This is a genomic window from Candidatus Pantoea rara, from assembly GCF_051136265.1.
GTDB classification, from domain to species: domain Bacteria; phylum Pseudomonadota; class Gammaproteobacteria; order Enterobacterales; family Enterobacteriaceae; genus Pantoea; species Pantoea rara.
Map to the genome: position 1 here is coordinate 1,202,580 of NZ_CP194942.1, position 57,671 is coordinate 1,260,250.

The following is a 57,671-nucleotide window of genomic DNA, read 5'->3' on the forward strand; positions in this document are numbered from 1 at the left end:
GTGGCGAGAGTGTGGTGCTGGAACGTCCGGCTGCTGGTGGGGTTTATGCGTCTCTGTTTAAAAAAATCAATCTGAACCCGGTCTCCGAACTCAGTGCACTGGATATCTGGCAGGATGCGCAGGCGATGTCGGATGCGACTGCGGATGAACGTTTAACGGCGGGGATGCAGGTATTTCTGGAATGCCTGACGAAAGCGGGCTCAAAAGTTGAAAAACTCGACAAAAACCTGATTGACCATCATATCGCGGAGCTGGACTACCAGATTAGCCGTCAGCTGGATGCGGTAATGCATAGCGAAGAATTCCAGGCGGTGGAGAGCCTGTGGCGGGGCGTGAAATCGCTGGTCGACAAAGCTGATTTCCGTCAGAACGTGAAAGTTGAACTGCTGGATATGTCCAAAGAAGACCTGCGTCAGGACTTCGAAGACTGCCCGGAAATCATCCAGAGTGGATTGTATAAACACACCTATGTTAACGAGTATGACACCCCTGGCGGTGAGCCGATTGCCGCGCTGATTTCCGGCTACGAATTTGATGCTTCCGCTCAGGATGTAACGCTTCTGCGCAACATCTCTAAAGTGTCTGCTGCTGCGCATATGCCGTTTATCGGCTCCGCAGGCCCGAAATTTTTCCTCAAGGATTCGATGGAGGAAGTGGCGGCTATAAAAGATATCGGTAACTACTTTGACCGCGCTGAATATATCAAATGGAAGTCCTTTCGCGAGACGGACGATTCCCGCTATATCGGTCTGGTGATGCCGCGTGTCCTGGGCCGTCTGCCATATGGCCCGGATACCGTGCCGGTGCGCAGCTTCAATTACGTGGAAGAAGTGAAAGGCCCGGATCACGACAAATACCTCTGGACCAACGCCTCATTTGCCTTTGCATCCAACATGGTTCGCAGTTTTATTAATAACGGCTGGTGTGTGCAAATCCGTGGCCCGCAGGCCGGTGGTGCCGTTCAGGATCTGCCTATTCATCTGTACGATCTGGGCACCGGCAATCAGGTCAAGATCCCATCTGAAGTGATGATCCCTGAAACCCGTGAGTTTGAGTTTGCCAATCTCGGCTTCATTCCGCTCTCCTACTACAAGAACCGTGACTATGCGTGCTTCTTCTCGGCGAACTCGACCCAGAAACCAGCCCTATATGACACCGCGGATGCCACAGCCAACAGCCGCATCAATGCCCGTCTGCCTTACATCTTCCTGCTGTCACGCATTGCTCACTACCTGAAGCTGATTCAGCGTGAAAACATCGGCACCACCAAGGACCGCCGTTTGCTGGAGCTCGAGCTCAACACCTGGGTGCGTAGTCTGGTGACGGAAATGACCGATCCGGGCGACGAGCTGCAGGCGTCTCACCCGCTGCGCGATGCCAAAGTGGTGGTGGAAGATATCGAAGATAACCCGGGCTTCTTCCGTGTGAAGCTGTATGCGGTACCGCACTTCCAGGTGGAAGGGATGGACGTCAACCTATCACTGGTTTCCCAGATGCCGAAGGCGAAATCCTAAGTAAGGCAGGAAGCCCATGAAAACGGAACAACCGTTATGGGGCAGAGGCCAGATGGTCTCTCCCCAGCACTTCCAGCAACAGGCCGCGTATGCGGCCTGGTCTGTGGAATGTATCGCCCGGCTGGGTCTTGCCCAGCCCTGGGGAATGATCGAGGCCACGTTTGAGCCGGATGCACTGAAGCTGGGTTGTCTGCAGGCCCGTCATCTGCATATCCGCTTCCCTGACGGGACGCTTATCGATACGGATAATGCGGACGACCTGCCACCGGTGCTGTCGCTTGAGAGCGAGTCGCAGGCCGTGACGGTGGTCCTCGCCCTGCCGCTGCTGCGGGCCAATGGTGGCAACTGCCTGAAGCCTGATGAAGTGGCTGAACGCCCGGTACGTTTCCGCCAGCGCTGGCGGGATGTCCGCAACCGCTTTGGTGAAGATACTCGCCAGATTGCGGTCATTCAGCCTGAACTGACTCTGCGCTTTGCCCATCAGAACAACAGCGATTACCTGACCTGTCCGGTTGCGCGTCTGCAGCAGAACTCGCAGGGTAACTGGGCACCCGATGAGGCCTTTCTTCCTCCTCTGTTAGCGCTGCAGGGCAGCCGCTGGCTGGTCACCCAACTGGACCAACTGATGACGCAACTGCGTGCGCGTCTGACTCGTCTGATGGCCATGCGCCGTGAAAGCAATGAGCGGATGGCCGATTTTGCCGTGGCCGATGTGTCCCTGTTCTGGTTGCTCAATGCGCTGAACAGTGCTGAGCCGGTACTGGGGCAGTTCCAGCGTCACCCGCAAAGTCCGCCTGAGCGTCTGTATCCAGAGCTGGCAAGGCTCGCGGGCAGCCTGCTGACCTTCTCACTGGAGCACCAGGTCAGTGCCATTCCGGCCTGGCAGCATGAGCAGCTGAATAACGTCTTCCCGCCGCTGTTTGATTTGCTGGGCGATCTGCTGGAAGCCAGTCTGCCGTCGCGGGTGGTTTCCATTGAACTGGATTACGATCCGCGTCTGCATTTCTGGCAGGCCCGTCTGCACGATCCGCGTCTGCGCGAAGGCGCCGATTATTACCTCTCCGTTCGTTCGCCGATGTCGGTGGCACAGCTGCAGGAGCAGTTCCCGCGCCAGTGCAAGGTCGGCAGTCCCGATCACGTTCGCAGTATCGTCAACTCCTCCCGCGTGGGGGTGCCGCTGACGCCACTGCGTCATGTGCCGGCCGCCATTCCGCTGCGCCTGGAAAATCAGTATTTCAACCTTGATGTGACACACCCACTGGCCACCGAGATGTTGCAAAGCGGCAGTTGCATGTTTTATGTCCCGGGGATGCTCGGCGAGCCTGAACTTGAACTCTTTGCGGTACTGAGAACATGAATGAGTGCAAACGCGGCGCGGCCGCGTCCATCGATATTGATGAGCTGCTGCAGGATACCTGGCTGCAGGTCATCAGTCTGCGCCACGGCCCGACGTTTCAGGATGGTGAGGGGCAGGTCCTGTGGGAGCGCTGTATTGCCGATGTGGAGCGGGTCCGGCAAGAGCTGAAAGCGCGTGAGCTGGACGAGGCGGGCTGTCAGCACATTCTTGCCGCGCAGTGTGCCCTGCTCGATGAGGCGGTGAAAGGTCGGGGCGTGGAGGATGACGCCTGCGTGCAGTGGTACAACATTCCGCTGCAGGGGCATTTCCTGGGCACCATGGATGCTGGCGATACGCTCTGTGACCGGATGCATGATGTCCTGCGTGAACCCGCCCCCGATGCGGCTGTACTGACCTGTTTTCAGCGGGTGATGATGCTGGGGTTCCTCGGCAACTACCGCTCTCTGAACGATCCGGCGCGGCAGTCCCTCGTCAGTGCGCTCAGTGAGCACGTCGCCCCCTTCAGCTATCCGCAGCCCCCCCCGGTACTGGCAGAAAGTCGTGCCGGACGGGGCATGGGGGGCTGGCTGGCCTCCTGGCCGGCGCGTATCGGCCTGAGTCTGCTCGTTGTGACGGTGCTCTGGTGGGGGCTGGACTGCTGGCTTGACCAGACCCTGAAAGCCCTGTTGCCGGGAGCGGTGAAATGAGTCCTGCACAACAGCGCGGACTGGCATTGTGGGCTGCTCTGCTGAGCGCCGTGGTGTGCCTTGGGTTTCTCCCGGTGTCACAGCCGGTCTCGATCCTGCTTCTGCTGGGGACGCTGGGGGGCATCGTGGCGTGCTGGTTTGTGGCAAGCCGTCGCCAGAAGCAGGGCGATACTCTGAATCTGAATGACCTGCCTGACGCCACTTACCGCCAGCCGGTGGTGCTGGTCTGCGGCGATCTGCCTCAGGCCTGGTCACAGCCGTCTCAGGTTCTGACCGTCACCCAGGGGTGCTGGATCCGGGTTGAAGACCATCAGGACCTGGAGCAGGTGGCGCGTCAGCTGTTATGGCTTCGTCCGGACTGGGGGCGGCAGCTGTCGGTAATGGTCAGCGTTTGCCCTCAGAAGCACGCAGACCGTGAAGCTCTGACCAGTCGTCTGCTGGCTTTGCGCTGGCAAATCAGCCAGCTGCGTAAGAAGAGTGGTCATTCCGTGCCACTGGTTCTGAACGGTCAGGCAGGCAGCGTCATGATGAACGACATGCTCTGGCAGGCGGCAATACCTGGCGAAGGGGGCAGCGTCTGGCGAGGATCGTCAGCGCCCTGCTCGATTGCCAGCTGGGTCACCACCGGCGGGGCGATGGCGATGCAGCAACAGGTACTGATGAACAGCCTGATGAGCTGGTTCCACCATCACGTTAAAGCGGTCTTCATGGATGAAAATCCGGATATCCCGGCCATTGCCCCGACCGCCGTGCTGTGGGGAATTGGGCCCATTCTGGCTGGCAGCCTGGCCTCATCCCTCTGGACAGCATCATTATCCCGCCACACCGCGATGCAACACGTCGCCGGATGGCAGCCCGTTGGCACCGACAGCACGGTGATGTCACTGTTCCCTGACTTTGTTCTGCCGCTGCTGCCAGAAGGCCAGGGGCTGACACCGCGGTGCAGGACGCTGCGTTGTGCTCTCGGGATGTTCACCCTGGCGGCGATGGCGGCACTGCTCAGCAGTGGCTGGAATAATCACCAGTTGCTGCAGCGAGTAAGCTTTGACATCACCCACTATGACCACATTTCGATGGATGATTACGGCCCGAAAGCAGAGGCCGTGAAGGTGCTGCGTCAGGACGGCGCACTGCTGGATAACTGGTCGCGTAACGGTGAACCACTGAACATGAGTCTGGGTCTGTATCAGGGCGGGCATCTGCGCATGCCGGTGCTGGAAGCGATCCGCTCGTATGTGCCCCCGCCGCCGCCGCCCAAACCGCAGCCGAAACCCAAACCGGTTCCGAAAATCGTTCGTCTCGACAGCATGTCGCTGTTCGATTCCGGTAAATCTGAACTGAAATCGGGCTCCACCAAAATGCTGGTGACCTCCCTGGTCGGCATTAAGGCCAAACCGGGCTGGCTGATTGTGGTCAGTGGCCACACCGATAACACCGGCAACCCTCAACTGAATCAGACGCTCTCCCTGAGGCGTGCCGAAGCGGTACGTAACTGGATGCGTGACACCGGCGATGTGCCGGAAAGCTGTTTTGCGGTGCAGGGCTATGGCGAAAGCCGCCCGGTCGCAACGAACGACACCCCGGAAGGGCGCGCACTTAACCGTCGTGTCGAAATCAGTCTGGTTCCGCAGGCCGACGCCTGTCAGATACCGGGCAATCCCCTGGCGTCATCGGATGATGGCGCAGATAAAACTGTAATGGAGTAAATCACATGGCAATTCCTGTTTATCTTTGGCTGAAAGACGACGGCGGCGCGGACATCAAAGGGTCTGTGGACGTTCAGGATCGCGAAGGCAGCATCGAAGTGGTGGCACAGAAACACGATCTGTACATCCCGACCGACAACAACACCGGCAAGCTGACCGGTACCCGTATCCACACCCCGTTCCTGTTCACCAAGGAAATCGACTCCTCAAGCCCGTACCTGTACAAGGCGGTGACCACCGGTCAGACCCTGAAGTCTGCTGAATTCAAGTGGTACAAAATCAACGACGCGGGTCAGGAAGTGGAGTACTTCAACACCAAACTGGAAAACGTGAAAGTGGTGAAGGTGAATCCTGAAATGTATGACATCAAGGATCCATCCAAAGAGAAGCATAACCACCTTGAGCGCATTGAACTGCGCTACGAAAAAATCACCTGGACCTACAAAGACGGCAACATCATTCATTCCGATTCCTGGAACGAACGCGCCACCGCGTAAGACCAGAAGTGGGCAGCACATCCTGCCCGCTTTTTTGTTTTTGCTGAACGTCTGCCCTGCGGGCGCTGAGCAAAGAACCCCACAAACTGCCAGCCTGACCGTATGCGCTTTGGTACCCTTCCCGGGAAACAGCGATGGGCGGTAGCGTGTCCAGGAAACGACAAAGAGAGAAAGTCATGGAAAATCCAGCCATTCTGCTGCGACGTCTGAACCCTTACTGTGCCCGTGCGATGGAAGGGGCGGCTTCGCTCTGCCAGACCCGGGCGCATGCAGAAATTTTGCCTGAGCACTGGCTGCTGAAACTGCTTGAGCAGGGTGAAGGTGACCTGACGGTGCTGGCCCGCCGTTATGAGTGGGATATGGATGCGCTGTGGCAGGACATGCTGGCCTGGCTGGATAATCAGCCCCGCTCAGTTCGTCAGCGTCCACAGCTGTCCGCCAGCGTTCAGACCCTCCTGCAGGAAGCCTGGCTACTGGCGTCCCTTGCCGGGGAAGAACAGATCCGCAGTGTTCATCTGCTGATGGCGCTGGTTGCTCAGCCAAAACTGGCGCGCTGCGATGGCCTTTGGCCATTGCTGACGCTGGGCCAGAGCCAGCTTGAGCGACTGCGTCCGTTGCTGGATACGCAATCTGACGAGCGCCCGGACATGCAGCTGGAGGAAGAATTAGCCAAAAGCGATGCGGTTGAGTTCGTGGGTCTCCCGGTCGGCGTTTCTGAAGGCAAAGAAGGCGAGTTGTCGCCTGCGCTGCAGAACGCGCTGGATAAATTCACCCTCGATGTCACCGCCAAAGCGAAAGATGGCAAAATCGACCCGGTGTTTGGCCGTGATACCGAAATTCGCCAGATGGTGGACATCCTCTCCCGTCGCCGTAAAAACAACCCGATCCTGGTCGGCGAGCCGGGTGTCGGTAAAACGGCCCTGGTGGAAGGCCTGGCGCTGCGGATCTCCGAGGGCAATGTGCCCGAAAGCCTGAAAACCGTGGTACTGCGTACTCTGGACCTCGGTCTGCTGCAGGCGGGCGCTGGCGTAAAGGGTGAGTTCGAACAGCGCCTGAAAAATGTCATCGATGCCGTGCAGCATTCGCCGGTGCCTGTCCTGCTGTTTATCGACGAAGCACACACCATCATCGGCGCGGGGAATTCGGCCGGAGGCGCGGATGCGGCCAATCTGCTGAAGCCTGCGCTGGCACGCGGCGAACTGCGCACCATCGCGGCCACTACCTGGTCCGAATACAAACAGTATTTCGAGCGTGATGCCGCGCTGGAGCGCCGCTTCCAGATGGTGAAAGTGGACGAGCCGGACGACGACACCGCCTGCCTGATGCTCAGGGGCCTGAAATCCCGCTACGCGGAACACCATGGCGTACATATCACTGACGATGCCGTCCGTGCCGCCGTCACGCTTTCTCGCCGCTACCTGACGGGCCGCCAGCTGCCGGACAAAGCCGTTGACCTGCTCGATACGGCCTCTGCCCGTGTGCGCATGAGTCTCGACACCGTGCCGGAAGCGCTGACGCAGTTTCGGGCGCAGCTCACTGCCCTGGACATCGAAAAGCAGGCGCTGCTGGAAGATATCGCGCTGGGTAATCATCGCCACGACGAACGCCTGGCGGCGATTGAACAACAGCAGAACGATCTTATTGTTGAGCTCGACGTGCTGGAAACCCAGTATGGCCGCGAGCTGAGCCTGACGGAACAGCTGTTTGACGTGCGTCAGGACATCAGCCGTCAGACCGATATCAACAACCTGCAAAACCAGCTCTCCACGCTGCAGGGCAGCACGCCGTTGCTCTCGCTGGACGTGGGCCCCCGCACCGTGGCCAACGTGATTGCCGACTGGACCGGCGTGCCGCTCTCCTCACTGATGAAAGATGAGCAGACCGAATTGCTGACCCTGGAAGCTGAAATCGGTAAGCGCGTGGTGGGTCAGGATATGTCCCTCAATGCCATTGCGCAGCGTCTGCGGGCGGCGAAAACCGGTCTGACGTCTGAGAACGGCCCTCAGGGCGTGTTCCTCCTGGTCGGTTCGAGTGGAGTCGGTAAAACCGAGACCGCGCTGGCGCTGGCCGATGTGCTGTACGGTGGTGAAAAGTCACTCATTACCATCAACCTGTCCGAATACCAGGAGCCGCACACCGTTTCCCAGCTGAAGGGCTCCCCGCCGGGTTACGTCGGTTACGGCCAGGGCGGTATTCTGACCGAAGCGGTGCGCAAGCGTCCGTACAGCGTGGTACTGCTCGATGAAGTGGAAAAAGCCCACCGCGACGTGATGAATCTGTTCTATCAGGTCTTCGACCGCGGCTTTATGCGCGACGGCGAAGGGCGTGAAATTGACTTCCGTAATACCGTTATTCTGATGACCTCGAACCTTGGCAGCGACCACCTCATGCAGCTGCTGGATGAACAGCCAGACGCCAGCGAAAGCGACCTGCACGAACTGCTGCGCCCGATTTTACGTGACCACTTCCAGCCCGCGCTGCTGGCCCGTTTCCAGACCGTGATTTACCGCCCTCTGGCGGAAGCGGCCATCCGCACCATCGTGGAGATGAAGCTCAGCCAGGTGAGCCAGCGCCTGAAGCGTCACTACGGGCTGACCACGCAGATTGGCGATAGCCTGTATGACACGCTGACCGTGGCCTGCCTGTTGCCGGATACCGGTGCGCGTAACGTTGATAGTCTTCTCAACCAGCAAATCCTGCCAGTACTGAGTCAGCAGTTGCTGACCCATATGGCCGCGAAGCAGAAGCCCAAATTACTGACCCTGGAGTGGAGCGACGAGGAGGGCATTGTACTGGAGTTTGATACCCCAGCCACTGAACCAGAAGGAACTGACGCATGAGCACGAATTTTAAAATCCTCTTCAGCCACAATCACCACGGGCTTTCGGTAAAAGGCTGTGAGTCCGGGCTGGACGTTCTGGCCTTTGAGGGTCACGAAGCCCTGAGTCAACCGTTCAGCTACCGTATTGAGTTCACCAGTGGCGATCATGCTATCAGTAAGGAAATGATGCTGATGAAAGCCGCTTCCCTGACGCTGCAGGCACCGGTGGATCAAGGCTATGGCATTAAGGTGCAACAGGCCGTTCGCGTCATTCAGGGGGTAGTCAGCGGTTTTGAATGCCTCAGTACCTCAAAAGACGAAACACACTATGCCCTGACGCTGACCCCACGTCTGGCGTTGCTCAGCCGTTCACACCAGAACGCCATCTACCAGGATATGTCGGTTCCACAGATTGTTGAAAAAATTCTGCGCGAGCGCCACAACATGCGCGGCCAGGATTTTCTGTTCTCACTGACTCAGGACTATCCGCGCCGCGAGCAGGTGATGCAGTACGGCGAGGACGATCTGCATTTTATCACCCGCCTGCTGGGCGAAGTAGGCATCTGGTTCCGCTTTACCACCGACACGCGCCTCAATATTGATGTGGTGGAATTTTACGACAGCCAGCAGGGCAATGAGAAAGGCCTGACCCTGCCATCTGTGCCGCCATCCGGCCAGCACTCAAAAGGGGTGGACTCGGTCTGGGGCATGGAGTGCCACCACGCGGTGGTGCAAAAGCAGGTCAGCACCCGCGATTACAACTACCGCGCGGCAAACGAGGACATGAACATCCAGGTCGATGTGACCCGGGGGGACGCCACCACCTACGGTGATGCCTATCACTATGCCGACAATTACCTGACGCCGGGCAGTAAATACGACCGCCATCCGGCCCCGGAATCCGGGGCGTTCTGTGCCCGTATTCGCCACGAACGTTACCTGAATGGTCAGACACAAACCCGCGCCATCACCAGCTGCCCGACACTCTTTCCGGGTATGCTGTTAAAGGTCACCGGCGGCTATGAGGTGGCAGAGGTGTTTGCGCAGGGCGTGGTCGTCACGGCGATGCACACGCACGCCCGTCGTGACGAAGATTTTGGTGTTAATTTTGAGGGTATCCCGGACAGCCCCGATTTTGGCTTCCGCCCGGAGCCCGGTGACCGTCCGGTGATGGCCGGCACCCTGCCGGCACGCGTCACCAGTACCAAAGAGAACGATACCTACGGACACATTGACCGCGATGGCCGCTACCGCGTCAACATGCTGTTCGACCGTGATATTTGGGAGACCGGTTTTGAAAGCCTGTGGGTACGCCAGTCACGCCCGTATGCTGGTGACACCTACGGTCTGCACCTGCCGCTGCTGGCAGGGACCGAAGTGGCGATTGGTTTTGAAGACGGCAACCCGGACAGGCCGTATATCTCCGGCGTACTGCACGACTCGGCGCACGGCGACCATGTCACTATCCAGAACTACAAACGTAACGTCCTGCGCACTCCGGCGAACAACAAAATTCGCCTCGACGATGAACGCGGAAAAGAGCATATCAAGGTCAGCACGGAGTACGGTGGCAAAAGCCAGCTCAATCTCGGGCATCTGGTGGACAGTGAGAAACAACAGCGCGGGGAGGGTTTTGAACTCAGAACCGACAGCCGGGGAGCCATCCGGGCGAAGAAAGGGATGTTCATCAGCGCCGATGGCCAGACGAAAGCACAGGGCCAGGTGCTGGAGATGCAGCCGGCGGTCAGCAATCTGGGTGACGCCCGGGAGCAGATGACATCCATCTCCGATGACGCGCAGAAGGCGACCGCGAACCCGGCGGACCTCCAGGCACAAATCAAACTGCTGGAACAGCAGCTTACAGACCTCAAAAAATCGGTACTGCTGCTCAGTGCACCGGAGGGTATGGCGCTGAGCAGCGGACAGCATCTGCAGGTATCTGCCGGGCAGAACCTGATAGCCACTGCCGGTAAAAATGCGGACGTCAGCGTGGTGAAAAATCTGTTCATCGGTGTGGGCAACGCCCTGAGCGTGTTTGTTCGTAAGCTGGGGATCAAACTCATTGCGAACCAGGGGCCGGTAAAAATACAGGCGCAGAATGACCTGATGGAATTGCTGGCACGTAAAGAAATCAGCATTGTCAGCACGGAAGATGAAATCAAAATCATCGCGAAGAAGAAGCTGACAGTAAATGGCGGCGGGAGTTATATCACTCTGGATGTTAATGCCATTGAATCTGCGACGATGGGTGATTTCAGAACAAGGGCCGGGCATTATGCCAGACAAACGCGAGCGCAGCATAAGCCTGATATTTCACCTTTAGCCAATGCTATCGACGACGGCAGCCACAATATTCGTTATTTATGTGCAGATGATAATGGAATACCGATGCTGAATACTCCTTACAGGGCATTTTTGGCTGATGGCTCAGTACTGGAAGGTATTAGTGATGATGAAGGGTGTACGAGGCTGTTTACTTCTGCACAGACTCAGGATGTGTTGCTGCATATGATGCCAGGAGTTATCAATGCCTAAGTATAATTTCTACACAAAAATTGAATCGAATGTTCAATTATCCAATCTGTTTTACGATCTTAATGTATATAAAACTGATGCTAATAATAAAAAACATATCCTGTTGTCAGTAACGCAACAACCAATAGATCCTGGTTATTATACTCAGCCTCATGATACGAATGAGACTGATGATGATTTGTCAGTGATCTACATCATAGAAATTAATTTGTACCGTAAACACGGTGGCAAGTTGATTTCGGTGCTATCATCCCCGGCGAAAAAAAATGTATACACTTGGTGAAATAGCCTCCGGGAAAGCATACTCTAAAAATAAAAGAGAAAATATCTGTTATTTTGAGACTAAAACTCAGACTAAACCCACGAATGATAACGGTGATGAAAATATTCATAATGTAAAGATCACTTGTCTGGAAAGACCATTTATAGCGAAAGAGTATCCAATCGGCAGTCCTGATGATCCTTTTGATAGACGAAAGATAGAAAACCAGATTGCATCAAGGATGAATCATAGCAGTTATCCTGATCAGGGGCGAACCAGTTTATGCGGGCCTGCTTCCTTCTTTTACTGCCTACAAATGGACAGGCCGGATGTATATAAACAGGCTGCGTATGAACTCTGGTTGTATGGGAAAACTAAAATAGGTACTCTGGATATTTCGCCAGGAGATGGATGCAGACACCCTAAAGGAGCATTCTATGATGATTACGGTAGAGAAGCAGTATCAGGTTTGGACTGGATCACATTAGCTAGCTTGAGGGATTCTGAAAATTCACTAATGAGTTATGATGAAGTGGACGATCAGCTCGCAGGAATAACTATGTGGGGGAAGTTGAGTGAATGGTTTGAAAAAGCAGGATATGAGAAAATATTCGATAATATTAGCCTTACACATGCTAACGAAAAAGATATAGTAAAGCTTAATTCATATGCTAATCAAGGATACAGAGTTGTAACTCTCATATCCGCAGGGATGTTAAAAGGATGGGGGGATGGTGATTCATCGTCAAAGAATCATTGGATTGTTTGGGATAAACCTGTTTGTAAGGTTGTTGGTGGAGATATAACTACCAAAGATAGTGATGAATTAATTGATTTGAAGCTTTTCTCTTGGGGAAGAGTGGATTGGCAAACAAAAGATAAAAGCAGTCTTAGCTACTTTGCTAAGCATGTTTTTGGAGGGTTGGTTTTTAAACCAATAAAATGAGCATGAAAAAAATAATTATTTTTATTATTTTCTTTGTTTCTGCCTGTGCAAATCCAGCACCGAATTTTTCACCAAAAGGAAGTAACCTCCCTGATGGGGTTGTGTGGCAGGACTATTTGGCTGAAATTGAAATAACCAATGCTGTTTTATTCAAAAAAAATATCGATGTAGATATCTCACCTATAGATTCAGGTTTGAAATGGAAGCCTGAAGTGAATACCTTAAAAAGGGGAGGGAGGGAAAGAGAAGAGGAGGACTACCATCACATAATAATTAGTGGTAAACCTAAAAAGATAGGTGAAATACTGATTCATATTCATGGGTACTCTATGGGGACATCAACGCCGGGAAGCCAAATTGATAAGAAATATATGATAAGAATAATTAATTATGAGGATGGTGTTATTTATCGGTAAATTTGGAATATACCCGTAAACATGTTTTAGAGGCTTGACTTTCAACCTGTTGAGTTAAATGTTTTATCTTTTTCTTTAGCTTTATTGTTTCCAGTCGTACCGGTATTAACCCAGTGGTACTGTCTGAAAAATCTTTCTTGGCAAAAGATATAAAGTTGTAAGCTTAATCTCTGCTGGCATTCTATCGGATTTTCCTGGTGATAGCTCATCAAAGAATCATTGGATATTTGGGGCTAAACAAGTGAAGTGCAGTAATGGAGTAGTTATATCCGAACTTACCTCCGGTGAAGATGCTGTGGATTTAAATTTATTCTCGTGGTGGACAGTTGGAAGTCAACTGAAGAATAACATTAGTTTGGGTTCCTTTATGAAACATACATTCGGAAGGTTAGTTTTTAGACCAATTAAATAACATATAATTTTTAGAGTGATTATATGCTCCATTATCTTACTGAGTGCATCATGCTCTTCATCTTATATTGATTATAATCCATCTGGAGATTCCTTGCCGAATGGGAAAGTCGGTGTGATTTATAAGCAAGAGACTATTATCGGAGCTGGTCTAGATGATAATCCGGCATTTCTGACTGATAAAAATGCAAGTGTAAATGTCTATCCCTATGATATAGGACTGCATGTAGTAGCTACAAATAAAAGAAAAGATGGATTGCCTATATACAATCATATTATTACTGGGATGCCATTAAAATCGGGTGAGGTGAAGATATCTATATCTGGCTATACTTATGGCTCTATGTACACGAAAGCTAGTAGAATTGATAAAACCTATTCATTAGAAATTAAATAAATGCAAGGCCAAGTCGATCAATTAGTGAGATCTGTTAATTGAAATGAAGTTTTCTCTTGGAGTGAGGCTTAAGATAATTCACTTCGAGCATCATCAATATTAGTTGAATTTTTAAGTTGTACTTTTGGAGGAATGGTATTCACAAAAATACCATAATTAAAATGAAAAAATATTTTTCGTCATTTCTTTTTACTTTGTTTATGACTGGTTGTGGCAATAATGTTGCATTCGAACCCAATAACTTGCCTGATGGATATGTTGGTCAGAAATATTATGTGCCCATAACTATTTCTGGAGGGACAGGGCCAGTTGTTGATTTTAATTATGATATTCACCCATCAAATTCAGGTTTGAAATTGATATTTGCTGAAAAAAAATATCATACAAAATATATATATAATAACTTCACTATTCAAGGTAAGCCAAAAACACAAGGAATTATAACAATTAGCATAACTGGCGGTTTGGTTGCTAGTGCTGGGGGAACTTTCGTAAAGAAATACGAGGTTAATGTTTTGAATTAGATTGATGGCGTAAGTGTTGCTGTCAAAATTTTAAATTGATTTGAACTAATATTTTTTCTTTGTAGGGATTGGCGAAAGATTATAAAAGCAGGATTGACTACTTATCTAAGCATTTTTTGGGGGGAGTGATTTTGAAACCGCTGAGCTAAATGAAATGTTTTATTTGTATTTAAATTTTTATTGTGTCCGACTGCACCGCTTCTCGCCTAACAGTTTTTCCTGAAAAATGAACTCATAATTGCAACAGTTAATTACAATTACCGGGATGTTATTGAAATAAATGGTGGTGCTGTTAATGAATTCAGTGTGTCAGTAAGTATAACTCCAAATGGTTCAGGGCTGGTATGGAATCCGGAAGAAATAAAATATAGTTTTGGTGGAGAAGATGGAGTAAATAAAGATTACCATCGTATCATTATATCTGGTATTCCGAAAAATCAGGTGGTTATCCCGTAACTGTTTCTGGGTTTACTCTTGGCACGTTGCATCCCGGTCAAGATTTCTATAATAAATATACGATAAAGATCAAACAGTAGCTAATTCACTTAGTGCATATCTGGTGTTTCAGAACATAATTTTTCTGCCAATGTGAAGGAATACAATGAGCATCAATCCCCTGATCAGATTCAGCCACAATCATCACCAGCTGTCGGTTAAAGGATATGAAGCAGAACTCGATGTGCTGGCGTTTGAAGGCTATGAAGCCCTGAGCGCGCCGTTCAGTTACCGTATTGAATTTACCAGCGCTGAACATGCCATCAGTAAAGAGACGATGCTGATGAAAGCGGCTTCCCTGACGCTGCAGGCCCCGGTAGACCAGGGTTACGGCATCAAAATGCAACAGGCCGTGCGCACCATTCAGGGCGTGGTGAGCGGCTTTGAACGGCTCAACACCTCAAAGGATGAAACCCACTATGCCCTGACGCTCCAGCCACGTCTGGCGCTGCTTGACCGTTCGCACCAGAATGCCATTTATCAGGATATGTCGGTCCTGCAAATCGTGGAAAAAATTCTGCGCGAGCGTCACAACATGCGCGGTCAGGATTTTCTGTTCTCACTCTCAAAAGATTACCCGCGTCGTGAGCAGGTGATGCAGTACGGCGAGGATGACCTGCACTTTATTACCCGCCTGCTGGGTGAGGTGGGTATCTGGTTTCTCTTTACCACTGATACGCGCCTGAATATTGACGTCGTGGAGTTTTACGACGGTCAGCTGGCTTATGAGAAAGGCCTGACGCTGCCGTCAGTATACCCATCAGGACAGCATTCGGAAGGCGTGGATTCGGTCTGGGGCATGGAATGTCATCACAACGTGGTGCAGAAACTGGTCAGCACCCGCGACTACAACTACCGTCAGGCGACGGAAGACATGAACACCCGGGTGGACGCGACCCTCGGGGATGCCACCACCTGTGGTGAGGCCTACCACTACGGCGATAATTATCTGACACCTGGAAGTGCGTATGACCGCAATCCGGCCCCGGAGTCCGGGGCATTTTATGCCCGCATTCGTCACGAGCGTTATCTAAATGACCAGACGCAGACCCATGCCATCACCAGCTGTCCGACGCTCTCTCCGGGGCAGGTACTGAAAGTCACCGGCGGGTACGAAGTGGCAGAGGTGTTTGCGCAGGGCGTGGTCGTCACGGCGATGCACAGCCATGCGCGGCGTGATGAGGATTTTGGCGTCAATTTTGACGGTATCCCGGACAGCACTGATTTTTGCTTCCGTCCTGAGCCTGGCTCACGCCCGGTGATGGCTGGCACATTGCCGGCACGCGTCACGAGCACCACCGGGAACGACACCTACGGCCACATCGATAAAGACGGGCGCTATCGCGTCAACATACTGTTTGACCGTGATAACCGGGAGGCCGGGTTCGAGAGCCTGTGGGTGCGCCAGTCCCGCCCGTATGCGGGCGACACCTACGGCCTGCACCTGCCGCTGCTGGCGGGCACCGAAGTGGCAATTGGCTTTGAGGACGGTAACCCGGACCGGCCGTACATCTCAGGCGTGCTGCACGACTCGGCGCACGGCGACCATGTCACCATCCGAAACTACAAACGTAACGTCCTGCGCACCCCGGCAAATAATAAAATCCGCCTCGATGACAGCCGCGATCAGGAGCATATCAAGATCTCTACCGAATACGGCGGCAAGAGTCAGCTGAATCTCGGGCATTTAGTGGATGCAGAGAAGCAGAAGCGCGGCGAGGGATTTGAGCTCAGAACCGACAGCCGGGGAGCCATCCGGGCGAAGAAAGGGATGTTCATCAGCGCCGATGGCCAGACGAAAGCACAGGGCCAGGTGCTGGAGATGCAGCCGGCGGTCAGCAATCTGGGTGACGCCCGGGAGCAGATGACATCCATCTCCGATGACGCGCAGAAGGCGACCGCGAACCCGGCGGACCTCCAGGCACAAATCAAACTGCTGGAACAGCAGCTTACAGACCTCAAAAAATCGGTACTGCTGCTCAGCGCGCCGGAGGGTATGGCGCTGACCAGCGGACAGCATCTGCAGGTATCTGCCGGGCAGAACCTGATAGCCACTGCCGGCAAGAATGCCGATATCAGCGTGGTGAAGAATCTGTTTGTGGGGGTTGGTAATGCGCTCAGCGTGTTTGTGCGTAAGCTCGGTATTAAGCTCATTGCCAACCAGGGGCCAGTGAAAATACAGGCACAAAATGACCTGATGGAACTGGTCGCGCGCGGCGGGCTGAATATTACCAGTACTGAGAATGAGATCCACATAACGGCAAATAAGCGTGTAGTGATCAATGGCGGCGGGAGCTACATCAACCTGGATGCCAACGGGATTGAATCCGCCACTCAGGGGGAGTACCGGACTAAAGCCGGGCATTATGGGCGAAAAGATAAGGCCAGTGAGCCAAAAGACTTCCCGAATGTGGCACCTGAAACGACCGAACCTTCCAGTAACTTCAGCTTTTCCTGACAGGGAGTCACAACATGATCATCAGTCCTCCGTTTCTGAGAGATAAAGATGCCACTCAGTCTGACGCAGACTGGATTGAAGCGATGATGCCTGTCAATGCTCGCCGGGGATATCCTCTCAATACATCAGAGTCCTGGCATGGGGGCATCCATATATCGCATACGGACGCAGGGACAACGCCGGAGAAAGTAAGGACAATTGCTGACGGGACGGTGGTATCGTTCCGTAAGCCCGCCCCGCCAGAGAAAAGAGACCAGTTCCCACTGAAGTATGCTCCTGTCAGGGGAACAGATGATGGCTATGTCCTGTTGAAACATGAGACAGAAATCGGTTCCGGGGAGGACGGTAAGGTTGTTTTTTACTCTCTGTATATGCATCTGAAGTTTCTGGAGGCAGAGATAAAAGCGGATGCCAAAATCTACCGTAAAGACCCGCTTGGCTCTTCCGGAATGACTGACGGCCAGAATGAATTTCACTTCCAGGTTTTCTGCGACGATGACAACATCAAAAAAATGACAGGCAGAAAAACGAAGGCGCTGGATATTTCGAAAGATGGTCGAACCGATGCAATTTACGGTGATATCCATTTTTATCTGCCACCAGGAACAAAGTTTTATGACAAGGCGCCGGCAGATAACAGCACCTCCATCACCGGGCTTTCTGAACTCTATACCAGCAATGCGCCTCTGTATGCCAGCATGACTCTGGCACAAGGCAACTGTACGATGGTGACCCGGCAAAAAAATACGCAAATTGACGGGAAGTATAATCTGCTGGGCGAGCCGCAGGTTAACGCCGATGGCGAAGACTATGAATACAATCTTTATAAAACCGCGATGCGGAATTATAAGGAGAGCCCCAGCGCCGGATTTGAGCTGCTTCGTTTTGGCCGGGTCATCAATACGGAGCATGAAACGCTGGTGCCGGCAGATGCCCCACTTTGGATGACGGTTAATTACCCGGGCGGGCAAGGAGTGGTCAATTTGGCTGATCCTAATATTAAAAAGTTCAGTGACGCGGATTTTCCACACTGGACTGGCTGGCAGTTGGTTGACGATGACGCGGATTCCAATAGCCAGTGCAATTCCGCAGCGATCGCTTCGCTGAATGAAAATGGTGACTATGACAATCAGTGCAGCAAGTTGATATGTCATTTCCCGTTTGAGTGGGAAAAAAGTACCGTAGATACCCGGTTCTCGTGGCTGAAAATCGGCAGTGACGAGCATGATCCTATGTCGGAAGAAGATTATGCGAAGTTTAAGGCTCACGCTGAAGCGCTGTGTTTTGATTCTGGTTCTTTGGCATCGGGGCGTTTGTGGCACTTTGAGCCAAAGGCATTTATTCGGCAATTTAGAAAATGTGGCTGGCTTGATAGTGAAGTAATTGAAAAAATAATGGTGGCAAATACTAAGCCAACGGCAAAGTTGCAAATCAGTAAGATAAGTAAGATAAGTAAGAAGGTAACTGAATATTACGGTGATATAAATGCCATACTTAATAAATACAATCTTTATAGTACCAATAGAAAATGTCATTTTCTTGGGCAGGGGGCTGTTGAATCCGGAAGTTTGCTGTCAATGCAGGAGGTTAGTCAGCAACAACTGATAGAGAACGGTGTCCACAAAGGTGGTGGAATTGTTGACCTGTCAACCAAAAATGAAGCGGAGCTCGGGCATTGGTATGGAGAGTTAACAGAAGAAAAAGACGATTATTTTTCTGGTAAAAAATACAATTCAAAAGGGAATGTTATCACAGGGTCCTACAGCTGGATTAATGGGAATTGTGGTGATGTTGATGCCCAGAAATACAGAGGGCGTGGTTTTAAAATGCTCACTGGGCTCGATACTTATTCTAGCTATTGGGTATATCGAGGGTGGCTCTCAGTAAGTGACTTTGATCGATATTGGTGGGATGACCCTCAATACAAAAAGAAAAATGCAGCAAAAATGAAAAAACGTAGTCCTCAGATAGACTCACCACAAAAAATAACAGAAAGTAGTTATAATTGCATTGATACTGGCGGTTTTTTCATCGTTGGGTTTAAAGATAAAACGGTGAAAATAATGGATGGGGATAAAAATGGCAAAGCAGATGATGATCAGGTTATTGAAAATGTTACCTCTGCAATAAATGGTGCTGACAAAGGTCTTGCAGAGAGAAAAATCTTTACGAAAAGAGCTAAGGAGGTGATTGGTGATGACGTTTAATAAAGCATTTTTAACTTCAATGATGTACTTTATGGCTACGTTTAGCTCTTGGGGGGCATATTACAATACCATTAAAGTTGATGGTTATATGATTAGTCTTAATAAAAATAACCAAGGGGTGGTTGATGTACATAGTGACACCTCGAAAGTTTCCGCTTCATGTAAAATTAAAAATTGGAATAGCAAGTACTATTTAGGGGCTGGAATACTCGCTTTGACAAGTGATAAGGTTGGTGTGATTGTTGCTGGGAGCAATATGTTTTTAAAAACAAAGGAGTTGGAGGCTTGTAATAACAAATTCGTAAATCTATATAGCGTAGATTATTTAGACCAAAAATTATCTACTCTTGTCGATGTTAACTTCGATAAAAAACTGATTCTCGCTTTAATTCCCATTGATGCCCGATCAGGAGCGCATCAAGCGATACTGTCAAGTTTTGATGGGAAAAAGAATGTTATCTCTGGGAAAGGTTTTTGGAATCCACGTGTAAAGGATGTGAATATTTTGGATGATACATTTCCTGTAACTGATGACTTTTACATCGGAAAAATATCAGCTAATGGAATGTACGTTGCTCCTAACGATCTTGATTGTTCTGTAGATTCTTTTCCTGGTGTGTGGGATATAATCAAAAAAATGAAGGTGACATTCCCTGATGATAAAGATGATGCTGTGATTGACAGTAAATGCAAAAAGCTTTTTTCGGGTGATAAAACACTTGATGAGTTGGATGGGAAGCTTATCAATACGAAATGATGCTATTACAAATGACTATTTATTATCAGGGCATCAATTTTCTTGTGAGTCATCAGTAATTGATCACAATCTTACTTTTTCATGAGGTGTAAGCTATGGATTATCAATCCTCAGTAAATTTACTCTTTTATATTTTCAGTAAGAAACAGCTAATCTTCACCATGAACATTTGGCCAATTCTCTGACCGATTAATTATCGTTAACAATCCATAGGTATCTGAATTGGAGAACGTTTTTTATTGGTCGTATTTGGGGAAGGGTATGAATGTTAAAAGTTTAGGTTTACTTTTATTCTTGGTTATTTCTTGGTCAAAATTTGCAGCAGGCAATCTGAAAAGATCATGTGGGGTACTTATCAACTCTGGAGGCGACACATTATTATTTTATGATAAGAATGGTGTTAAAGAATTCGAAACAGAAATGAAAGATAAACGGTTAGTGTCGAAAAAATAATCATGCGCATGTATGACTTATAAATCTGAGAATGAAGAATACATTCGCGGGATAACAAAAGTTGAATTTTTGAATAAAAAACTTGCTCAAGAAAGAAAGAAAGAAAGAAAGAAAGAAAGAAAGAAAAAAAGAAATAGGTGAAATTTACGTTTTCAAAAATTGACAGGGCTGGATATGGTATGCCTCCAGCAGGTATAGATAATGACAAAAGAAGTAATTTATATTTGGGTTGTGCTTACACATCCCGATTAGAAAATAAATTTTTCTTCTACAAGGGAGATATAATCATTATTTATACATTTAAAAAGAGTGGGATTGCATTTGCGAAATTTGGCGTTTGTTCACTTGATGGTAAAACAATGAAATGCCGAAGATATTTTGAGTCAGGCATTGAGAGAGGCCGTCCTAATGAAGAGATTAATTATGTTTGCGTAAAAGGGAACTATGTAGAGGAAGGCGTTCATGTGATTTATGTTCGGAATGGTGATGTGGCATTTGTTGAAATTAAAAATAGAGATTTTAAAAAAGATAAGGTGCTTTTTGATAGATACCCCGAGAAAACCAAACGATCTTTCTATTTTAGTCGATTTTTATAAATATTGACATATGAGAGTTTGAATGCCGTATTCCCTTAAGCATCTTCCTGAACGTTACCCTCGACCAGCCCCACCAAAGACATTCCGGTGGTTTGCTGTTCTGGCGTTAATGCTGGTCATTAGTGTGATCCTCATGCGTATATTTGGACGCTACATCGATAACAGCCACTTCTGGTTAATTGCTATTGGCACACCAGTCGTTGTGTGGATTGTCAGTTTCGGTATTCGCATGTGGTTCTGGTCATTACAGGACAGTAAAGCGAATGGTTTCGACAGCCGCAGGGAACAATGGATTTTACGCGAGACCCGGAGGGCTAGGCGCGCGCTTCAAGTGCTGAATACTACATATATAACGGCTTATCCTGAGATTGAGAAGGACGTTGTTGCTACCGCGATGCTGAACAATCAAAGCATCATCGCCTCCCAGGCTGACTGGAAGGGAGAAAAAAGTAAACGGGTGAGCCGCATTCTGGTGGGACCAGAAGATACACCGGAATTACTCATATCACGCCTGCTTTCAGAACTCATTGCTGGTCTGCCTGTCGATCGGTTCCCCGAACATGCCTTACTGGTTGTTGTTCTTGATATTTCATCATCAGTGTCGCTCGATGCTGTCCGTGATATCTGGCAGCAAGAATGGCAGGAGAGTGGCATAAACTGCGCTGTTGAGTATCTCGATGGATCTGGTCCTGGCGTTATTGATAGCTGGATGAACAATCGCTTTAAAGAGACCGCAATGCTGCTGATTGTGTCACTTCAGATCGCACCAGTGGTTTCAAATAACTCTGCTGAAGCGGCAGTGGCCATTCTTCTCGGCAACCGCCTGACACAGGAGGCTCTCGAACCTGTTGCACTGCTGCATCGACCAGAGCCCGCCCCACCAGGAGGGCTGGAAGAGGGGATGCGAATGGCCGCCTATAATGTTCCGCTCAAAGAAAATATCGTCAAACACCTGTGGCTTGCCGGCTTGACGAAAGAGCAACGTGCGGAGGTTGTGGAGAGCCAGAACAAGCATCCTGCTCAGTCCGTTGAAGACGACGCTGTAGCAAACCTTGACGTATCGATGGGACATGCCGGTGCAGCCGCTCCCTGGCTGGCTATTGCTGCAGCCACAGACATCGCCCGACAAACTCAATTACCGCAGATGATCATCAGCGGCGACACCACACAGGATGTGCTGTGGAGCACACTCGTTACCCCGATTGCTTCCCGACAGGAGATGGACGCGTGAGGTTGAAAGCTCTATTACCGAAAACAACGGAAGGCCGCTATCGTGCTGTCGCCCTGTTCTTCCTGGTCCTGCTGGCCGCCATGACATTTATTGTCTGGAAACGCCCGGACATGGCAGGCCTTCAGCCTGACAGCGAGCAACAGACTTACTGGCTTATTGCCGGGGGCTGTGTCACGGGATGTGCCTTGCTTGCTTCACTGTTGCTTTTGCTCGCAGTTCGCAGTGCCGGGAAGACTGAATTTGATGACCTGGTGGATGGCACAAACGGTGATGACGAGAAAAAGAAACGAGAAACAGAGAAGGTTGCTGTTCATCCGGCCGTAGCGATGTGTATCACCCTTAGACGCCATTTGCATTCACGTTTCGGCCTTTTCTGGCGCCGTAAGGTCCGCCTGTTGCTGGTCACGGGTAACGAAGAAGCCATTGAACAACTGCTCCCCGGCCTGCAGGAAAATCAGTGGCTGGAAGGGAACCGCACGGTGCTGATTTATGGTGGCAGTCTGACCGCTGAACACGACAAAGAAAAATATACCGCCCTGCGCAAACTGCGTCGGGGTCGCCCTCTGGACGGTATTGTCCGGGTACTACCACAGACGCTGAATCTCACCTCTCAAATCAGCGATAACGACCTGCGCGGGTTTGAAAAAATCAGCGAGCTGTTGCGCTATTCGGCTCCCGTCTGGATATGGAAGCTGTGCGACAGTGACTGGTCGCAAACGAACCGCACCGAACAGGCCGTTGGGGCGTCGTTCCCGCTGCGTGCCAGCACTGACGATGTGACCCATCAGCTGGAGTCAATGCTCTCCGGGTTACGGGAACAGGGTGTGAGTCAGATTGCTCAACACCGGCAAAACGACTTTCTGCTGCGTCTTGGCCAGTCCCTGAAAACAGGCGGTATCCGCCGCTGGGCAGAGCAGCTGTCCCCCTGGCTGTATACCACTCAGCAACGCATCCCGCTACGTGGCCTGATGTTCAGCCTGCCACAGAGCCAGCCTGCAGAAGACCCGGAGGGAGTCACGCCGGTGACGGCCGGTGAAGAGAAATTTATTCCGGCATTACAGCGCCATGCCCTGACATTACCAGCCACCTGGCAGGGAGTTGTGGACGACTGTACCCGGGTACGCGGACGCCGGGTCGGGATGGCCTGGGAGCAGACGCTGGCCTGGTCACTGATGGCCATTATCGGTATCTGGGGGGCGGGAACGCTGCTGTCGTTTGCGGTAAACCGGTTGCAGATTGTTTCTGTTGCCGAACAGGCCCACGCCCTGGTGGAACACCCTTCCGTTTCCGATGACCAGCTGACTGCACTGCATACCCTGCGTAACCATGCGGGTCGCCTGAAGCATAACATCAGCGAGGGTTCGCCGTGGTACCAGCGGTTTAGCCTCGACCATAATCAGCAACTGCTCGATGCCATGCTGCCGTGGTACGGCGTGGCGAATAACCGCCTTATTCGTGACCCGGCAAACCTTGCCCTGCAGCAGAAGCTCAGTGCGCTGGCAAACTCGGCCCCCAATAGTGACCAGCGCACGCAGCTGGCGAAACCGGGTTATGACCAGCTCAAGGCCTGGCTGATGATGTCACGTCCGGATAAGGTTGACGGCGTGTTCTATGCCGAAACGATGAAGTCCGTGCAGCCTACCCGAACAGGCATTTCCACCGGATTGTGGCAGAGCCTGTCACCGGATTTGTGGGCCTTCTATCTCTACGAACTGCCGAAGCAGCCGCAGTGGAAAATCACTCCGGACGCGCAGCTGGTCAGCCAGAGTCGTCAGGTGCTGCTCCAGCAGATTGGTCGCCGTAACGCCGAAAGCACGCTGTATGAAAACATGCTCAAATCCGTTCGTCGCAACTTTGCGGATGTAACACTTGAAGACATGACCAGCGGCACTGATGCCCGCCGCCTGTTCACCACTGAAGACGTGGTGCCGGGGATGTTCACGCGTCAGGCCTGGGAAGGGGGCATTCAGCAGGCGATTGAGAAAGCAGCAACTTCCCGTCGTGATGAAATCGACTGGGTGCTGAGTGACAGTCATAAGGCACTATCTGCTGACCTGTCGCCGGAAGCCCTGAAAGCGCGCCTGACGCAGCGTTATTTCACCGACTTTGCCAGCCGCTGGCTGAACTTCCTCAACAGCCTCCGACTTAATTCGGCGAACAATATCGCCGATGTCACCGACCAGCTCACGCTGATGAGTGATGTTCGCCAGTCCCCGCTGATTGCGCTGATGAACACCATTGCCTGGCAGGGCCAGACCGGTCAGAAAAGTGAAGGGCTGTCTGACTCCATTATCAAATCAGCCAAAGACCTGGTGGGCGGAAGTGAGAAGCCAGCCATTGACCAGACTGCATCCGGTCCACAGGGGCCGATGGATGAAACCTTTGGTCCTCTACTAACCCTGATGGGGAAAAACACCGGCAGCAACGTGATGTCGGCCGACACCTCGCTCAGTCTGCAGACCTGGCTGACGCGCATCACTCGTGTCCGTCTGCGCCTGCAGCAGGTCGCCAGCGCGTCGGACCCCCAGGAGATGATGCAGACTCTGGCCCAGACGGTATTCCAGGGTAAAAGTATCGATCTGACCGATACCCAGCAGTACGGCAGCCTGATTTCGGCAAGTCTTGGCGAAGAATGGAGTGGCTTTGGCAGCACGATATTTGTGCAGCCGCTGACCCAGGCCTGGGAAACGGTTCTGCAACCGTCAGCCGCGAGCCTCAATGACAAGTGGAGTCGTTCGGTGGTGGCCAACTGGCACACGGCCTTTGATGGCCGCTATCCGTTTGCCGCCAGTAAAAGTGACGCCTCGTTGCCGATGCTGGCGGAGTTTTTGCGTAAGGACAGCGGACGTATTGAGCGCTTCCTGACCACGGAGCTCAGTGGTGTGCTGCACAAAGAGGGCAGCCAGTGGGTGCCAGATAAAGTGAACAGCCAGGGGATGGTGTTTAACCCGGCGTTCCTGAAAGCGGTCAACCAGCTGAGCCAGCTGTCAGACATTCTGTTCACCGACGGCAGTCAGGGCATCAGCTTCGAACTTCAGGCCCGTGCGGTACCGCAGGTGGTGGAAACCCAACTGACCATCGATGGTCAGCAGTTGCACTACTTCAACCAGATGGCCGACTGGCAGACCTTCCGCTGGCCGGGAGACACTTACAAACCCGGTACGATGCTGACCTGGACTTCGACCAGTGCAGGTGCGCGGCTATTCGGGGATTACAGCGGAACATGGGGTTTCATTCGCTGGCTGGAGCAGGGTAAACGTCAGCAACTTGACCGCAGCCAGTGGATGATGAGTTTCACCGCTCCAGATGGTCGCACACTGCAGTGGGTGCTGCGTTCCCAACTGGGCAAAGGCCCGCTGTCACTGCTTGACCTCCGGGGGTTCACCTTACCGGACCAGATTTTCAGTGTGGACAGCGCCGCCACGGCGCAGGCTCTGATGAGTTCAGGAAACAGTGATATGGACGGAGTGGAATAACACAATGAGCACACTGCAGAACCTTGTGACTGCCTGTCAGGCTGATGAAACCCAACTGAAACAACAGGCACAGGCGCGAACGGAGAGCTGGCATCGCTGGACAACACCCGTCAGCGACAGTCACCCGACCGGTGAAGATCCCGGATACGACGATGATTTCCAGCGTATCCGTGAAGAGGTCAATAAACTCTCCGGCATCGATACTGCACTGATTTGCCAGCTGGCGGAAAAGCTGCTCACCACCACCGCCCTGGACATTCGTGTTGCCACCTATTACTGCTGGGCGCGCCTGCATCAGGATGGCGAAGCCGGGTTCGCCGAAGGACTGGAGTTGCTGGCCGGGATGCTGCAGCACTTTGGCACGCAGTTGCATCCGCAGCGCGACCGAAGCCGTAAAGCCTCACTGGAGTGGCTGGCGGGCTCCCGCGTGCTCGACAGCCTGTCGCTGTATCCGGAAGTCGTGGGTGATGACGCACAGCGTACTGTCGGCGCGCTGTTACTTATCCGGGAATGCCTGGAGTCAGAGCCGGAAGCCTCCCGGCCAGAGCTCAATGCGCTTTACAGCGCACTGGGATCCCGTCTGATGAAAGCTGGCGGCGTGGATGCGGTGGTACCGCAGAACGCCAGCAGCACGCCAGCATTCGTACCTGACATGACGGGGAGCACGGCTCCCGTGCTGACCCGCATCACGTCCGGACAGGATCTGCTGGCACAGGCCCGCACGCTGACGGGCTACCTGCGTGAACAGCCTGATGGCTGGCTTGCCGCACACCGGCTGATGAAAAGCCTGCGTCATGACACGCTGAGGGCGATCCCGGCTCCGGATGCGGAAGGGAAAACGCGCATCGAACCGCCGCGAGCAGATCAACGGGCTATGCTCAAGCGCCTGTACCTGCAGAAAAGCTGGTCGGAAATGCTGGAGCAGGCTGACAGTGCCTTTTCCCGTGGCGCCAACCATCTCTGGCTGGATCTGCAATGGTATATCCATCAGGCGCTACTGAAATCCGGGCAGAACGTCCTCGCAGAGATTATCGTGGCCGACCTGAAAGGGCTGCTTCGCCGCCTCATCGGGCTGGAAACTCTGGCCTTTAATGACGGGACGCCGTTTGCCGATGAGGTCACGCTGAACTGGATAAGCGAAAGCGTGCTGGACGATATGCCGGGCTGGAAAGATGAGCCCGTCACCGCCATCAGTGCCATGGACAACGATATTCTGGCCCTGGAGCCGGAAGCGCTGGAGAAAGCGGACAGCGAAGGCCTTGATGCCACACTGCAGTGGCTTCAGACCCGGCCGGGCACTGACAACGCCCGTGATAAATGGCTGCTGCGCCTGCTGATGGCCCGCGTGGCTGAGCAGAAGGGAAAGAATGAGCTGGCCCTTCATCTGCTGGGTGAACTCGATGGGACTGCACAGTCCATCACCCTGACACAGTGGACGCCAGAGCTGCTGTTTGAAGTCAAATCACGCCGCCTCCGGCTGCTGCGCATGAAAGCCACCCGCAGTGAAACCGATAAATCGCGCTTCCAGCCCGAGATGGATCTACTTCTGGCGGGTCTTATCGCGCTTGACCCGGCAAGCAGCGCGGTACTGTGCGGATAATCAGGACTGAATTTATTAAGGAGAGCCACACATGGCAGAAGGTAACTATCTGGTACAGGGTGATAAAACAACCTGTGGCGGGAGAATAACGACGGGTGCAGAGGATCACACCCTTTTTGATAAACCCGTTGCCAGAGAGCGGGACAGTGTGACCTGTGGTAAGCATGCCGGGCTTTTTAAAATTGCCGGCGGTATCAATAACGACACCATTCATGACCGGCGTATGGCTGGCACCCTCGACAGTTACAGCACCTGCCCCTGCAAAGCAAAATTTATTCCGTCGATGCTGGATGATACGTATGAGAAGAGCAGTGGAGCTTGCGCCGCAGAACCAGCAGCAGGCTTTGCAGCACCTGTGCAAACTTCGCCAGAATTGCCGGGTTATCTGACCGGTAAGCAAAAGCCGACTGGATTTGTACCTGATTATCCAGTTTTACGGAATACTCATGATTTACCAGATGGTAATTTGAGGGCTATGCTAAGGCAAACTAATCAGGATGTGATGCTGCTCACTCTTCCAGAAGCTTTCGAAATATTGTCCTCGTGGGGGGCATGGAAACACGGGTGGGTAGCAATAACAGAAAGTGACCCCGGACAAATAGTTGTAAATTATGGAACAAATATCAAGGATGTTGTGACTGCATCCATGTTGATAAACCAATTGGGAAGTTTCAGCATAAAAGCAACAACATATGTAAACCACAACGGTACAGAACTGATAAAAATAAGTGGTTATCCTGGTGTAAGGAAAATATTGAATGCACCTGTGTTTGCGGCTAAAAATCCAAAGATTGTTGATTTGGGAATTGGTAAATATGGCTTTGCAAAATCTGTTGTTGAAGGAGCACGGCTGACATTTTATGTCGCAGCCGCTTACAGGACTATTGATTTCATTTTGAACGATGAGAGGTCTTTAGCTGAATTCATAGGATCTCTGGCTACTGATGTAGTGAAAATCGGCATTGTATCAGTAGTCACATTTGTCGTTGGAAGTGTCGTAGTGACCCCGTTGATTGCATTTAACCTTGTAATCGTCATTGGCGTTGGATTTTTTGCTGCCTGGGGTTTAAATAAGCTGGACCAGAAATTTGGTGTGACAGACAAAGTAGTTGAGTACATTGATGCGGCTCAACAAGAATTTGCTGAAAAAGCTAGAGAAATGGAAGATGGTTTTTGGGACTTAGGTTCTATGCTTGCAGGGAAAATGTTAATAAAAGGAAAGCAAATTATAGAATCAGAGATTAGAGGATATTTGAGAGATTCGATTGGCGATATTACCAAAAGGACATACTAATATATGAATAAAAAAGCCAAGACTGTTTTTTCAGTTGTTATATTGTTGGTTGTTTCTATTGTGTCATTTTGCTTTTGGTTGAGCGAAATCTCTGATTATCTGGAATTCCCTGAAGAGATTGTTTTTTCGTGGATATCATTAAGTCTTATATCGATACCGATAATGTTTGCATTTCCCTTATACTGGTTTTTCCTCTCACTTCGACATGGGGAGAAATATGCACTAAAAAAAATTAATGGAATTATGTCGCTTTTTAAGCTTATGTGTGTTTTTACTTTTGCATTATCATGTGCAATGTCGTTTGGTTATTTATCAGCACTAAAAAGCAAAGGTTATACTCTTTGCTCGGGAGTACCCTCTGGATGGACACCAGGAACAGCAAGTAAATATGTAGTAGATAAAAAATTATGTTTCAGTTCGGGTTTGCAACATGAAAGATAGAGTCCGCGCATTTTTCGCTATCATTATCATTCCTGGGTTGTGCTCTCTGAGTTTTTATCTTGGGGGAAGTATATTTAAAGAATATTTCAGCGTTGGTGATGAGATTGTTTTTTCATGGTTAACCGTTGCTTTGGTTGCGTTGCCTTTTGTAATGATATTCCCACTGGTCTATTTTATTCTGGTTCTCTTCAAGGGCAAAGAGTTTGCTTTCAGGAAGATTGATTACTATGTCGTTTATTTAAAATGGGGTTGCATTGCTATCGTTGTACCAGGTTTGTTGTACTCTATCCTCTATCCAAAAGAGCTGATTAGCAGAGGATATGTACGCTGCAATGGCATTCCATCGGGTTGGATGCCAGGTACAGCCACTCGTTATGTAAAAGAAAGATTTTCCTGTAAACCATATTGATGAGCGACCTTTTCTATTTGAAGTCGCCTGTCGATTTTTGGAATTCCCTTCATCGCTCATCACGCAGTAATTAACTAAACAGAAACTACTATGGACGACTTAACCCTGCGTTATTACGACGCCGAAATGCGCTACCTGCTTGAAGCGGGTGAAGAATTTGCCCGTGCTCACCCCGAGCAGGCGGCGATGCTCAATCTTGATAAAGCGGGCGCCCGTGACCCGTATGTCGAACGCCTGTTCGAAGGCTTTGCGTTCCTGATGGGGCGTCTTCGCGAGAAGCTGGACGACGATCTGCCGGAACTGACCGAAGGGCTGGTCAGCCTGCTGTGGCCGCATTATCTGCGCACCATCCCATCGCTATCCGTAGTCGAGTTTTCTCCCGACTGGCGTGAAATGAAGGAGCCGATGCGGATAGCAAAAGGCTTCGAGGTGTATTCCCGACCTATTGGTGAGAAGGGCACCCGATGCCGTTACACCACAACAAAAGAATTCAGCCTCCAGCCGCTGTCGCTTGCGCGGGCGAGTCTGGCCACCGATCCGGATGGCCGCTCCGTCGTGACGCTGCGTTTCAGTTGCAGCAAACTGGCGGACTGGAGCCGCATTGATCTCAGCTATCTTCCTCTCTATCTCAATGCTGACGCACCGCTAGCCTGTGCCATGCACGAAGCCTTTACTATGAACGTGGCCCGGATGTGGTTGCGTCTTCCCGGAGATGTGGACAGAAGACCATTTGATGGTCACTTTACTGCGCTTGGGTTCGGTGACGACGATGCGCTGTGGCCGACGGGAAACAGCAGTTTCAGCGGCTACCAGCTGCTGCTGGAGTACTTCACGTTCCGTGAGAAATTCATGTTCAACGGGCTGCGGGGTCTGGATACCGTGGCTTTCCCGGCGGAGCTTTCCTGGTTTGAAATCGACGTGGTGCTGGCGGAACGCTGGGAGCATGACTTCAGCTTTACGGAAAAACATTTGCGTATGAACTGCGTACCGGTGATTAACCTGTTCCCGCTGGAATCAGACCCGCTGACGCTGAATTCGTTGCAGACCGAATATATGCTGCGTCCGATGCGTGTGCAGGATGGTCACACTGAGATTTACGCCGTGGATTCGGTGGTGTCATCGAGCCAGCATACCTACGTGCCGTTCTCAAGCTTCCGGCACAGAGGCGGCATGATGCGCCATGAAGCACCGGAATATTACTATCACACCCACGTACGGCGCGGTCCGTCAGGGTTGCATAACACCTGGCTTATCCTCGGCGGCGAAGCGTTTGATAATCACACCGTGCCGGAAGACGAAAGCCTGTCGCTGGCGCTGACCGGGACCAACGGGCAGTTGCCGCGCCGCGCCCTGCAGAGCACCGTTCTCGATACGGTAATGAAAACCACCTCCGCCAGTATTACCGTGCGTAATCTCTGTGCCCCAACGCTGCCCTGTTATCCGCCAGCCCAGGACCGTTTTCACTGGCGTGTGCTGAGCCATCTTGGCAGCAGTTTTCTTTCGATGATGGATAACGCGGAAGTGCTGCGTGGGACGCTGGCGCTGTATGAGTGGACTAACAGCGAGATGAACCGCCGTCGCCTCGAAGCCATCATTGAGGTTAAACACAGCGAAACCGAGCGCTTTGAGCAGGGCTATCTGGTCCGTGGCGTACAGATTGAGGTGACGCTCGACAGCCATGGCTTTGCCGGGCGCGGCGACATCTGTCTGTTTGGTGAAATGCTGAGCCGCTTCTTTGCCCTCTATACCGATATCTATCTGTTTAACCGTCTGATTATCATTTTGCAACCAACCGGAGAGCGCCTGGAATGGGAAGAGAAGCACAATCGCCGCATTCCCGGCTGACCCCGCGACTGGAAGCCGACCTGCACCGCATTAACTTTTACCGCTTCTGCCAGCTGCTGGAGAAACGCAATCCGGGCAGACCGCTGATGGGTTCAACCAGCCATCCGGCTGATGACCCGGTGCGTTTTGCCCCGCATCCGGGAATGGGCTTTCCGGCCAGTGAGCTGAAGGCCGTCGAATACGACGAGGATGACGACCGTAAATCGCCGGTTGTTCGCACCACTTTTATGGGCATGTACGGCGTCGATTCACCATTACCGACAGTCTATCTCGATGACATCACGCTGCGCACGGAAGGGCACGAGGCGCTGCAGAGTTTTCTCGATATCTTCAGCCACCGCGTTCTGACGCAGTTTTACCGCATCTGGCGTAAATACTCTTACCCGGCAAGCTTCGAGCCCGGCGGGACTGACAGTATTTCACAGTCGCTGCTGGGCCTGGTAGGACTCGGCATTCCCGGAACGGCGAAAAATATCGCCACTCCAGTCTCGCGATTTCTGGCACTGCTTGGTGTGTTACAGCAGCCCGGAAAAACCCAGCAGGGGATGCAGGCACTAGTCAGTTTGCTGGCGCCGCATACCCGGGTACAGGTCAGTCCGTATTGTCTGCGCCCAGTAGAAATCAGCCAGCCGCTGGGCTTTTACGGCGATGAGGATTTTCTGCTGGACGGCAACACGCTGCTCGGTGAGGAAGCGATGGATGCCAACAGTCAGCTGCTGATTGCACTCTCGACAGAAGATGAAAAAGAGTCGCAGGGCTGGAAACCGGACGGTCTGCTGTACCAGGATTTTCTGGTGATGCTGCGGGTCTATCTGGGCTGGCGCTTTAAGGCAAAAATCACCCTGACCACCAGTATCCGTCTGCTGGCCGCGCCGCCTCTGGGCGAAGGCCCGTTCTGGCTCGGCATGAATGGCGTGCTGGGCGCAGAAGAAGGGGAGCTGGCGGACGATATTCCGCAAACCTTTACCACAGAACTGGGTTATTACATGGGGCTGGAGCCCGCCACACCACAACAAGGAAACCGATGTGTTACGTACAAGTTTGATTAAATCCACATGCTGCCTTCTGGCACTCAGCCTGACCGGCTGTGGCGTAACGCAGGATATCTCTGATGGCACCAAATCGGCCTACACAGCCATTTTCTACAAGAAGATAAAGTTGCTGCACCTGGACTTCACGGCCCGCGAAGCCCTGAACACGGATGCCCGTGAAAGCAACGCGTTATCCGAATCCGTTATGGTTCGTGTCTACCAGCTCAAAGACCGCAAAACCTTCGACAAAACGGTTTATCAGCAGCTCCTTAAAGATGGCGACACTATTCTGAAAGACGACCTGCTGGCGACGCGCGATGTGGTGGTGAAACCGGGCGGTGATGCGAACCTGGATATGCCGATGGAAACCGATGCGCAGTTCGTGGCCGTAGTAGGACTGTTCCGCCATCCGGATATGGTCAACAACACCTGGAAGCTGGTTATCCAGCGTGACGACCTGGATCCGGATAAGCCGCGTATTCTGGAAGCCGGGAATAACCATCTGACGCTGCAACCATTGAAGGATGACTAATGCCCCAGGGACATCACACGCCGTCGCTGTATGAAATGCTCACCGGCCATTTTACCGGCGGGCTTCCTCTGCAACAGGTCAATGAACAAAACCAGGTCATCCTCTCAGTGCTCGACAACATGCAGCGCATTCTCAACTGCCGCGCTGGGACGCTGGCGCATCTTCCTGATTACGGCTTGCCGGATATGACCAAAATTTTACAGGGGATGCCGGGTACCGCCCATGAGCTGATGGGGACCCTGTCTGAGTTGCTGCTGAAATATGAGCCCCGCCTGAAAAAAATAGCGGTCGTTCTGCTGGGGCAGAACGTTCCCGGTGAACTGCGCTACGCCATTGATGCTGAGCTGAAGGGCATTGGCTTCGTGCGCTATGGAACCGAGTTTATGCCGGAAGGGCGTGTTCTCCTGCGACATCTTAAGCAACAACAGTATCTTGACACAACAACCCGTCTGTAAGGCCAGATAACACCCTGTCAGTAAAATCACAGTTCCTCAAAAAACTGCAGGCCAGACAGTCTGCCCCGGTCTCGTTTGCCAGCAAGACTCAGGCCGATATTGCAGACTTTCGCCTGCGAATAACGCAGCTTCAGGAACAGATGGACATGTGGCTGGTGGATACCGGACTAAGTGTGGAGGCGTTCACGGCATCCGTCACGGACCTGCTGGTGGAGGGCGGGGCTTTTGATATTTCCGGTATCGTCCTGCGTGTCGACAACCGGGCCGTAAAGTTTGTGCCGGTATTTTTGTACGGCCAGGGCATGACCGGATGCATGGAGGTGACCTTTCATGATGGAGGTAATGTGACGTCACTGGGACGTTTGTTCATGCGGTCAGGTACCACGAACAACTGGATCTTTACTCCTCCATGTACATACATTATCTCGCCCTGAGCAGCGTTTTGATGAAAGTACATTTTTTAGTTTGATCCTAACGCTTCTGCCATAGTTGCGGATATTGCAGTACCTGTCTCCTTGAATATGCAGAAAGCGAAGCTGCTAAACGATAACCTTCAATAGTTCCTGATACGCCAAATGGACGACTGGTCATGAATGACATCAACCCGCGAAAAATTAAAACCGGTGGGGACCCCAGAGCGCTTCCGGATTATGCCGCCTTGCGTGGTGAGCTGAGTAAGCTGACACATCCGGCTCGCCCGGATGTGAACTGGCATTATGTCGAAAAACTCTGCCTCTCACTGTTTGAGCAGAACGGTGTGGAACTGCAAACGGCGGCCTGGTATACGCTTGCGCGTACGCAGCTGGCCGGCTTATTCGGGCTCAATGAAGGGCTGACGATACTCGAGGCCCTGATAAGCCATCAGTGGGGGGCGCTATGGCCTCAGCTAGTCCATGCCCGCATGGAAATCCTCAGCAGTCTGAGCCAGCGCCTGCATCAACGGATGCGTTCGCTCCCGCTGAATTACAGTGACCTTAGCCAGTTGTACCGTGCGGAGCAACTGCTTACAGGTCTGGAAGCGGTATTGCAGCGCCTGGAGCTAAAACATCTCAGCCAGCTCGATACGTTGCGTACCCTGATGTACAGCAGTGCTGTCCGGCTGGAAAACAGCGATGGCATTACCCGTACCGGATCGACCATTCAGCCAGGTATTGTGTTGCCTGCCACCGTGATGAATGATGCGACAGCATCCACGAGAGACTTTGCTGGTGAACCGGATGAAGATACGCCAGAGAGTGCAGTGAAGTGGGTTTACGTTGCGCAACCGGAACCGCAGCCAAATGTGGAAGTGCTGTTGACAAAGCCTGCTCCGGTTAAAAAGTGGAAATCCTTCGCTGCTGGCATGTGTACCATGTTGGTGGTAAACGTTGCGTCAATGTGGGGCTGGCAGCATTTTCACCAGCCTGACCCGCTACAGACGAAACTTACAGCCTCACTGATGCCATTTCCTCCACCTATTACGCCTGAACAGCTGAATATATTGCGTCAGCATACTCCGTTACCGCAGAACCTTATCGCCCAGACACAGCAGCAGCTCGCCCGGCTGGATAAATTGCCTCCTGACTGGGATATTGCATACGGCAGAAAACTCATCGAACAGGTTCAGGCATTGTGGCCGGAGCAGGCAAAGTCCCTGTTACAACAGTGGCAGCAACAGCTTAATGCAGCCGCATTACCAGCAGAACAGCTTAATGGCTGGTATCTGGGAATGACCACGTTACAAAAGCTGAGTGACCGGCTGAACGGACTGGATGAGCAGAAAGGTAAGTACATAACGGTCAGTGAGCTGAAGTCAGTGGTTTTTACGGCTATGCAGTCTTTTAATCAATCAATCCCTGCTGAAGAGCAATTACGGATATTGTCACAAAAGCCATCAGGCGAACCTTTACCCGCTGCTGCCACAGTTCAACTGGAGATGCATCTGAAGCAACTGACTGCCCGCTATGCAGAAATAAAACAGCATGCGTTAAAATAAAAAAGATATTCGAGGGATATGTCTGCCGCCCGTAATCCAGATCTGACAGGTAATGCTCACAACTCATTGACTGATATTCATTGATTTATCTGAACAAGATAGCGCGTGTTTTAAAATGATTGTGAGTTATTGAGCAGATAAAGGGCGAAGAATATAGCCGTTGTGAATAACTTCTTGTTGATTGTAAAGGATTTTAATTGACTGGGCGGGTTCAGTATAGTGTGAGCCTGGTGTCCCCTGCAGGAATCGAACCTGCAACTAGCCCTTAGGAGGGGCTCGTTATATCCATTTAACTAAGAGGACAGCGGCGTGCAGTATAGCGAAACAGTCCTGAAGATTCACCAGGCTGCCGCGCGTTTGCTCATTCTGCCAGCAATCCCGATATTGCGCTCGCTGCTGTCGCGGGCGAATCGCTGAAATCCGCTCACGCTGAAAATGAAGCTTCCCCACATGCTGCAGCCAGGTTCTCAATGTTACCTATTCAGCCAGGATGCCCGAAGGCAGACAAAGCAGTCACATCTGCTCTGTCTGCCTTTGCCGTTTACTCCGCCTCTTCCTTCTCTTCACGCTGGCGGCGTTTCTCCTGCTTCTTCTTCTCAGCCTTCGCTTTCGCCACGGCCGCTTCACTCATATCATTACGGATCTGCGCGTGGCTGATCAGCGCAAAAATCAGCGTGCCGCCGGTAATGTTGCCCAGTAAGGTCGGCAGGGCAAAAGGCCAGAAGAATTCATGCCAGCTGATGCTGCCGTTAAACACCAGATAGAGCACTTCCACCGAGCCCACCACGATATGCGCCAGATCGCCCAGCGCAACCAGCCAGGTCATCATCACAATCACTAGTAGTTTGGCGCCGCCCGCCGAGGGAAACATCCAGACCATGGTGGCGATAATCCAGCCGGAAATCACTGCATTGGCAAACATCTCACCGGGGGTGTTTTCCATTACTTTCATACTGATGCTGGTAAAGGCCTGACGGGTGGCCTCGTCAAATATCGGCATCTCATTGAATGCCAGCGCACCCAGTGCCGTGCCGATCAGGTTACCCAGTAAGACGATGCCCCATAACCGTAACAGCAGAACGCCATTACTCCAGGTCGGTTTGTGCATTATCGGTAACACGGCTGTTACGGTGTTTTCTGTAAACAGTTGCTGGCGCGCCATAATGACGATAACAAAACCAAAGGTATAACCGAGGTTTTCCAGCAGGAATGCGCCCGGTACGCCATCCAGATGTACATGGAATATCCCCTTAGCCATCAGCGAGGCGCTCATGGATAAGCCGGCCGCAATAGCTGACCAGAGCAGCGCCATGCCGTCGCGCTCCAGCTCCTTTTCGCCGTCCTGGCGAATCTCTTCATGAATTGCAGCAGCGCGGGAGGGTAAAGCCTCTTCATCAACTTCGATGTCAGTGCCCTTGTCCTTCTCTTCGCTTTCTACGTCGTTAGGACCCTGTTCATTACCTGATGAAGGCTTCATATTTTCTCCTGGTGATAGTGCTGTAACGTTATAAGCGTAGCCGTTTTTTATTTGTCGGAAATGTAACGGCCGATGCGAATAAGCGTAACAACGTTTTTCGGAACTGCATTTTTATTCCGACTACTGCTGATACCGCACGAATAATCCCTCACCAGCCAAACTGAGCGCTGGCTCACACTTCGGCCCACAGCAACATTGTGGTAATATCCCGGCCACTTTTAGCTGGTGCGACTCCCCCCTGAATGCTGGAAATCATTACACTCACTTGTGCATACGACGAACGGTCGCTGTTCCAGCGGCTCTCATTTCACGTATCCGCAGGTGACATTGTGCAGATTGAAGGCCCCAATGGTGCCGGTAAGACCTCGTTATTGCGCCTGCTGGCTGGCCTGAGCCGTCCGGAAGAGGGTGAAATACGCTGGCAGCATCAACCGATTTTACGGCAGCGCGAGGCCTGGCATCAGGCGATGCTCTATCTGGGCCATCAACCCGGTGTCAAAGGCGTGCTCACGCCGCTGGAAAATCTGCGCTTTTACCATCCCGATTGCAGGGATGCGCAGATTTTTTCTGCGCTGGAAAGCGTCGATCTCACTGGCGATGAAGAGGTGCCGGTCAGCCGGTTGTCGGCAGGGCAGCAGCGTCGTGTGGCGCTGGCGCGGCTGTGGCTTAGCCAGGCCCGCATCTGGATTCTCGACGAGCCACTGACCGCCATCGACAAAGCGGGCATTGAAAAAATAATGGCGAAATTCGTCAGGCATGCCGATAACGGCGGTGCAGTGATCCTGACCACCCATCAGGATCTGCCTGTAGAGGCAGCGCGGGTGCGTAAAATTCGCCTCGGCGACGTGGAGGCAGACTGATGCTGTTTCGCCTCATCCAGCGTGAACTGCGCATCGCCTTTCGCGGCGGTGCGGATGTCGTTAATCCACTCTGGTTTTTCCTGATCGTCATTACCCTGTTTCCGTTGGGTATCGGACCGGACCCCCAACAGCTGGCGCGCATTGCACCGGGCGTTGCCTGGGTTGCCGCACTGCTGGCGTCGCTGCTGGCGCTGGAGCGGCTGTTTCGTGATGACTTCAGCGATGGCTCGCTGGAGCAGCTGGTGTTGCTGCCGACGCCGCTGCCGGTGACAGTTATCGGCAAGGTGGTGGCGCACTGGCTGGTCACGGGTGTGCCGCTGATTATCCTGTCACCGTTGGCCGCGCTGCTGCTGTCGCTGGATTTTAACGGCTGGCGGGCAATGGCTCTGACGCTGCTGCTCGGCACGCCAACGCTGAGTTTCCTCGGTGCGATTGGCGTGGGTCTGACAGTGGGATTACGGCGCGGCGGCGTGCTGCTGAGCCTGCTGGTATTACCGCTGGCTATTCCGGTATTGATCTTCGCCAGTGCGGCGATGGAGGCGGCCAGTCAGGGGCTTCCGATTGGCGGCTATCTGGCAATCCTCGGCGCTATGTTGGTGGGCAGCGCTACGCTCGCGCCGTTTGCCACGGCGGCGGCGCTAAGAATTACGTTGCAGTAACCGCGCGTAAAAGACGCGGCAACACTCTTTTATCGTTAATGTGAGCATTTGATATGTGGAAAGCGTTACATCAGCTGGCCAGGCCCGAACGGCTCTATCAGTTTTCGGGGCCACTGGTTCCGTGGTTCGCCATCGCCGGGCTGGCGGCGTTGCTGCTGGGCTGGGTCTGGGGATTTGGCTTTGCACCCGCTGACTATCAGCAGGGCGACAGTTTCCGCATCATGTACATTCATGTACCCGCCGCGATGTGGTCGATGGGCATCTATGCTTCGATGGCTATCGCCGCCTTTATCGGCCTGGTGTGGCAGATGAAAATGGCCGATCTGATCTCTGCCGCCATGGCTCCGGTGGGCGCGGTCTTTACCTTTATTGCGCTGGTCACCGGCTCTGCATGGGGCAAGCCCATGTGGGGTACCTGGTGGATCTGGGATGCCCGACTCACGTCAGAGCTGGTGCTGCTGTTCCTCTATATGGGCGTGATTGCGCTTTATCACGCTTTTGATGACCGCCGTACCGCAGGCCGGGCTGCGGGTATTCTGATTCTGGTCGGCGTGGTCAATCTGCCGATCATTCACTTTTCAGTACAGTGGTGGAACACCCTCCATCAGGGCTCGTCAGGCATTCTCCAGCAGGCGATTGCGCCGGTCATGCGCACGCCGCTGCGCTGGGCAATCCTCGGTTATCTGTTGCTGTTTGTCACGCTGACCCTGATGCGGTTGCGCAACCTGATTCTGTTAACCGAACGCCATCGTCCCTGGGCGATTGATGTGGCGAAGCGGGGGGAACAGGCATGACTCCAGCCTTTTCCTCCTGGCACGCCTTCTTTGCGATGGGAGGCTACGCCTTCTACGTGTGGCTTGCGGTTACCTGCACGTTGCTTCCACTTGTCGGCCTCACTCTGCATACCCTGTTGCTGCGCCGACGCCTGCTGGCTGAGATCCGCCAGCGCGATGCGCGGGAACGCCGTATCCGGGCGGCGAAATCTAAAAAAGCCGCGGCTGAAGCGGCAGGAGAGACAGTGTGAATACCCGTCGACGCAACCGCCTCTATGCCGCAGTGGCCATTCTGCTCGGCCTCGGTCTGGCCACCGCGCTGGTGATGTATGCACTGCGCTCAAACATCGATCTCTTCTATACCCCTGGCGAAATCCTCTACGGCAAAGGTCAGGCGCACGAGAAGCCTGAAGCGGGACAGCGGCTGCGCGTGGGTGGCATGGTCATGCCGGGCAGTGTCCGGCGCGATCCGAAAACGCTGGCGGTCTCGTTCAAACTTTATGATGCGCGCGGCGTGGTCAGCGTCAGTTTCGAAGGCATCCTGCCAGACCTGTTCCGTGAAGGGCAGGGTGTCGTGGCGCAGGGCGTGCTGGCGGCGGGCAATCAGGTGATCGCCAAAGAAGTGCTGGCGAAACATGATGAGAAATATACGCCGCCGGAGATTGAAGATGCGATGAAGAGTAATCACACCGGCCCGCAGTCGCTTTATCAGGCGGGAAATAAATCATCATGATGCCCGAAATTGGTACCTTTCTACTCTGCCTGGCGCTGGGTCTCTCCCTGTTGCTGAGCAGCTATCCGCTGTGGGGCGCAGTGCGCCAGGATGCCCGCCTGATGGCGATGGCGCGTCCGCTGGCCAGCGGTCTGTTTGTCTGTATTGCGGCGGCTTTTGCGCTGCTGGTCTGGGCCTTTATCAGTAACGATTTTACCGTTGCCTATGTCGTCACAAACTCCAACAGCCTGCTGCCGGTTTATTATCGCATCGCCGCCACCTGGGGCGCGCATGAAGGATCGTTGCTGTTGTGGGTGTTGCTGCTGAGCACCTGGACACTGGCAGTGGCGATATTCAGTCGCGGTATGCCGCAGGATGCGCTGGCCCGTGTGCTGGCGGTGATGGGAATGATCAATCTCGGCTTCCTGCTGTTTATCCTGCTGACCTCTAATCCGTTTGGCCGCACGCTGCCGGACTTCCCGATAGACGGCCATGACCTGAATCCGATGCTGCAGGATATCGGCCTGATTTTCCATCCACCGCTGCTCTATATGGGTTACGTCGGTTTTTCAGTGGCGTTCGCCTTTGCCATCGCCTCACTGATGGCTGGCCGGCTGGATACCGCCTGGGCGCGCTGGTCACGTCCCTGGACGACTGCGGCCTGGGTCTTTCTGACCATCGGTATCGTACTTGGCTCTGCGTGGGCCTATTACGAACTGGGCTGGGGCGGCTGGTGGTTCTGGGACCCGGTTGAAAATGCGTCGTTCATGCCGTGGCTGGCGGGTACCGCCCTGATGCACTCGCTGGCGGTCACTGAAAAGCGTGGCACCTTTAAGGCATGGACCGTGCTGCTGGCGATTACCGCCTTTTCGCTGAGCCTGCTGGGGACGTTCCTGGTGCGATCCGGGGTACTGGTGTCGGTGCATTCCTTTGCTTCCGATCCGGCGCGAGGCATGTTCATCCTCGCGTTTCTGGTAATTGTCATCGGCAGCTCGCTGCTGCTCTACGCCATCAAAGGCGGGCAGGTGCGTGGCCGGGTACAGAATGAAACCTGGTCGCGCGAATCGTTTTTGCTGGGCAATAACGTGCTGCTGATTGCTGCGATGCTGGTGGTCCTGCTCGGCACGCTGTTGCCGCTGATTCACAAGCAACTGGGACTGGGCAGCATTTCGGTGGGCGAGCCGTTCTTCAACACGATGTTCAGCTGGCTGATGGCGCCGTTTGCGCTGCTGATGGGAATCGGTCCGCTGGTGCGCTGGCGTCGCGATGAGCCGCAGAAGCTGGCAAAACGGCTGGCGCTGGCGCTGATCGTGACCCTGGCCTGTTCCGTCATCATTCCCTGGTGGCTGCAGGATCGCATTGAAGCAATGACCGTAGTTGGCCTGCTGATGTCACTCTGGATTATCGTGCTGACGCTGCTGGAGCTGCATGAGCGCGCCACCCATCGTCATCCGTTCTTAGTGGGTTTACGTCACCTGTCACGCAGCCACTGGGGCATGGTGCTGGGCCATCTGGGTGTGGGTGTAACGGTAATTGGGATCGCGTTCAGCACGCAGTACAGCGTGGAACGCGATGTAAGGATGAAGGCGGGCGATAGCGTCGATATTCATCACTATCACTTTGTCTTCCGGGGCGTGCAGAATCTGCAGGGGCCTAATTATAGCGGTGGCATGGGCATTATTGATGTGACCCGCAACGGCAAACATGAAGCGACGCTGCAGGCAGAAAAACGCTTTTATACGGCTGCCCGCACCATGATGACCGAAGCAGCGATCGATGGCGGTTTCAGCCGCGATCTCTACGCGGCGCTGGGCGAAGAGCTGGAAGATGGTGGCTGGGCCGTGCGCATTTACTACAAACCCTTTGTCCGCTGGATTTGGTTTGGCGGCGCGCTGATGGCGCTGGGCGGGCTCTTCTGCCTGTGTGATCCCCGTTACCGTTCGCGTAAAAAAGCGGAACCGGAGGCGCGGCCATGAACAAGAAAATCCTGTTTATACCTCTGATGCTGTTTCTGCTGCTGGCGGCGGCGCTGCTGTGGCAGCTGACCCGTAATGCCGATGGTGACGATCCGACCCGTCTCGAATCCGCGCTGATTGGCAAACCGGTACCGTTGTTCCGGCTGGAAGCACTGGATCAGCCAGGCAAAATCTACGACCAGCGCGTACTGACCGATGGCAAACCGATACTGCTGAACGTCTGGGCGACCTGGTGCCCGACCTGCCGCGCCGAACATCAGTATCTGAATACGCTGGCGGAGCAGGGCATTCGCGTGGTCGGATTGAACTACAAAGACGATCGTCAAAAAGCAGTGAACTGGCTGAACACACTGGGCAACCCCTACGCGCTGAGCCTTTATGATGGCAACGGCATGCTGGGCCTGGATCTCGGCGTCTATGGCGCGCCGGAAACCTTCCTGATCGACGGTAAAGGGATTATCCGTTATCGCCACGCGGGCGATTTGAATGCGCGCGTCTGGGATCAGGAAGTGAAACCCTTGTGGATGAAATACAGTGCGGAGGCGGGATCATGAGAACGCTGTTACTGCTCTGCGGTCTGCTGTTCAGCATCAACCTGTGGGCGACTATCGACACGCTGCAATTTGACTCGGTGGCGCAGGAAGAGCAATACCGCGATCTGACGGCTTCACTGCGCTGTCCGAAATGCCAGAACAACAGCATCGCCGACTCGAACGCCATGATTGCCGCCGACATGCGGTTGAAAGTCTATCAACTGATGAAGCAGGGGCAGAGTCGCCAGCAGATTGTTGACTACATGGTGGCACGCTATGGCAACTTCGTCAGCTACTCGCCACCGGTGACGCCTTCAACCGTGATTCTTTGGGCTGGCCCGGCGCTGTTTGCGCTGCTGGGCGGCGTGGTAATCATCCTGCGCAGCCGTCAGCGTAAAACCCGCAGTGAGCTGGATGAAGATGAGCAACAGCGTCTTAATGCGCTACTGAAGTCAGACAGGAAGCCGTAATGAGTGCATTTTGGATCACCCTTTTTCTGTTACTTCTGGCCGCCTGCACACTCTTTCTGGCGTCGGGATGGCGGCAACGTCAGGCCAGCGCAGGCGATCGCGATCGCCTTAATCAGCGTTTCTACCATCAGCGTGTAGAGGAGCTGGCGCAGGATGAAGAGCAGGGCGTTGTCACTGAGCGACCGCTGATGGAGCAGGAATTACAGCAGACGCTGCTGGCAGATATTCCGCCGGCACAGACGATGCAGTTACACAGCAGCAGCCGCTGGATTTTGCTGCCAGGCCTGATCGTGCTGATTGCGGTATCGCTGGGGACTTATCTGAAAACCGGAGGACTGGCGCAATTCACCGGCTGGATGCAGGTGCAGCAGGCGTATCCTGAGCTGCGTGCCCGACTGATGGACCCTGGTGCTAAACCGCTTAGCATGGAAGAGCTGGCACGTTTACAGCTCGGATTGCGTACCGCGTTGCAGACTGAACCGGATAATCTGGCCGACTGGACGATGCTGGGGCGGCTCGGCATGGTGCTGAATAATGCGGAGATCGCCAGCCAGGCATTTGAGCATGCCTTACAGCTGGCCCCCAACGATCTGGCACTGAAGCAGGATTATGCAGAAGTCCTGACGCGATCCCCTGATCCGCAGGATAATCGTCAGGCGTTACTGCTGCTGCAATCATTGCTGAAAGCCGATCCGCAAAATCTGCGGACGCTGAGCCTGCTGGCATTTAATGCCTATGGCCAGCAGCAATACGATCAGGCTATCGACGCATGGCAGACTCTTTTAAGACTGTTGCCTGCCGATGATAAGCGGTACGCGATGATCGCCCGCAGCATTGAAAAGGCAAAAAGTGAGGCAGGGCAGCAGAGTCGTCAGCTGGCGCTGACCGTGACGCTGACACCAAAGGCAGAAAAAATGTTACCGCCGGACGGAGTGTTGTATATTTCGGTTTCTGACGGAAATTCACCCGTGCCGGTGGCGGTTAAGCGGATGCCGCTTAGCCACTTCCCGCTGTCGCTGACGCTGGATGACAGTAACGCCATGATGCCGGATCGTCTGCTTTCGGCACAGCATCAGGTGGAGGTTCGGGTACGAATCTCCCGCGATGGCAGCGCGAATCCGCAGCCGGGTGACTGGCTGGGGCTGAGCGCCGTAACGCCCTGGGATGGGCATCAGTCAATCGCGGTAGAGATCAATAAGCAGCTTCCCTGAACGTAAAAATTGATAACGTTAATAATGATGCGTGCCATTGCCTCCTGCCTCTGGCACAAAGTCAGCTATGCTCATCGGGTAAGCCGGTTCGACACCGGGCTGTGACCTGAACGATGGGTAGACCTTTTTCATCCGCACAGGGAGATTGGAATGAATTATCGCCTGACCAGCCTGGCTGTGGCCAGCGTCCTTCTGGTGGGTTGTGCCAGTTCAAAGCCGGCGAATAGCGATCCTGCTCAGCGCAGCGATCCGTTCGAAGGCTTTAACCGCACGATGTTTAACTTTAACTATAACGTGCTGGATCCGTATGTATTGCGTCCGGTTGCTGTGGCCTGGCGTGATTATGTGCCGGTCCCGGCACGCACCGGCCTGAGCAATTTCCTCGGCAACCTGGAAGAGCCTGCCAGCATGGTCAATGCCATCCTTGTCGGTGACGGACGTGACGCGGGTATTCACTTCACCCGTTTCTTCCTGAACAGCGTGCTGGGTCTGGGCGGTTTCATTGACGTTGCTGGTAAAGCGAATCCGGAACTGGCGCGTGAAGAACCGCACCGTTTCGGGACGACGCTGGGCCATTACGGCGTTGGCTATGGCCCTTATGTTGAACTGCCCGCTTACGGTAGCTTCACGGTGCGTCAGGATGGCGGCGACTACGTCGATACGCTTTATCCCATCCTCGGCTGGCTGACCTGGCCAATGTCGATTGGTAAATGGACGCTTGAAGGGATTGAGACCCGCGCGCAGCTGCTGGATTCCGATGCGATCCTGAAACAGCAGAGCGATCCGTACGCCTTTATCCGAAACGCCTACTTCCAGCGTCACGACTTCCTGGCGCGCGGCGGTAAGCTCAAGCCGGAAGACAATCCTAACGCCGCCGCGATTCAGGATGACCTGAAAGATATCGACGCGCAGTAAATGCATGCTCTCTGAGCCAGCCAGCGTCCGCAGCCACGAAAAAGGGCGACTCATCCGAGTCGCCCTTTTTGATCCTGCTCGCCAGTCAGAACTTGTAGTTAAAGTTCGCGCCGTAGAGCCAGGCTTTGCCTTCAGAGGTAAAGGTATAAGGACCTTCTTTCACGGTTACTTTCTGTCCATGCATATAAGAAACACCTAAATCGACCGAAGCATCATCGTTAAAGGCATAAGACGTACCGGCACTCAGCCATAAACGATCCTGGTCAGGAATAGAGATTGAACGCTTATCAGCCGGCACCGGGCTGTCATCAAACGCGATACCGGTACGGAACGTCCAGTTCTTGTCGTAGGAATAGGTGGTGCCCAGCGCAATGCGGTACGCATCGTGGAAGCTTTCATCTTTATAGAACAGCGTCTGGCCGTTTGAACCGGTCGCTTTCAGCTCCTGGAACTGGCTCCAGCTGGTGTACGCCATGCTGTAGTGAACCGCCCACTGCGGTGCCACTTTATGCCAGCCCGACACTTCCCACATCTCTGGCAGATTCAGGGTTAACGCGCCCGGAACGGTAGTGCCGTTGGTGCCAAAAGGTACGCCTGACACTTGCGGATTATTCACCGCATTCAGCCGGGAGGAGAGATTACTTTTGTAATCGCCATCGAAATCGACTTTCACTTCTGAACGATAGGTAAAGCCGAAGCGGTTATTTTCATCCACTTCATACAGGATGCCAGCATTCCAGCCGTAGCCCCACTCATCACCTTTCAGATGAGCCACCTGGGTATCAGCCGGAACCCCCAGCCTTGCACCTGACTCACCCGCATAGCGTTCAATCTTGGCTTTGGCATAAACGGCATCAAAACCGACACCCACGCTGAAATGTTCATTAAAGCGGTAGGCGGTACTGAGATTTAAATTGCCGGTCATCAGGTCGGTTTTACCACCATAGCCGCCTGCGGTATAACCATTATTAAACTCTGTTGCTAAGCCGTAATTTGACGTTGCGGACGCCCCAATCCACCACTGATCGTTGATAGGCTGAACGTAATGAATATTGGGGACCCACTGATTCGGGGCAATATTATTGGCATCCAGACTGCGGCCACTGGGACTGCGACCACTGATGTTGACATCCGGCGCAATATACACCGCCCCGAGTGAAAATTCCGGGCGATCCATTAACGCCATTGTGGCCGGGTTACGGCTGGCTGACGCCGCCGTATCGCCCATTGCCCCTTCGCCTGAATATGCGCGACCTAAACCAATCGTTGAGAATTCATTTAACTGAAATCCAGCTGCGTAAACGTGTGAAGAGACAAGCGCCACTGCAGCCGCCACGGCTGACTTTGCAAACAGGTTTTTATGGTTCATGACCACAACCTCATGTGAATTATTATTTAACGCTATAACGTCGCGTAACAAAGGACGGCGGATTGTAGGGACTGATGTAAAGCGCACATATCAGACCAGTGCGGAGAGTATAGGTCCGACCTGTGTGCATGTTGCAATATTGTTTTTAAAATATTTCAGGGTTGATCGCTTAAAATTCGATCTGCTTAACAAAACAGCCCCGATTCTGCACAGCATACCGATTCCAGTTTGTTCTGGATCAATTTTTATTGTGATATTCGTCACTTAGCGCCATGCGCGTGGCGCATTTTTCAGCCAGCAGGTAAAATTTCGACGATAAAATCGCGTAACCCGCCAGATTACTGGTCAGGAGAATGAAATGACTGATGCCATTAAAAAATGCAGTGCGACCGAAACCGCAGCCTGTTGTTGTGTTGATGTGGGCACAGTAATGGATAACACCGATTGCACCGCCAGCTGGTCGGAGTGGTTTGCTCAGCGTGCGGATGCTGAAACTAAATTAGCGCAACTCACACAGCGCGCGCGTGAGGTAGAGTCAGAACCTTGCCTGATTGAATCGCGCTTCAGCGAAGTGAATCAGGGTGTAGAGCTGGATATCGATTTCACCTTCAGCTGCCAGGCTGAAACCATGATTTTTCAGCTCGGTTTGCGTTAAGTCCCAAAGCGCTGCGTTAATGCGGCGTTTTTCATTTTCGTGTTTCCCTTCGCACTTTTTCTCTTCCGATATTGGCGGCTCACCCGCTTGTGGTTAACACTGATCAGGTCAGACCTCTTCAGGCAATGATGCCACAGTCCCAGCCACAGGTGAGAACAATGAGCAAAGCGCAGCCGCTGCTGACGCGTGATGGTGAACGCATCGCAATAACCCACGGGTTACGCACCCCTTTCTTGCGCCAGGCGACCGGCTTTCATGGCATTCCCGCCATTGAGCTGGGACGTATGGTGGTCAGCGAATTAATGGCGCGCAGTGAACTTCCTGCTGAGGTGATCGAGCAACTGGTCTTTGGTCAGGTCGTGCAGATGCCGGAAGCACCGAACATTGCGCGTGAAATTGTATTAAGCAGCGGACTGAGTGTGAACACCGACGCTTACAGCGTCAGCCGTGCCTGCGCTACCAGTTTTCAGGCGGTAGCGAATGTGGCAGAAAGCCTGATGGCGGGCACCATCTCTGCGGGCATGGCCGGCGGCGCGGACTCCTCTTCAGTGCTGCCAATCGGCGTCAGTAAAACGCTGGCTCGCGCGCTGGTGGATCTCAACAAAGCCCGCAGTTTTGGGCAGAAATTGCACATCCTGCGACGTCTGCGCCCGCGCGATCTGCTGCCAGTGCCACCCGCAGTGGCGGAGTATTCGACCGGCCTGCGCATGGGCGATACGGCAGAGCAGATGGCCAAGAGTCACGGCATCACCCGTGAGGCACAGGATGCGCTGGCGCTGCGCTCCCATCAACATGCCGCCAGAGCCTGGCAATCCGGCGTACTGAATCAGGAAGTGATGGCAGCCTTTGTGCCGCCGTGGAAAACCGCTATCGATCAGGACAATAACGTCCGCATAGACGCCAAAGCGGAGGATTACGCCCGACTGCGTCCGGCGTTTGATCGCCAGCACGGTAGTGTCACTGCGGCCAACAGTACGCCACTCACCGACGGCGCGGCTGCCGTGATTCTGATGCGTGAAGGCCGTGCCCGCGAACTGGGTATCAGACCGCTGGGTTATCTGCGCAGCTATGCCTTTACCGCGATTGGGGTGCAACAGGATATGCTGCTGGGCCCGGCGTACGCTTCACCGCTGGCACTGGATCGCGCTGGCGTGACCCTGGCCGATCTGACGCTGATCGATATGCATGAAGCGTTTGCCGCCCAGACGCTGAGCAATCTGCACATGTTTCGCGACGAGCGCTTTGCCCGCGAGGTGCTGAATCGTCCGCATGCGCTGGGTGAAGTGAATGAAGAGCGCTTTAACGTGCTGGGCGGTTCAATAGCCTATGGTCATCCTTTTGCCGCCACGGGCGCGCGCATGATCACCCAGACGCTGAATGAATTACGCCGTCGCGGTGGCGGGTTAGGACTGGTCACCGCCTGCGCAGCAGGTGGTCTGGGTGCGGCAATGATTCTGGAGGCCGAATAATGGAGCAAAATGCGTTTCATCTGAAGATGCGACTGGATCACGTCGGCATTATTACGATCGATGTCCCTGGCGAGAAGATGAACACCCTGAAAGCGGAATTTGCTGCGCAGATCACCGACATCATTGCGGAGGCGCGGCGCGACCCGCAGCTGGCGGGTCTGGTGTTGATCTCCGGCAAACCGGACAACTTCATCGCTGGCGCGGACATCAGTATGATCGATCGCTGTCAGAGTGCGCAGGAAGCCGAAGCGCTGGCAAAGCAGGGTCAGGAAGTGATGGCTGCGATCGATGCGCTGCCTTTCCCGGTGGTTGCGGCTATCCACGGTGCCTGTCTGGGTGGCGGGCTGGAGCTGGTGCTGGCCTGTGATGCACGTATCTGCTCGCTGGATGAGAAAACCCGGCTGGGACTGCCGGAGGTGCAGCTCGGCTTGCTGCCAGGCTCTGGCGGCACTCAGCGGCTGCCACGCTTAATCGGTGTGCAGCAGGCGCTGCCGCTGATTCTGACCGGCAAAACGCTGCGGGCTAAACAGGCGCGTAAGCTGGGTGTAGTGGATGACGCGGTGCCGCAGGCGATTCTTCTGGAGACCGCCATCGCCCGGGTGAAAAAGGGCAAGGTCAGTGGAAGAACGCTGCCGCTGCGCGATCGTCTGCTGCACGGTCCGGTAGGTCGTCAGGCACTGTTTGCGCTGGCGACCCGTCAGACAGCCGCCAAAACACAGGGTAACTATCCGGCAGCAAATCGCATTATTGAGGTGGTGCGCACTGGTCTGGAACAGGGAAGCCGGGCCGGACACGACGCTGAAGCGCGTGCCTTCGGTGAACTGGCGATGACGCCAGAATCGGTTGCGCTACGCGGGATCTTTTTCGCCACTACAGCGATGAAAAAGGAGCGGGGCGGTGAAGCGGAACCCGCCACAATTAAGAGCGTCGCTATTCTCGGCGGTGGCCTGATGGGCGGCGGCATCGCCAGCGTCACCGCAATCAACGCGGGCTTGCCGGTACGCATCAAAGATATCAGCCTGGAAGGGGTAAACCATGCGCTCAAAAGCAGCTGGGAACTGCTGAGCAAAAAGGTCAGACGACGTCAGCTGACGCCGACACAGCGGCAGCAGCAGATGGCACGTATCACAGGCGGGACAGATTATCAGGGCTTTTCACAGCGCGACGTCGTGATTGAAGCCGTATTCGAAGACTTAGCCCTGAAGCAGCAGATGGTCAGCGAAGTGGAGGCACACTGTCAGCCGCACACGCTGTTTGCCTCGAACACCTCTTCGTTGCCGATTGAGGAAATCGCCGCCAAAGCGCAGCGTCCGGAAAACGTCATCGGCCTGCACTATTTCAGTCCGGTCGATAAAATGCCGCTGGTGGAGGTCATTCCCCATATGAACACCTCCACCGCAACGGTGGTGACGACTGTGGCGCTGGCGCGCAGCCAGGGCAAAACCCCGATTGTGGTGGCGGACAAGCCGGGTTTCTATGTTAACCGCATTCTGACGCCCTATATAAATGAAGCGATGCGTTGCCTGCTGGAGGGCGAGCCAATTGACCATATTGATCGGGCGCTGGTGAAGTTTGGTTTTCCGGTCGGCCCGATTCAGCTACTGGATGAGGTCGGCATTGACGTCGGCAGCAAAATCAGTCCCATACTCCATCAGGCCTATGGCGAACGCTTTGCCGCGCCAGCCGCTTTTGATGCGGTACTGAAAGATGGCCGCAAGGGGCGTAAAAACAGCAAAGGCTTTTATCGCTATGACCAGCCGCGCTGGCAGCGTAAAAAACCTGACGCTTCGTTGTACACATTGCTGAGGATCACGCCGCAGGCCAGGCAGAGTGAAGCGCAGATTGCTGAACGCTGCGTAATGATGATGCTGAATGAGGCGGCCCGCTGTCTTGATGAGCAGGTGATTCGCTGCGCGCGCGATGGCGATATCGGTGCGGTGTTTGGCATCGGTTTTCCGCCATTTTTGGGCGGTCCATTCCACTACATCGACAAACTGGGGGCGGCAGACGTCGTCAACAGATTAACCCGGCTTACGCAGCAACATGGGGAACGTTTTGCTCCCTGTGAAGCGCTGATTGAGGTGGCCAAAAAATAGACGAAATTTTACATTTCTGCTGAAAATGGAATAACCAATCCGATTCAGCGGCTTAGAAAAAGTCTGCCAGAGTGTGCGGCGCAGCATGATTCTGAGAAGTGCTTATTTAATAAACAACCGGTTGACTATACTGAAGCCATTAGGGTAAAACACAGCGTTCATTCGCAGAGTGAAGAGTCAGGCGCTACGCGTCGGGCGATGTCGACAAACAACAGCGGTGCTTTATGCAAGTTTTTATCATGCGTCACGGCGATGCGGCTCTGGAAGCAGCCAGTGATTCAGTCAGGCCTTTGACCTTATGTGGCTGTAATGAATCACGTCAGATGGCCAACTGGCTTAACAGTCAGACGCCGGACATTGAGCGAGTTCTGGTGAGTCCCTATTTACGCGCGCAGCAAACGCTGGCAACCGTGCGTGAAGCTTTTCCCCTGCCGGAGGGCCAGGACGTTCTGCCGGAGTTAACGCCGGGCGGCGATGCTGAAATGGTGGGGTGCTATCTGCAGGCCCTGGCGAATGAAGGCGTGAAATCGGCTCTGGTGATCTCACATCTGCCGTTGGTGGGGTATTTAGTCTCGGAACTGTGCCCGCAGGAAGCACCGCCAATGTTTGCCACTTCCGCTATTGCCTGCGTGGAATTCGATCCCGCGGCAAGTGCCGGTAAACTGCTGTGGCAGGTCAGTCCCAAAAAACTGGCTAAAGCAATCTGACATCTGTGGGCCGATTATTCCGGCCCCTCTCCTAAGGCAACTCAGGCGGTTGCCACTCCTCAATCTCAATCAAAACTAACAGCGCGGCGTCACCGCCAAACATCTTTGGTGCCTGATGAAAAGCCATCACCCACGGATGCTGGGCCAGCCACAGCGGCGTCTGCTGTTTCAGGATATGCTTTCCATGACCGGTCATAACGCTCGCGCAGAACAGATGTTCACGGCGGCAGGCGGCGATCAATGCCCCCAGTTCCTGCTTGGCCTGCTGCTGCGTTAAACCGTGCAGATCGAGGAAAATTTCCGGCGTATAGTCGCCTCGACGTAATTTTTTCAGTTCAAAGTGGCTGACATCGGCGCGTACGTAACGGGTAGCGCCTTCGGTTGAGAGCAGCGGCTGAAACTCATCCGAAAAGTAGTGACTATTATCCGCCTGCTCTGAAAGCAGACGCTTTACCGGGATCTGGCGGGTTTTCACCGGCGCTTTGTGGACAAAGGTGTCCTGTTTTAATTGCCGCGTTCCCGTCATTAACTGGCGAAATAGCGCTTGATCATCCGGGCTTAGTGGCGTTTTTTTACTCATGGCAGGTCAGTCATATCAGAAAAGGCTGTCACACAGCAGAGCCGCTACCTTACCGTTAAGTGTCATTAAATGTCAGCTTTTTCACCTCGCTGCGCTGAATTCTCCCCGGCTTCATGGCACACTACTGGCCGATTTAGCAAAAGGCCTGCGGAGGGCTACGTGGACAAAATTTTCGTCGATGAGGCAGTGAATGAACTGCACACCATTCAGGACATGCTGCGCTGGGCGGTCAGCCGCTTTTCCGCTGCCGGAATCTGGTACGGACATGGCACAGATAATCCCTGGGACGAAGCCGTTCAACTGGTCCTGCCGTCACTCTGGCTGCCGCTGGATATTCCGGAAGATATGCGCAGTGCGCGTCTGACCGCCAGCGAACGTCTGCTGATCGTTGAGCGCGTTATCCGTCGCGTCAACGAACGCATTCCGGTCGCCTATCTGACCAATAAAGCCTGGTTCTGCGGCCACGAATTCTTTGTGGATGAGCGCGTGCTGGTGCCACGCTCACCGATTGGCGAACTGATTGAGAACCGCTTTGCCGGTCTGGTCAGCACGCCGCCCCGTCATATCCTTGATATGTGTACCGGCAGTGGCTGCATTGCGATTGCCTGCGCCTATGCCTTCCCGGAAGCGGAAGTGGACGCCGTGGATATCTCCACCGGTGCGCTGGCCGTCGCCGAGCAAAACATTGAAGAGCATGGATTGATTCATCAGGTGACGCCGATTCGTGCTGACCTGTTCCGCGAACTGCCACAGCTGAAATACGATCTGATCGTCACGAATCCGCCGTATGTTGATGCGGAAGACATGGATGATCTGCCAAACGAATATCGCCACGAACCTGAGCTGGGTCTGGCGGCAGGCAGCGATGGCCTGAAGCTGGTGCGCCGTATTCTGGCCTGTGCACCGGATTATCTCAGTGAGCAGGGCGTCCTGGTCTGCGAAGTGGGCAACAGCATGGTGCACATGATCGAGCAGTATCCCGATGTGCCCTTTACCTGGCTGGAATTCGACAACGGCGGTGACGGCGTCTTTACGCTGACGCGCCAGCAGATTGTCGACGCACAACACCATTTCTCTTTTTATAAAGACTAAAAGTGGGGCGAAGCATCGCCCGCCAAACCCTGAGAAGGAAACAGCATGGCCGGAAACAGCATCGGGCAATTTTTTCGAGTAACCACCTTTGGCGAGTCCCACGGTCTTGCGCTGGGCTGCATCGTTGACGGCGTACCGCCAGGTATCCCGCTGACCGAAGCCGATATTCAGCATGATCTCGATCGCCGTCGTCCTGGCACATCGCGCTATACCACCCAGCGCCGCGAGCCGGATCAGGTGAAAATTTTGTCCGGTGTGTTTGAGGGGGTAACCACCGGCACCTCGATTGGCCTGCTGATTGAGAACACCGATCAGCGCTCGCAGGATTACGGCGCGATCAAAGATCTGTTCCGTCCGGGCCATGCTGATTACACCTATGAGCAGAAATATGGTCAGCGCGACTACCGTGGCGGTGGCCGCTCGTCGGCGCGCGAGACCGCGATGCGCGTGGCAGCCGGTGCCATTGCCAAGAAATATCTGCAAATGAAACACGGGGTCGTCGTGCGCGGCTATCTGTCACAGATTGGTGATATCGCCTGCGAGCTGAAAGACTGGAGCATTGTAGAAGAGAACCCGTTTTTCTGCCCGGATGCTGACAAGCTGGAAGCGCTGGATGAGCTGATGCGCGGCCTGAAAAAAGAGGGCGACTCCATTGGGGCTAAAGTCACTGTCATGGCTGAGAACGTGCCGCCAGGCCTGGGCGAGCCGGTCTTCGATCGACTGGATGCCGATCTGGCACACGCGCTGATGAGCATTAATGCCGTGAAAGGCGTTGAAATCGGTGACGGTTTTGCGGTGGTTAACCAGCGTGGTAGCCAGCACCGTGACGAGATCCGCCACGATGGTTTCCAGAGCAACCACGCGGGCGGTATTCTGGGCGGCATCAGCAGCGGCCAGACCATCAGCGCCAATGTGGCGATGAAACCGACCTCCAGCATCACCGTGCCGGGCAAAACCATTACCCGCGACGGCGAAGAAGTGGAGATGATCACAAAAGGTCGCCACGATCCCTGCGTGGGGATCCGTGCCGTGCCGATCGCGGAGGCGATGATGGCGATCGTCCTGATGGATCATCTGCTGCGCCAGCGGGCGCAGAACGGTGACGTTAACAGCTCCGTGCCGCGCTGGTGATGGGATGAAGGCGCTTCTCCTTACCCTGAGTGCGCTGCTGATCAGCGCCTCCAGCCTGGCGGCGACGCCGTGGCAGAATATTCAGCAGCCAATCAGCGGCACACCGCAGTCCATCGGTGGCTTTGCCAACGGCTGTATTGTTGGTGCGCAGTCGCTGCCGCTGAATTCACCTTACTATCAGGTGATGCGTCAGGATCAGCGGCGTTACTTTGGCCATCCCGATCTGATTCAGTTTATTCAGCGGCTCAGCACCCAGGTGCATAATCTGCAACTGGGTAACGTGCTGATTGGTGACATGGGCATGGCAGCTGGCGGGCGTTTCAGCAGCGGTCACGCCAGTCATCAGACCGGACTGGATGTGGATATCTGGCTGCAACTGCCAAAAACCCGCTGGAGTGCGCAGCAGTTGCTGAAGCCGCAGCCGCTTGATCTGGTGGGGCCGGGCGATAAAAATGTTATTGCGCGCCACTGGCAGCCGGAAATCGACAGCCTGATCAAACTGGCGGCGAAAGATGACGATGTGACGCGCATCTTCGTCAATCCGGCGATTAAAAAGCAGCTTTGTGCCGATGCGGGCAACGATCGTGACTGGCTGCGTAAAGTGCGCCCGTGGTTTGCTCATCGTGCCCATATGCATGTGCGGCTGCGCTGCCCGGCCGGCAGTATCGGTTGTGAAGATCAGCCCGCACCGCCTCCGGGCGATGGCTGTGGCGCCGAACTGCAGAGCTGGTTCCTGCCGAAACAACCGGGTTCTGGCGCGCCGGTGAAACGTGAGCCACCGCCGTTACCGCCTGCCTGTCAGGCCCTGCTGGATAAACATTTACTGTAAGGGATCCCATGGATTGGTTTGTGGTCAGCCCGCTGCTGGTTGGGCTGCTGTTTTCAATCGCCATGCTCGCCGGTTTCATTGATTCAATCGCGGGTGGCGGGGGATTACTTACGGTACCTTCGTTGCTGGCTGCGGGCCTCTCTCCGGCTCAGGCGCTGGCGACGAATAAACTGCAATCGGTAGGCGGATCGTTTTCCGCCAGTCTCTACTTTGTCCGGCGTGGTGCAGTCAACCTGAATGAACAGTGGCTCAACATCGCCATGACGCTGCTGGGATCGGTGCTGGGCGCGATACTGATTCAGCGCCTGCAGGCGGATTTCCTGCGCCAGATGCTGCCGCTGTTTTTAATCGCTATTGGCTTGTGGTTCCTGCTGATGCCGCGCCTGGGTGAAGTCGATCAGGCGCGACGCCTGCACGGCCTGGCCTATGCGCTGGTCGGCGGCGGAGCAGTGGGATTCTACGACGGATTTTTCGGACCGGGCGCAGGCTCTTTTTATGCGCTGGCTTTCGTTACGCTCTGCGGCTATAACCTGGCCAAAGCGACCGCCCATGCCAAGGTGCTCAACTTCACCTCAAACCTTGGCAGCCTGCTGTTCTTTATTTTTGGCGGCAAAGTGGTGTGGGGAACTGGCCTTGTCATGATGCTCGGCGCTTTCTGCGGTGCACGTCTGGGGGCCCGGCTGGTGCTGAGCCGCGGACAGAAACTGATCCGCCCGATGGTGGTGATTGTCTCTGCCGTCATGAGCATTAAATTACTGTGGGATAGCCACGGCAGCGACGTTCTGGCCTGGCTGGCCACGCTGCATTCGTAACCTAAAACGTGATACCGTCATGAACCCGACTCATCATTATGAACAGCTGATCACGCTGTTTGATCGCTGTTTCAGCGATGAATTTCAGACCCGTCTAATCAAAGGCGATGATGAACCGATCTATCTTCCTGCTGATGCAGAGTCCCCGTGGAACCGCGTGGTCTTCGCCCACGGCTTTTACGCCAGCGCTCTGCACGAAATCTCTCACTGGTGCATTGCTGGTGAAGCCCGCCGTAAACGGGTCGATTTTGGCTACTGGTACTGTCCGGATGGCCGCGATGCGCTGACTCAGAGCCAGTTTGAAGCGGTGGAAGTAAAGCCTCAGGCGCTGGAGTGGATGTTTTGTACGGCGGCAGGCTTTCCCTTCAACGTGAGTTGTGACAATCTCGACGGAGATTGTGAGCCGGATCGCATTGCGTTCCAGCGTAAAGTACATGCTCAGGTTATGAGCTATCTGACGTCGGGCATTCCCGACCGTCCCGCGCGTTTTATTACCGCCCTGGCGGAATTTTATGGCAGGCCTTCTTTAACCGCGTCGCAGTTTCCCTGGCCGGACGATCTGTGATGCAGGAAGGCATTATTAAAAAGAGGAATTGAGATGATCGCAGAATTTGAAGCGCGTATTCTGGCCCTGATTGACGACATGGTCGAGCATGCCAGTGACGATGAACTGTTCGCCAGCGGTTATCTGCGCGGACATCTGACCCTGGCGGTCGCTGAAGTGGAGCAACTGGGCGAACATACGCCAGAAGCGCTGCAGATTCAGGTCTCCCGCAGCCTGCAGAATGCCATTGCTGCCGGGGAACTCTCACCGCGCGATCAGGCATTGGTGGTCGGGATGTGGGATAACCTGTTTGTTCAGGCACGCCAGCTCTCCGCATAACGCTACAGGGCGGCGTGCCGCCCTCAGCATCCGCTAAACCGCTTTTCCCTTCAGTAATTTCCTCACCCAGTAACGATTCGGATTGAGCGCTGCCAGTGTACTGGCATCCAGAGGCTGCGGTTCGCCCGTCAGTTGAGCAGCCAGAACTTCGGCCGCCAGCGGTGCACTGCACAGGCCGCGCGATCCCAGCGCCCCAAACAGATACAGGCCCGCAAGATCAGGTGCGTCCGGGATGTCATGACCTGCGAGCCGCTCAGCCGGTAAATCGGCGTACTGCATAAGCGTAGCGTTATAATCGGGCACGCTCCCGACCATCGGCAGATGATCCCGCGTGGCGCAGCGTACACCCATTCTTGCTTCACCGTCGCTGACATCTACCGACTCTGCCCACGGGCTGTCAGGCAGACAATGTACCAGGCGGCTGCGGTTCTCCTGCTGGTCGTCCTCCCGATAAGCGGTTGCAGTATCGCCACGATGATAGCTGGCGCCAATGCAGTGGGTGCCAGACTGCGGGCTGGCTGGCGTCAGATAGCCGTCGTAACAGAGTACGGTTTGCAGTGCGTCGAGGCCCGGTGTCGAGGGAACATGGCTCACCTGACCAGCCACCGGATAGGTTGGCAGCGGGGCGCTCTGCGCAAAGTCGGCAATCGCATGGCCATTTGCCAGTACCACCGTTGCATGACGGACTGCCGGACGATCGCTGAACGTCAGCGTCCAGAGATCATCATCCCGGGACAGCTCGCTTACGCGGTGCAGCCAGTGGATACGCAATCCCTGGGTTTCGGCATGCGTCAGCATCGCAGTAGTCAGCTCGGCCGGTGAGAGCCAGCCCCCCTGCGGGTAGAAAATGCCGCCGCAGCCGTGTTCGACATTCGCCAGCCTCTCAGCCTCTATCGTATCGACGCCATGGGCGATAGATTCAGGCAGGCCCATCGCCAGCATCTGATCAATCTTCTTACGGCTTTTCTCATCCCAGCCCAGCTGCAGCACACCGCTCCAGTGATGCTCATAGGTTACGGTTAACTGATCGTAGAGTCGTCGGGCAAAGCTAAAGGCTGCCGGGAAAAAGGTGGCAAGCGCCGGATCATGCTGGTTGAGCAGCGGATAGAGCGCTCCCTGACGATTGCCGGACGCG

53 protein-coding genes, 1 tRNA gene and 1 pseudogene (2 of these 55 cut by a window edge) are annotated in these 57,671 nt (G+C 53.8%); 50 read left to right on the plus strand and 5 right to left on the minus strand.

All coding sequences use genetic code 11. The features are described from left to right. The 30 genes and pseudogenes from tssC to ACR8BF_RS06005 form a co-directional block, all read left to right on the plus strand. Positions 1-1,514, plus strand: the 3' portion of a protein-coding gene (gene tssC, locus ACR8BF_RS05860; protein WP_434745691.1) for a type VI secretion system contractile sheath large subunit. Its footprint begins 28 nt before the window's first position; the window shows 1,514 of its 1,542 coding nt (coding positions 29-1,542); its start codon lies beyond the left edge, outside the window; the stop codon is at positions 1,512-1,514. A 16-nt stretch (positions 1,515-1,530) separates the two neighbouring features. Further along, complete coding sequence (gene tssK, locus ACR8BF_RS05865) at positions 1,531-2,871, plus strand: type VI secretion system baseplate subunit TssK (RefSeq protein ID WP_434745692.1); 1,341 nt, start codon at positions 1,531-1,533, stop codon at positions 2,869-2,871. Then, a complete protein-coding gene (gene tssL / locus ACR8BF_RS05870; protein ID WP_434745693.1) occupies positions 2,868-3,557 on the plus strand; it encodes a type VI secretion system protein TssL, short form in 690 nt (229 codons plus the stop codon). Before tssK ends, tssL begins: the two co-directional genes overlap by 4 nt. Next, a complete protein-coding gene (locus ACR8BF_RS05875; protein ID WP_434745694.1) occupies positions 3,554-5,263 on the plus strand; it encodes an OmpA family protein in 1,710 nt (569 codons plus the stop codon). The genes tssL and ACR8BF_RS05875 overlap by 4 nt, the downstream gene beginning before the upstream one ends. 5 nt (positions 5,264-5,268) lie before the next feature. After that, positions 5,269-5,760 carry a type VI secretion system effector Hcp gene (gene hcp, locus ACR8BF_RS05880; protein ID WP_292991971.1) on the plus strand — a complete coding sequence of 164 codons (492 nt, stop codon included), beginning with the start codon at positions 5,269-5,271 and terminating at the stop codon, positions 5,758-5,760. Between the two features lie 176 nt (positions 5,761-5,936). Further along, complete coding sequence (gene tssH / locus ACR8BF_RS05885) at positions 5,937-8,600, plus strand: type VI secretion system ATPase TssH (protein WP_434745695.1); 2,664 nt, start codon at positions 5,937-5,939, stop codon at positions 8,598-8,600. Continuing rightward, a complete protein-coding gene (locus ACR8BF_RS05890; RefSeq protein ID WP_434745696.1) occupies positions 8,597-11,116 on the plus strand; it encodes a type VI secretion system Vgr family protein in 2,520 nt (839 codons plus the stop codon). The genes tssH and ACR8BF_RS05890 overlap by 4 nt, the downstream gene beginning before the upstream one ends. Then, positions 11,109-11,399: a hypothetical protein gene (locus ACR8BF_RS05895; RefSeq protein WP_434745697.1), complete on the plus strand. Its 291-nt coding sequence runs from the start codon at positions 11,109-11,111 to the stop codon at positions 11,397-11,399. The genes ACR8BF_RS05890 and ACR8BF_RS05895 overlap by 8 nt, the downstream gene beginning before the upstream one ends. After that, the gene (locus ACR8BF_RS05900) at positions 11,383-12,324 is read left to right on the plus strand and encodes a hypothetical protein (RefSeq protein ID WP_434745698.1); all 942 of its coding nucleotides are present in this window, start codon (positions 11,383-11,385) and stop codon (positions 12,322-12,324) included. Before ACR8BF_RS05895 ends, ACR8BF_RS05900 begins: the two co-directional genes overlap by 17 nt. 2 nt (positions 12,325-12,326) lie before the next feature. Further along, positions 12,327-12,740, plus strand: a complete 414-nt coding sequence (locus tag ACR8BF_RS05905) for a hypothetical protein (RefSeq protein WP_434745699.1) — start codon at positions 12,327-12,329, stop codon at positions 12,738-12,740. 505 nt (positions 12,741-13,245) lie between these two features. Continuing rightward, on the plus strand, positions 13,246-13,548 hold the full coding sequence (locus ACR8BF_RS05910; RefSeq protein ID WP_434745700.1) for a hypothetical protein: 303 nt from the start codon (positions 13,246-13,248) through the stop codon (positions 13,546-13,548). A gap of 161 nt (positions 13,549-13,709) precedes the next feature. Continuing rightward, the gene (locus ACR8BF_RS05915) at positions 13,710-14,072 is read left to right on the plus strand and encodes a hypothetical protein (RefSeq protein WP_434745701.1); all 363 of its coding nucleotides are present in this window, start codon (positions 13,710-13,712) and stop codon (positions 14,070-14,072) included. A 306-nt stretch (positions 14,073-14,378) separates the two neighbouring features. Continuing rightward, positions 14,379-14,528, plus strand: coding sequence for a hypothetical protein (locus tag ACR8BF_RS05920; protein ID WP_434745702.1), 150 nt, complete (start codon positions 14,379-14,381; stop codon positions 14,526-14,528). A gap of 145 nt (positions 14,529-14,673) precedes the next feature. Next, positions 14,674-17,025: a type VI secretion system Vgr family protein gene (locus tag ACR8BF_RS05925; protein WP_434745703.1), complete on the plus strand. Its 2,352-nt coding sequence runs from the start codon at positions 14,674-14,676 to the stop codon at positions 17,023-17,025. A gap of 14 nt (positions 17,026-17,039) precedes the next feature. Continuing rightward, complete coding sequence (locus tag ACR8BF_RS05930; protein WP_434745704.1) at positions 17,040-19,232, plus strand: M23 family peptidase; 2,193 nt, start codon at positions 17,040-17,042, stop codon at positions 19,230-19,232. After that, positions 19,222-19,989: a hypothetical protein gene (locus ACR8BF_RS05935; protein WP_434745921.1), complete on the plus strand. Its 768-nt coding sequence runs from the start codon at positions 19,222-19,224 to the stop codon at positions 19,987-19,989. Before ACR8BF_RS05930 ends, ACR8BF_RS05935 begins: the two co-directional genes overlap by 11 nt. Positions 19,990-20,454: 465 nt before the next feature. Further along, complete coding sequence (locus ACR8BF_RS05940) at positions 20,455-20,583, plus strand: hypothetical protein (protein ID WP_434745705.1); 129 nt, start codon at positions 20,455-20,457, stop codon at positions 20,581-20,583. Beyond that, complete coding sequence (locus tag ACR8BF_RS05945) at positions 20,580-21,038, plus strand: hypothetical protein (protein WP_434745706.1); 459 nt, start codon at positions 20,580-20,582, stop codon at positions 21,036-21,038. The genes ACR8BF_RS05940 and ACR8BF_RS05945 overlap by 4 nt, the downstream gene beginning before the upstream one ends. 22 nt (positions 21,039-21,060) lie before the next feature. Then, complete coding sequence (locus ACR8BF_RS05950) at positions 21,061-22,269, plus strand: hypothetical protein (RefSeq protein WP_434745707.1); 1,209 nt, start codon at positions 21,061-21,063, stop codon at positions 22,267-22,269. A 2-nt stretch (positions 22,270-22,271) separates the two neighbouring features. Continuing rightward, on the plus strand, positions 22,272-25,745 hold the full coding sequence (locus ACR8BF_RS05955) for an ImcF-related family protein (protein ID WP_434745922.1): 3,474 nt from the start codon (positions 22,272-22,274) through the stop codon (positions 25,743-25,745). A gap of 4 nt (positions 25,746-25,749) precedes the next feature. Beyond that, positions 25,750-27,345 carry a type VI secretion system protein TssA gene (gene tssA, locus ACR8BF_RS05960; RefSeq protein ID WP_314984661.1) on the plus strand — a complete coding sequence of 532 codons (1,596 nt, stop codon included), beginning with the start codon at positions 25,750-25,752 and terminating at the stop codon, positions 27,343-27,345. Positions 27,346-27,376: 31 nt separating this feature from the next. Further along, positions 27,377-28,639 carry a PAAR domain-containing protein gene (locus ACR8BF_RS05965; RefSeq protein WP_434745708.1) on the plus strand — a complete coding sequence of 421 codons (1,263 nt, stop codon included), beginning with the start codon at positions 27,377-27,379 and terminating at the stop codon, positions 28,637-28,639. A gap of 3 nt (positions 28,640-28,642) precedes the next feature. Beyond that, complete coding sequence (locus tag ACR8BF_RS05970; RefSeq protein WP_434745709.1) at positions 28,643-29,080, plus strand: DUF1240 domain-containing protein; 438 nt, start codon at positions 28,643-28,645, stop codon at positions 29,078-29,080. Further along, a complete protein-coding gene (locus ACR8BF_RS05975; RefSeq protein WP_434745710.1) occupies positions 29,070-29,489 on the plus strand; it encodes a hypothetical protein in 420 nt (139 codons plus the stop codon). Before ACR8BF_RS05970 ends, ACR8BF_RS05975 begins: the two co-directional genes overlap by 11 nt. Positions 29,490-29,579: 90 nt before the next feature. Continuing rightward, entirely contained in the window at positions 29,580-31,334 is a 1,755-nt protein-coding gene (gene tssF / locus ACR8BF_RS05980) for a type VI secretion system baseplate subunit TssF (protein WP_434745711.1), read from the plus strand. Beyond that, positions 31,298-32,383 (plus strand): type VI secretion system baseplate subunit TssG, encoded by a 1,086-nt coding sequence (tssG, locus tag ACR8BF_RS05985; RefSeq protein ID WP_434745712.1) that lies wholly within the window; start codon positions 31,298-31,300, stop codon positions 32,381-32,383. The genes tssF and tssG overlap by 37 nt, the downstream gene beginning before the upstream one ends. Then, positions 32,361-32,897, plus strand: coding sequence for a type VI secretion system lipoprotein TssJ (gene tssJ / locus ACR8BF_RS05990; protein WP_179895164.1), 537 nt, complete (start codon positions 32,361-32,363; stop codon positions 32,895-32,897). The genes tssG and tssJ overlap by 23 nt, the downstream gene beginning before the upstream one ends. Beyond that, positions 32,897-33,352, plus strand: coding sequence for a type VI secretion system baseplate subunit TssE (gene tssE / locus ACR8BF_RS05995; protein ID WP_434745713.1), 456 nt, complete (start codon positions 32,897-32,899; stop codon positions 33,350-33,352). Before tssJ ends, tssE begins: the two co-directional genes overlap by 1 nt. A gap of 14 nt (positions 33,353-33,366) precedes the next feature. Beyond that, positions 33,367-33,841 (plus strand): annotated as a pseudogene (locus ACR8BF_RS06000) (hypothetical protein). A gap of 100 nt (positions 33,842-33,941) precedes the next feature. Next, positions 33,942-35,327, plus strand: a complete 1,386-nt coding sequence (locus ACR8BF_RS06005; protein ID WP_434745714.1) for a VasL domain-containing protein — start codon at positions 33,942-33,944, stop codon at positions 35,325-35,327. 228 nt (positions 35,328-35,555) lie between these two features. On the opposite strand, the gene ACR8BF_RS06010 is transcribed toward ACR8BF_RS06005, so the two are convergent. Both ACR8BF_RS06010 and ACR8BF_RS06015 read right to left on the minus strand, forming a co-directional pair. Further along, positions 35,556-35,630, minus strand: a tRNA-Arg gene (locus ACR8BF_RS06010). Between the two features lie 238 nt (positions 35,631-35,868). Then, a complete protein-coding gene (locus ACR8BF_RS06015; protein ID WP_434745715.1) occupies positions 35,869-36,804 on the minus strand; it encodes a formate/nitrite transporter family protein in 936 nt (311 codons plus the stop codon). Positions 36,805-37,046: 242 nt separating this feature from the next. Here ACR8BF_RS06015 and ccmA point away from each other — a divergent pair, with 242 nt between their 5' ends. The 10 genes from ccmA to mlaA all read left to right on the plus strand — a co-directional run bounded on the left by ccmA (position 37,047) and on the right by mlaA (position 44,913). Beyond that, entirely contained in the window at positions 37,047-37,664 is a 618-nt protein-coding gene (gene ccmA, locus ACR8BF_RS06020; RefSeq protein WP_434745716.1) for a cytochrome c biogenesis heme-transporting ATPase CcmA, read from the plus strand. After that, positions 37,664-38,323 (plus strand): heme exporter protein CcmB, encoded by a 660-nt coding sequence (gene ccmB / locus ACR8BF_RS06025; RefSeq protein ID WP_003853097.1) that lies wholly within the window; start codon positions 37,664-37,666, stop codon positions 38,321-38,323. The genes ccmA and ccmB overlap by 1 nt, the downstream gene beginning before the upstream one ends. A 53-nt stretch (positions 38,324-38,376) precedes the next feature. After that, entirely contained in the window at positions 38,377-39,117 is a 741-nt protein-coding gene (locus ACR8BF_RS06030; RefSeq protein ID WP_434745717.1) for a heme ABC transporter permease, read from the plus strand. Then, positions 39,114-39,347, plus strand: a complete 234-nt coding sequence (gene ccmD / locus ACR8BF_RS06035) for a heme exporter protein CcmD (RefSeq protein WP_179895176.1) — start codon at positions 39,114-39,116, stop codon at positions 39,345-39,347. The genes ACR8BF_RS06030 and ccmD overlap by 4 nt, the downstream gene beginning before the upstream one ends. Next, positions 39,344-39,829 carry a cytochrome c maturation protein CcmE gene (ccmE, locus tag ACR8BF_RS06040; RefSeq protein WP_179895177.1) on the plus strand — a complete coding sequence of 162 codons (486 nt, stop codon included), beginning with the start codon at positions 39,344-39,346 and terminating at the stop codon, positions 39,827-39,829. The genes ccmD and ccmE overlap by 4 nt, the downstream gene beginning before the upstream one ends. Further along, on the plus strand, positions 39,826-41,784 hold the full coding sequence (locus tag ACR8BF_RS06045; protein ID WP_434745718.1) for a heme lyase CcmF/NrfE family subunit: 1,959 nt from the start codon (positions 39,826-39,828) through the stop codon (positions 41,782-41,784). Before ccmE ends, ACR8BF_RS06045 begins: the two co-directional genes overlap by 4 nt. Continuing rightward, positions 41,781-42,338, plus strand: a complete 558-nt coding sequence (locus ACR8BF_RS06050; protein ID WP_179895179.1) for a DsbE family thiol:disulfide interchange protein — start codon at positions 41,781-41,783, stop codon at positions 42,336-42,338. The genes ACR8BF_RS06045 and ACR8BF_RS06050 overlap by 4 nt, the downstream gene beginning before the upstream one ends. Then, a complete protein-coding gene (locus tag ACR8BF_RS06055) occupies positions 42,335-42,787 on the plus strand; it encodes a cytochrome c-type biogenesis protein (RefSeq protein ID WP_179895180.1) in 453 nt (150 codons plus the stop codon). Before ACR8BF_RS06050 ends, ACR8BF_RS06055 begins: the two co-directional genes overlap by 4 nt. Further along, positions 42,787-43,998 carry a c-type cytochrome biogenesis protein CcmI gene (ccmI, locus tag ACR8BF_RS06060; protein WP_434745719.1) on the plus strand — a complete coding sequence of 404 codons (1,212 nt, stop codon included), beginning with the start codon at positions 42,787-42,789 and terminating at the stop codon, positions 43,996-43,998. Before ACR8BF_RS06055 ends, ccmI begins: the two co-directional genes overlap by 1 nt. A 150-nt stretch (positions 43,999-44,148) precedes the next feature. Beyond that, positions 44,149-44,913 (plus strand): phospholipid-binding lipoprotein MlaA, encoded by a 765-nt coding sequence (gene mlaA / locus ACR8BF_RS06065; RefSeq protein ID WP_179895182.1) that lies wholly within the window; start codon positions 44,149-44,151, stop codon positions 44,911-44,913. Between the two features lie 85 nt (positions 44,914-44,998). Here mlaA and fadL read toward each other — a convergent pair whose 3' ends face one another. Then, complete coding sequence (gene fadL, locus ACR8BF_RS06070; protein WP_179895183.1) at positions 44,999-46,282, minus strand: long-chain fatty acid transporter FadL; 1,284 nt, start codon at positions 46,280-46,282, stop codon at positions 44,999-45,001. A gap of 358 nt (positions 46,283-46,640) precedes the next feature. On the opposite strand from fadL, the gene ACR8BF_RS06075 reads away from it, so the two are divergent. From ACR8BF_RS06075 to sixA, 4 genes are all read left to right on the plus strand, one after another. After that, the gene (locus ACR8BF_RS06075; protein WP_434745720.1) at positions 46,641-46,937 is read left to right on the plus strand and encodes a YfcZ/YiiS family protein; all 297 of its coding nucleotides are present in this window, start codon (positions 46,641-46,643) and stop codon (positions 46,935-46,937) included. Between the two features lie 158 nt (positions 46,938-47,095). After that, positions 47,096-48,406, plus strand: coding sequence for an acetyl-CoA C-acyltransferase FadI (gene fadI, locus ACR8BF_RS06080; protein ID WP_313698002.1), 1,311 nt, complete (start codon positions 47,096-47,098; stop codon positions 48,404-48,406). Then, entirely contained in the window at positions 48,406-50,502 is a 2,097-nt protein-coding gene (gene fadJ / locus ACR8BF_RS06085; protein WP_434745721.1) for a fatty acid oxidation complex subunit alpha FadJ, read from the plus strand. Before fadI ends, fadJ begins: the two co-directional genes overlap by 1 nt. Positions 50,503-50,726: 224 nt before the next feature. Further along, positions 50,727-51,209 (plus strand): phosphohistidine phosphatase SixA, encoded by a 483-nt coding sequence (gene sixA, locus ACR8BF_RS06090; protein WP_179895187.1) that lies wholly within the window; start codon positions 50,727-50,729, stop codon positions 51,207-51,209. A 31-nt stretch (positions 51,210-51,240) separates the two neighbouring features. On the opposite strand, the gene smrB is transcribed toward sixA, so the two are convergent. Continuing rightward, complete coding sequence (gene smrB, locus ACR8BF_RS06095; protein WP_031590577.1) at positions 51,241-51,789, minus strand: endonuclease SmrB; 549 nt, start codon at positions 51,787-51,789, stop codon at positions 51,241-51,243. A gap of 159 nt (positions 51,790-51,948) precedes the next feature. On the opposite strand from smrB, the gene prmB reads away from it, so the two are divergent. Genes prmB through ACR8BF_RS06125 form a run of 6 tightly spaced genes read left to right on the plus strand, consistent with a single transcriptional unit; the run spans position 51,949 to position 56,536 of the window. Beyond that, on the plus strand, positions 51,949-52,881 hold the full coding sequence (gene prmB / locus ACR8BF_RS06100) for a 50S ribosomal protein L3 N(5)-glutamine methyltransferase (RefSeq protein WP_033783751.1): 933 nt from the start codon (positions 51,949-51,951) through the stop codon (positions 52,879-52,881). A 45-nt stretch (positions 52,882-52,926) separates the two neighbouring features. Continuing rightward, positions 52,927-54,012: a chorismate synthase gene (gene aroC, locus ACR8BF_RS06105; protein ID WP_136198655.1), complete on the plus strand. Its 1,086-nt coding sequence runs from the start codon at positions 52,927-52,929 to the stop codon at positions 54,010-54,012. Between the two features lie 4 nt (positions 54,013-54,016). Continuing rightward, positions 54,017-54,841: a penicillin-insensitive murein endopeptidase gene (gene mepA / locus ACR8BF_RS06110; RefSeq protein ID WP_434745722.1), complete on the plus strand. Its 825-nt coding sequence runs from the start codon at positions 54,017-54,019 to the stop codon at positions 54,839-54,841. Between the two features lie 8 nt (positions 54,842-54,849). Beyond that, positions 54,850-55,653, plus strand: coding sequence for a sulfite exporter TauE/SafE family protein (locus tag ACR8BF_RS06115; protein WP_179895189.1), 804 nt, complete (start codon positions 54,850-54,852; stop codon positions 55,651-55,653). Between the two features lie 19 nt (positions 55,654-55,672). Further along, complete coding sequence (locus ACR8BF_RS06120; RefSeq protein WP_292992080.1) at positions 55,673-56,218, plus strand: elongation factor P hydroxylase; 546 nt, start codon at positions 55,673-55,675, stop codon at positions 56,216-56,218. 33 nt (positions 56,219-56,251) lie between these two features. After that, positions 56,252-56,536: a YfcL family protein gene (locus ACR8BF_RS06125; protein WP_003854283.1), complete on the plus strand. Its 285-nt coding sequence runs from the start codon at positions 56,252-56,254 to the stop codon at positions 56,534-56,536. A gap of 33 nt (positions 56,537-56,569) precedes the next feature. On the opposite strand, the gene mnmC is transcribed toward ACR8BF_RS06125, so the two are convergent. After that, positions 56,570-57,671: the 3' portion of a bifunctional tRNA (5-methylaminomethyl-2-thiouridine)(34)-methyltransferase MnmD/FAD-dependent 5-carboxymethylaminomethyl-2-thiouridine(34) oxidoreductase MnmC gene (gene mnmC, locus ACR8BF_RS06130; protein ID WP_434745723.1), read on the minus strand. The gene runs 905 nt beyond the window's last position; the window shows 1,102 of its 2,007 coding nt (coding positions 906-2,007); the start codon falls outside the window, past its right edge; the stop codon is at positions 56,570-56,572.

Bases quoted from the DNA above. Each gene is read 5' to 3' on its own strand.
- ACR8BF_RS06120 (WP_292992080.1), top strand. From the start codon at position 55,673: ATGAACCCGACTCATCATTATGAACAGCTGATCACGCTGTTTGATCGC.
- smrB (WP_031590577.1), bottom strand. From the start codon at position 51,789: ATGAGTAAAAAAACGCCACTAAGCCCGGATGATCAAGCGCTATTTCGC.
- ccmA (WP_434745716.1), top strand. From the start codon at position 37,047: ATGCTGGAAATCATTACACTCACTTGTGCATACGACGAACGGTCGCTG.
- ccmD (WP_179895176.1), top strand. From the start codon at position 39,114: ATGACTCCAGCCTTTTCCTCCTGGCACGCCTTCTTTGCGATGGGAGGC.
- tssA (WP_314984661.1), top strand. From the start codon at position 25,750: ATGAGCACACTGCAGAACCTTGTGACTGCCTGTCAGGCTGATGAAACC.
- ACR8BF_RS05900 (WP_434745698.1), top strand. From the start codon at position 11,383: ATGTATACACTTGGTGAAATAGCCTCCGGGAAAGCATACTCTAAAAAT.
- ACR8BF_RS05890 (WP_434745696.1), top strand. From the start codon at position 8,597: ATGAGCACGAATTTTAAAATCCTCTTCAGCCACAATCACCACGGGCTT.
- ACR8BF_RS05975 (WP_434745710.1), top strand. From the start codon at position 29,070: ATGAAAGATAGAGTCCGCGCATTTTTCGCTATCATTATCATTCCTGGG.
- mepA (WP_434745722.1), top strand. From the start codon at position 54,017: ATGAAGGCGCTTCTCCTTACCCTGAGTGCGCTGCTGATCAGCGCCTCC.
- ACR8BF_RS06050 (WP_179895179.1), top strand. From the start codon at position 41,781: ATGAACAAGAAAATCCTGTTTATACCTCTGATGCTGTTTCTGCTGCTG.
- tssF (WP_434745711.1), top strand. From the start codon at position 29,580: ATGGACGACTTAACCCTGCGTTATTACGACGCCGAAATGCGCTACCTG.
- tssK (WP_434745692.1), top strand. From the start codon at position 1,531: ATGAAAACGGAACAACCGTTATGGGGCAGAGGCCAGATGGTCTCTCCC.
- ACR8BF_RS06030 (WP_434745717.1), top strand. From the start codon at position 38,377: ATGTGGAAAGCGTTACATCAGCTGGCCAGGCCCGAACGGCTCTATCAG.
- ACR8BF_RS05925 (WP_434745703.1), top strand. From the start codon at position 14,674: ATGAGCATCAATCCCCTGATCAGATTCAGCCACAATCATCACCAGCTG.
- tssE (WP_434745713.1), top strand. From the start codon at position 32,897: ATGCCCCAGGGACATCACACGCCGTCGCTGTATGAAATGCTCACCGGC.
- aroC (WP_136198655.1), top strand. From the start codon at position 52,927: ATGGCCGGAAACAGCATCGGGCAATTTTTTCGAGTAACCACCTTTGGC.
- ACR8BF_RS06005 (WP_434745714.1), top strand. From the start codon at position 33,942: ATGAATGACATCAACCCGCGAAAAATTAAAACCGGTGGGGACCCCAGA.
- fadL (WP_179895183.1), bottom strand. From the start codon at position 46,282: ATGAACCATAAAAACCTGTTTGCAAAGTCAGCCGTGGCGGCTGCAGTG.
- ACR8BF_RS05875 (WP_434745694.1), top strand. From the start codon at position 3,554: ATGAGTCCTGCACAACAGCGCGGACTGGCATTGTGGGCTGCTCTGCTG.
- sixA (WP_179895187.1), top strand. From the start codon at position 50,727: ATGCAAGTTTTTATCATGCGTCACGGCGATGCGGCTCTGGAAGCAGCC.
- ACR8BF_RS05950 (WP_434745707.1), top strand. From the start codon at position 21,061: ATGCCGTATTCCCTTAAGCATCTTCCTGAACGTTACCCTCGACCAGCC.
- ACR8BF_RS06045 (WP_434745718.1), top strand. From the start codon at position 39,826: ATGATGCCCGAAATTGGTACCTTTCTACTCTGCCTGGCGCTGGGTCTC.
- tssG (WP_434745712.1), top strand. From the start codon at position 31,298: ATGGGAAGAGAAGCACAATCGCCGCATTCCCGGCTGACCCCGCGACTG.
- fadI (WP_313698002.1), top strand. From the start codon at position 47,096: ATGAGCAAAGCGCAGCCGCTGCTGACGCGTGATGGTGAACGCATCGCA.
- ccmB (WP_003853097.1), top strand. From the start codon at position 37,664: ATGCTGTTTCGCCTCATCCAGCGTGAACTGCGCATCGCCTTTCGCGGC.
- ACR8BF_RS05935 (WP_434745921.1), top strand. From the start codon at position 19,222: ATGACGTTTAATAAAGCATTTTTAACTTCAATGATGTACTTTATGGCT.
- ACR8BF_RS06015 (WP_434745715.1), bottom strand. From the start codon at position 36,804: ATGAAGCCTTCATCAGGTAATGAACAGGGTCCTAACGACGTAGAAAGC.
- ACR8BF_RS06125 (WP_003854283.1), top strand. From the start codon at position 56,252: ATGATCGCAGAATTTGAAGCGCGTATTCTGGCCCTGATTGACGACATG.
- hcp (WP_292991971.1), top strand. From the start codon at position 5,269: ATGGCAATTCCTGTTTATCTTTGGCTGAAAGACGACGGCGGCGCGGAC.
- tssL (WP_434745693.1), top strand. From the start codon at position 2,868: ATGAATGAGTGCAAACGCGGCGCGGCCGCGTCCATCGATATTGATGAG.
- ACR8BF_RS05895 (WP_434745697.1), top strand. From the start codon at position 11,109: ATGCCTAAGTATAATTTCTACACAAAAATTGAATCGAATGTTCAATTA.
- ACR8BF_RS05940 (WP_434745705.1), top strand. From the start codon at position 20,455: ATGACTTATAAATCTGAGAATGAAGAATACATTCGCGGGATAACAAAA.
- ACR8BF_RS05965 (WP_434745708.1), top strand. From the start codon at position 27,377: ATGGCAGAAGGTAACTATCTGGTACAGGGTGATAAAACAACCTGTGGC.
- ACR8BF_RS05930 (WP_434745704.1), top strand. From the start codon at position 17,040: ATGATCATCAGTCCTCCGTTTCTGAGAGATAAAGATGCCACTCAGTCT.
- mlaA (WP_179895182.1), top strand. From the start codon at position 44,149: ATGAATTATCGCCTGACCAGCCTGGCTGTGGCCAGCGTCCTTCTGGTG.
- ACR8BF_RS06075 (WP_434745720.1), top strand. From the start codon at position 46,641: ATGACTGATGCCATTAAAAAATGCAGTGCGACCGAAACCGCAGCCTGT.
- ACR8BF_RS05915 (WP_434745701.1), top strand. From the start codon at position 13,710: ATGAAAAAATATTTTTCGTCATTTCTTTTTACTTTGTTTATGACTGGT.
- fadJ (WP_434745721.1), top strand. From the start codon at position 48,406: ATGGAGCAAAATGCGTTTCATCTGAAGATGCGACTGGATCACGTCGGC.
- ACR8BF_RS06115 (WP_179895189.1), top strand. From the start codon at position 54,850: ATGGATTGGTTTGTGGTCAGCCCGCTGCTGGTTGGGCTGCTGTTTTCA.
- ACR8BF_RS05970 (WP_434745709.1), top strand. From the start codon at position 28,643: ATGAATAAAAAAGCCAAGACTGTTTTTTCAGTTGTTATATTGTTGGTT.
- ccmI (WP_434745719.1), top strand. From the start codon at position 42,787: ATGAGTGCATTTTGGATCACCCTTTTTCTGTTACTTCTGGCCGCCTGC.
- ACR8BF_RS06055 (WP_179895180.1), top strand. From the start codon at position 42,335: ATGAGAACGCTGTTACTGCTCTGCGGTCTGCTGTTCAGCATCAACCTG.
- tssH (WP_434745695.1), top strand. From the start codon at position 5,937: ATGGAAAATCCAGCCATTCTGCTGCGACGTCTGAACCCTTACTGTGCC.
- ACR8BF_RS05905 (WP_434745699.1), top strand. From the start codon at position 12,327: ATGAAAAAAATAATTATTTTTATTATTTTCTTTGTTTCTGCCTGTGCA.